Genomic DNA, 55318 nt, shown 5'->3' with positions numbered 1-55318 from the left:
GGCGTTGGCCAGCAGGAACGTGACCGAGCCGTCGGCGCGGGCGATGACGAAGTCCTCCAGGACGGCGTTCTCGAAGACGGGCTTGCCGCGCAGCAGGTCGACGACGACGGTCTGGCCCTCGTCGGGGGCGCGGAAGCGCAGCGCGCGGCCGGGGCCCGGCTCCAGGCCGCGGTCGCGGCAGAACCCGTCGTAGCCCTTGTGCTGGTCGCCGGTGCGGGCGATGACGGCCTCGCGGGTGCAGTCGCAGTAGTAGGCGCGTCCCGCGTCCCGGAGCGTGCGGGCGGCCTCGGCGTGCTTGTCGGCGTTCGCCGACTGGAAGTACGGGCCCTCGTACTGCTCGCCGTCCATGCCGAGCCAGGCGAGGGCACGGATGATGCCTTCGGTCCACTCGGGGCTGTTGCGCGACGCGTCGGTGTCCTCGATCCGCAGCACCAGCGTGCCGCCGGACTGCGCGGCCATCACCCAGTTGAACAGCGCGGACCGGGCGCCGCCCACGTGGAACATGCCCGTCGGCGACGGCGCGAATCGAACTCGGATCGAAGACGTTGAAGACATGTCACCAGCGTAGAGCGCGCGGGCACCGGATCGCGCCCCGATCGCCCGCCGCTCGGCCAAATCGGTGTCAGGACCGCTCAGGGTCGCCAGTTCGGGTCGCGGCCGGCGAGCCCGACGAGGCGGTCCAGCAGCGGCGCCGTCTCGGGGACGGGCACCTCGGGGCCGAACGCCCCGTACTCGCGGCCGACCTCGGCGGTCGGGACGAGCTGCTCCCACGCGTCCTGCACGACCTCGGGCGGGAACCCGGGGTCGCGTCCGGTGGCGACGGCGAGGTCCCAGCCGTGCACGACGAACTCGCCGTACAGGATCCCGCCGACGAACGGGGCGGGCATGCCCTCCTTGTTGCCGGTCAGGCTGGTGGTGCCCTCCCAGGCGGCGGGGTCGCGCCACGCCTCGGCCGTCCGGCGCGCCTGCTCCTCGAACCGCTCGGCCCAGCGCGGCTCGGCCGTGAAGTCGTGGTCCTCCCCGGGCCCGGTCGTCGGCTCCTTGCGGGCGGCGTTCTCGCCCCGGGACGTCCACAGGATCAGGTGGTTGACCAGGGCGCGCACGTCCCACTCGGGGTCGGGGGTGCGGTCGTCCAGCCGGGCCTCCGGTATCTCCAGGACGATCCGCGCCGCGGCCTCGGCGGCGGGAAGCATCCGGTGACGAAGGTCCATGACCCCTCCTTCGCTTGTTTGTTCGAATCAACGCGGCCACGCTACGCGGGCCCGGGCGCGCCGTCTTGGAGAAACGCGACACGGCCGGGCGGCCCGCTGCGCCGCCCCCTACCCGGCGGGGCGCCGTGCATCCTGGCAGGATCGGCCCCATGGCCCCTCCCGCGTCCCCCCTCGACGACCTGGCGGCGTTCCGCGAGGTCGCGGCCGAACGGCTGGCCGCCTTCGCCCACACGACCGTTCCCGACGCCCCGGGCATGCGCCGCGCGGGGGTCGTGCTGTGCGTGCTGGAGCACGACGGCGCGCCCTCGGTCGTCCTGATCAAGCGTGCGGACCGCGGCCGCAACGCCGGGCAGTGGGGGCTGCCCGGCGGGCGCGCGGAGGACGGCGAGACGCCCGAGCGCGCGGCGCTGCGCGAGTTGCGCGAGGAGATCGGGCTGACGGCGGGCGCGGCCGACGTCCTCGGCCGGCTCGACGACTTCCCGGCCGCTTCCGGGTTCGCGATCACCCCGGTCGTGGTGGCGCTGGACGATCCCGGCCCGCTCGTCCCCGACCCGCGCGAGGTCCGGTCGGTGCACCACACGAGCCTGCGCCGGCTGGCGGCCGACGACACGCCGCGGTGGGTGCCGCAGCCGGACGGCGGGAGCATGCTCCAGATGCGGCTGGCCCCGGACTGGCGGGTCCACGCGCCGACCGGCGCGCTGCTGTGGCAGTTCCGCGAGGTGGTGCTGCTGGGCGGGCGGGCGCGGGTCGCCGACTTCGCGCAGCCCGACTGGACGCGCCACTGAACCTGTCCGGGGAGCGCCCGTCCGGTCAGTCCGCGGGCCGCGCCTCGATGACGCGGTAGCCGGACGGCGGCAGCGGCCCGCCGATCGACGCGACGGACAGCCCGGCGGCCCGCGCCAGTTCCCGGAACTCGTCCTCGGTGCGCTCGCGCCCGCCCACCGACACGAGCATGTTGAGGTCGTTCATCACGGTGCCGCGGTCGTCGGGGGTGACGACCTCGGGCATCGCCTGCTCGAGGATCAGCACGCGGGCGTCCGGGCGCAGCGCGGCGCGGCAGGTGCGCAGGATCGCGGCGGCGCGCTCGTCGTCCCAGTCGTGCAGGACGCTCTTGAGCAGGTAGGCGTCGGCGCCGGGCGGCACGGACGCGAAGAAGTCGCCGGGGACGATCTCGCAGCGGCCGGCGACGTCGCCGAGGACCTCCGGCGCCGCCGCGAGGGCGGGCGGCAGGTCGAACAGCACGCCGCGCGGGCCCGGGACGGCGCGCAGGATCGCGGCGAGCAGGGTGCCGTCGCCGCCGCCGAGGTCCGCGATCGTCCGGTACCGGGCGAAGTCGTGCGCCCCGATGATCGCGGGGGCGATCGTGCGGGTGTGCTCGGCCATCGCCGCGTTGAACGTCGCCGACAGCTCCGGGTCCGCGGCGAACGACTCGAACGATGTCCGTCCGGTGACCCGCCGCCACGCGTCCTCGCCGGTGCGGAGCGTCCCGGTCATGTCGCCCCAGGACGCCCACACGTCCGGCCCGCAGAACAGCCGGACGAGCGCGCGGACGGAGCCGGGCCCGTCCGCGCGGAGCGCCCGCCCCGCGTCGGTGAGGGCGAACAGGTCGCGTTCCTTCTGCTCCACCGCGCCCAGACAGGCCAGGCCGCGCAGCAGCCGGTACAGGGACGGCGCGTGGGCGCCGGTCCGCGCGGCGAGGTCGGTGCTCGTCCGGGGGCCGTCCGCGAGGGCGTCGGCGAGCCGCAGTTCGGCGGCGGTGTGGATGATCTGTGCGGGCATGTATCCGAATGCCATGTCCAGCAGCGCTGGTCGTGCCGACATCGATGGCTCCTCTCGTCTGCGCACGACGTTAAGGAGCCGGAGCGGGGCGCGTCTTGGACGAATGGAACCGGCGCAGACCGGCGGCCCGGGCGGGCGGGCGCCGGGTCAGCGGGCCAGGGCGCGGAGCCAGTCCCCGGCCGTCCGCAGGTGCTCGTCGGTGAGCCCGGTCATGGGGTCGATCTCCACGAGGAGGTGCTCGGCGACGTCGGGGGCGGCGGCGATGCGCTCGGTCGCGTCCGGCTCGTCCTCGAACCAGACGAACGGGCGGCCCTCCGCCCAGGCGGCGACGTGCCGCGCCTTCCACGCGCCGAGCGAGACGCCCTCGTCCGCGCCGGGGAACCGCGGGATGGGGACGTACGGGAGCGCCACGGGCAGCCCGATCCGCGGGGCGATCCACATGTTGGCGTTGTCGCACCAGTAGCTCGCCCAGGCCAGCTCGGCGCCGGTCGACTCGGCCAGGTCGAGCAGCGCCGGCCCGTGCCGCGCGTTGAGCCACAGCTCGTAGGTGATGCCGTTCGGCGAGCACCGGTGCCGCTTGAAACGGCGGCTCGGCCTCTGGAAAGGATTCAGCACCCCGTCGACGTCCAGGAGAATCACCGGCGACCCCATACCTGGACGGTAGGCGATCGGGGCGCGGATGAGGAGGTAATTTTCCGGCTTCGGCCGCCGTAGAGTTGATCGTGCCGGACGACGCGGCGGTGCCGCGCCGGGCGTCACCGGCGTCGTCCCAGGAGAGAAGCCGAGGAGCCGCACGAGATGCCCCAGGAACTCACGCTGATGGCGGTCCACGCCCACCCCGACGACGAGGTGCTCGGCACCGGCGGGGTGCTGGCGCGCTGCGCCGCCGAGGGCGTCCGGACGGTGCTGGTGACCTGCACCAACGGGGAGCAGGGCGACGACGAGGGCGGTCTCAAGCCCGGCGACCCGGGGCACGACGCGGCGGGCGTCGCGCGGCGCCGCCTCGCCGAGCTGGAGGAGTCCGCGGGGCACCTCGGCATCGACCGCGTGGAGCTGCTCGGCCACCGCGACTCCGGCATGGTCGGGTGGGCGGGCAACGACGACCCGGCCGCGTTCGCGAACGTGCCGCTCGACGACGCGGTCGCGCCGCTGGTCGCGCTGATGGAGAAGTACCGGCCGCAGGTGGTCGTCACCTACGACGAGAACGGCGGCTACGGGCACCCCGACCACATCATGGCGCACCGGATCGCGGTGGCCGCCGCCGAGCGCTCCGGCGTGCCCGACAAGCTCTACTACACCGCGGTCCCCCGGTCCGGCGTCCGGCAGATGATCGAGGGCGCCCGGGAGCTCGGCATCGATCTCGGGTTCGAGCCGCCGGACGACTTCGGCACCCCGGACGAGCTCGTCACCACCACGGTCGACGTGTCGGCGTACACCGAGCGGAAGTTCAAGGCGCTGCAGGCGCACGCCAGCCAGGGCGAGAACATTTTCATCCTGCGCATGCCCGAGGACGTGCGGCCGCTCGTGCTCGCGCGGGAGGCGTTCGTCCGCCGGTTCAGCCGGGTCCCGGCCCCGGACCTGGAGGACGACCTGTTCGCCGGCCTCAGGTGACCGTGCCGCCGCCCGCGGGCTCGCCCGCGGGTCCGCCGGGCGGGCGGGGGCGGTAGGTCTCGCCCCGCCGCGCCCGCGCGCGGTACATGTCGAGGACGTCCCGGCGCAGCAGGTTCCCGTAGCCGGCGCGGTCGATCCGCAGCGCCAGGTTCGCCTCGGTGACGTGCATCGCGGCGGCCGCGTCGGCGAGGCGCCAGTCGTGCTCGGCCAGCGAGTTCAGCAGGTGGCCGCGGCGGATCTGGCTTTCCGACAGCCGGAACGTCTTGAGGTAGGCGAGGCGGCCGTCCTCGTCGGCGATGGCCTCGCCGATGTGGTTCTCCCGCTTGGTCTCGAACGACGGGAGGAAGCGGGTGAGGCGGAACCCGCGCAGCCGCTGGACGCTCCGGTACGTCGCGCGCTCGTCGAAGAGCCACCGGGCCATGACCCCGTCGTGGAACGCCGCCCACTCCGCGCGGCTGAGGTCGGCGGCGGTCCGCAGGTCGGCCAGCGAACGGATCTGGGCGTCGTCGATCCCCGCCGACACGTCCCCCGTCCGCGCGGCGAGCAGCCCGTGGAGGTAGACCGTCTCGCCGAACATGTCCTCGACGAGGGTCGCGTGGAGCGCGCGGTAGTCGTCCGGGTGCGGGACGACGAACGCGCTCGCGAGGGCGTCGGCGACGTAGACCAGCACGCCGCACTGGCCGGGGTGGATCTCGAAGACGCGGAGCGCGTCCTCCAGCCCGCGCACCCGGTGGCCGAGGTAGGCGGCCTCGGCGCGCGGCGACAGCCCCTGGGTGATCGCCTTGCGGGACCATTCCTCCCAGGCGATCGTGGGGCCGCCGAAGTGCAGCGCGAGGTAGCCCTCGACGGCCAAGTGCAGCGGCAGGAACCGGAGCCGGTCCTTGCCCGCCTTCCGCGCCATGCGCCGGACGGTGCGGATCGGCATCCGCTCCGGCGCGGGCGCGGTGTCGCGTTCCAGGAGGCGGGCGCCGTAGGAGGCGCCGGGCGTCTGGTCGCCGCCGTCCCACCGCGCCACGAACGCGTGCGGGATGTAGGACGCGTAGGCCGTTCCGTCGCCGACGTCCACGACGGACATCGGCTCCTCGAACGCGACGCGGTGCAGCCGCAGGCCGGGGACGGGCTCGTCGCGGACCAGCGGCACCAGCCGGATCGAGCCCCACGTCTGCGAGGGGCGGGTCTCCAGCCCGTCCAGGCCGAACGTCATGAGCCCTCCAGGAAGCGCGCGGTCCGGTCGTCGAGGTGCGCCTGCAGCCTGGCCAGGCCGACGCGCCCCTCGGCGAAGCGGGCGAGCTCGACGAGGGTCGGCAGGTCCTCTGCGTCGCGGATCCCGGCGGTCGGGACGGTCGGCGCCAGCCGTCGGACGTCGAAGTCGTCGGCGTCGTACACCGGGTTCAGGTGCGTGATCTGGACCCGCTGCGCGCCGCCGTACCGGTGGCCGGAGTCCAGGCGCGACCGCCAGATCCGCAGGACGTCCGCGGCGAGGCCGGGCGGCGCGTTGTCCCAGCCGTCCGACACGATGATCAGCCGTTCGGGGCCGGTCTCCAGCGCGTCGAGGATCCGCTCGCCGAGCGGCGTCGGCCCGAACGGGTACACCAGCAGTTCGTCGGTGCGGCCCGACGTCCACAGCGGCGTGTACTCCTTCGCGAGCGCCTCGAGCAGGCAGGACGCGGCGAGCGCGACGGCGAGCGGGCGGCGGCGCTTCTGCCCGGACCCGGAGGCCGAGTGGCTGTCGTCCAGGACGGCGGCCACCCGCCCCCACGAGCCGCGGGCGGCGCCCGCGACGCGCCGCGCGGACGTGCGCAGGGCCTCGGTCAGCTCCGCGCGGCGCCGGGCGCGGTCGTCCAGCGGCAGCGACAGCACGTACGTCGCGAGCCGTGTGAGGGGCATCGCGCCGAGGTCCGCGCCGACGCCCGCGCTCTCCTGGAGGCGGAGCCGTTCGAGGCGCGTCATCCGCGCCTCGATGCGCTGCAGGAAGACCTCCCGGGGCACCTTGTGCTTGGCGGCGAACCCCTCCGCGACCGTGTACGGCAGGTCGTACAGCGCCTCCCGCTCGAAGTGCGCCCGCCGCCACGTCTCGAAGACGGGCGTGCCGAACCGCTTGACGCCGCGCGGCGCGAACAGGAACGGGCCCAGCTCCCCGCCGGCGGCGGCGCCGGGGCGCACGTGCGCGTGCCGCATCGCGCTCTTGACGGCGCCGCGGTACTTCACCGCGTCGAACGCGGGGTCGGGGCGGGCCGCCATCCAGTCCCGCACGATCGCGCGGGTGCGCCGGTTGTTGACGCCGCGGCGGCGCAGCTCGCGGAACAGCCGGTAGACGCGCTGCGGCGGCAGCAGTTCGAGCCGCCGCGCGATCAGCCGCCCCTCGCGGCGGCGGCGCTGCGCGTCCACGTCGCCCGCCCGCAGCAGCAGGTTCAGGACGATCATCGCGGCGTTGTGGTCGTTGACGTTCAGCGCGAGCGCCGCCGCGTACAGGTCCCGGTAGTTCTCCAGGATGTACTCGTGCAGGAAGTCGAGGCTGAGCCGCTGTTCGCCTTGCGCGTGGTGGAACTCGCGCTGCCCCGTGGAGGTGATCGCCGCGTTGACGAACATCAGCGCGTCCTCGCACGCGATCAGGTCGGCGAACGTCTCGGTCATGGCGTCCCGCTCTGGCCGGGGATGGGGGGTGCCGGCCGGGGAATGGGGGGCGCGAGCGGCGAATCATCGCTGTAAAGGCGGGTTCCGGAAGTCGCACCTGGAGTCCCGCGGCCGGCACCCGAACCGTAGCATCGGGCGATCAGCGCGTTCCGCTCATTTTCCGCCCGCGTCCCCGCCGCCGGACGCGGCGCGCAGCATGCGGAGCTGCCCGATCTCGGCGACGTTCTTCATCAGCTCGGCGTTCACCCAGCCGGCCGTGTGGGCGACGGTGTATCCGGCGTCCTCCGGCCACGGGTAGGCGGTGCGGGCGTCGAGGTCGGCGTCGGTGAGCCCGTCGAGGGCCTCCGCCCACTCGGCGCGCAGGCCGCGCAGCCAGGCGACGGCCTTCTCCTCCCCCGGCCACACGATCTCCGTGCGGTCGCGCGGGGGGCGCCCGTGCACGTGGTCGAGGGCGACGCCCCACCACCAGCCGATGTGCCAGGTGATCCAGGCGACGGTGGGAACCGGCACGGGGTCGGGCTCGGTCTCGGCGAAGTCCGGCTCCCAGCCGCCGTCGGCGGTGGGGCGGACGGTCCAGCACAGGGGCCCGGGTTCCCACAGGTGGTCGGCGGGGACGAGCCGGTCGAGGTGGTACTCGGACAGGGCCCAGGTGAAGTCGAACTGCCAGCGCAGCAGCTCTGTTCGGGACATGGTCATCGGCCAACCCTGGCAGAGGCGCCCGTCCGGGTCTCCGGGTTTTCCGGGCCCCGGCGCCCGGCCCCGGCGTCCGGCCGGGACCGGGCGGCAGGGCCGGGCGGCAGGGCCGGGCGGCGCCGGCGGTCAGGGCCGGTAGGTCCCGAAGTACCACTCGTTGCCGTCCAGGTCGCGGGCGGCGTAGTCGCGGGAGCCGTAGTCCTTGTCGGCGAGCTCGCGGAAGATCTCCGCGCCCGCGGCCTTCGCCCGGTCGTGGTGGGCGTCCGGGTCGGCCACCACGACGTAGTTGGCCGCCTTCCCGGGGTTGCCGCCGCTGAGCATGAGCACCCCGTTGTCGTGCCGCATCTCGGTGTGGACGATGGTGCCGTCGTCGTCCCGGTGCACCGCCTGGACCTCGAACCCGAACGCCCGCTCCAGCCACGCCAGCGCCTTCTCGACGTCGGTGTAGCCGACGATCGGGCTGATCGCGCCGTTCTTCTCGTTCGCCATGTCGTCCTCCCTGGTCATCGCGAAATACATGCCCACTCTGCGCCCGGGTGCGCGGGCCCGTCTTGGACGAATGTCACCCGCGGGCGGCGTCGCGTTCGGCGGCGAGGCGGCGGGTCTCCGGCGAGACCGGGGCGCCGAGGATCGCGGCGACGACGTCGATCAGGTAGCTGGTGAACAGGCGGTCGTCGGTGCGGGGGCCGGAGCGGGCGCGGCGCGCCACCTCGATGGCGGCGTACCGGACGGCGGTGAACCGGCGGTGCAGGCGCGCCGCGTCCTCCTCCAGCAGGGGTTCGACGAGCGCGCGCCAGCGGCACAGGCTGTCGGCCGGGTCGTCCAGGACGGCGACCGGGACGATCGGGTCCGGGCGGTTCAGCACGTCCGCCCAGACCTGCAGGAACGCGCGTCCGGACGGGTCGGCGAGCCGTGCCGTCAGCGGGCGGACGAGCGCGGCGGCGAGGGCCCGCACGGCCGCCTCCGGGTCGCCGCCGCCGGCCGCCTCGCAGGCGTCCAGCAGGGCGTGCCGGCGCGCCTCGACCTCGGGGGCGTGCCGCGCGAAGACGGCGCGGACCATCCCCGCGCGGTCGCCGAAGTGGTACTGGACGGCCGTCGCGTTGCGGACGCCCGCCGCCTGCACGATCTCGCGGAGGCTGACGGCGTCCACCCCGCGTTCGGCGTAGAGCCGCTCGGCGGCGTCCAGCAGCCGTTCCCGGGTGTCGTTCATCCCGCGCCGTCCCTCACTCGCCCGTCACTCGCCCGTCATTCCTCGCCGATCGCCAGCTCCAGTGCGTCGGCGAACCGCTCGCGCGCCGCCTCCCGCCGGGTCGGCAGGTGCTCGGACGGCCACAGGCCCTCGACCGGCTCGACGTCGCGGAGCAGCTGCCGGGCCAGGGTGATCTTGTGGACCTCGGTGGGCCCGTCCGCGATCGCCATGGCCTGCGCCCCCATCATCATGGACGCGAACGGCATCTCGTTCGACACGCCGAGGGCGCCGTGCAGGTGCATCGCCCGCTGCACGACGTCGTGGTACACCTTCGGCATCGCGGCCTTCACGGCGGCGATGTCCTTGCGGACCTTCTTGTAGTCGCGGTGCTTGTCGATGAGCCAGGCGGTGCGCAGCACGAGCAGCCGGAACTGCTCGATCTCGATCCAGCTGTCGGCGATCTTCTCCCGGGTCATCTGCATCTTGGCGAGCGGCCCGAAGCGGGTCTGCCGGGACACCGACCGCTCGAGCATCATGTCGAACGCCTTGCGGACCTGCGCGATCGTCCGCATGGCGTGGTGGATCCGGCCGCCGCCGAGCCGCGTCTGGGCGATGGCGAACGCGCCGCCCTCGTCCCCGAGGAGGTTCTCGGCCGGGACGCGGACGTCCTCGTAGCGCAGGTACCCGTGCGACCCCTCGCGCTCCCCGCCGACGCCCACGTTGCGGACGGTGACCAGGCCGGGCGCGTCGCCGGGGACGATGAACATCGACATGCCCTCGTACGCGCTGACGTCGGGGTTCGTGACCGCCATGACGATCAGGAACTCGGCGTGCCGGGCGTTGGAGGAGAACCACTTCTCGCCGTTGACGACCCAGCCGTCCCCGTCGCGGACGGCCCGCGTGGTGAACAGGGTGGGGTCGGCGCCGGCGTGCGGCTCGGTCATCGAGTACGACGAGGAGATCTCGCCGTCCAGCAGCGGCCGCAGGTAGCGCTCCTTCTGCGTCGGCGTGCCGAAGTGGGCGATGATCTCGGCGTTGCCGGAGTCGGGGGCCTGGCAGCCGAACACCGACGGCGCCCAGCGCGACCGGCCGAGGATCTCGTTGAGCAGCGCCAGCTTCACCTGGCCGTAGCCCTGGCCGCCGAGTTCGGGGCCGAGGTGGCACGCCCACAGCCCCTTCTCGCGCACCCGGTCCTGGAGGGGCCGCACCAGCGTCTTGTAGCGGGGGTCGGACTTGTCGTAGGGGCTGCCGAGGACGAGGTCGAGCGGTTCGACCTCGTCCCGCACGAAGGCGTCGGCCCAGTCGAGGAGTTCCTGGTAGGCGGGGTCGGTCTCGAAGTCCCATGCCATGGCGCGTCTCCTGCCGTCGGTGGCTGGCGTCCCGCCGATAATGCAGGCGATTGATTGAGTAATGCAAGTGCATGACTGTTACTCTCCGGTACTACGCCGTGTCGAAGGGACCCCGCCGTGCAGCAGCCTGAGCAGATCGATCGCGCGCTCGTGGACTTCCAGGTCCTCGCCGGGTGGATGGACGCCCGGGGCCTGCCCGAGGGGCCGTTCGAGGACGTCGCGCCGCTGACCGGCGGGACGCAGAACACGCTGGTCCGGTTCCGGCGCGGCGGCCGGGAGTACGTGCTGCGGCGCGGCCCCGCGCACCTGCGGGCCCGCACCAACGACGTCCTGCGCCGGGAGGCCCGCGTGCTGGGCGCGCTGGACGGCACGGACGTGCCCGCGCCGCGCCTGGTCGCCGCCTGCCCCGACGAGTCCGTGATGAACGGCGCCGTGTTCTACCTGATGACCCCGGTCGACGGGTTCAACGCCTCCGTGACCCTCCCGGACCCGCACGCGAAGGACGCGTCCGTCCGGCACGAGATGGGCCTGAACGCGGCGCGCGCGCTGGCGGCGCTGGGGGCGGTCGACCACGAGGCCGTCGGGCTCGCCGACTTCGGCAAGCCGGCCGGCTTCCTGGAGCGGCAGGTCGGCCGGTGGACCGCGGAGCTGGACTCCTACGGCGCCCTCGACGGCTACCCCGGCCCCGACATCCCCGGACTGGACGACGTCGCGCGCTGGCTCGGGGAGCGGCGCCCGGCGACGTGGCGGCCGGGGATCATGCACGGCGACTACCACCTGGCCAACCTGATGTACTCCCCCACCGGTCCGGAGATCGCCGCGATCGTCGACTGGGAGATGTGCACGATCGGCGACCCGCTGCTCGACCTCGGCTGGCTGCTGGCCACCTGGCCGGACCGCGACGACGAGAGCGCCGCGCTCGCCGGACCGCTCGGCGCCGCGGGCGGGCTGCCCGCCGCGGACGAGCTCGTCGACGCCTACGCGGGCCGCGCGGACGCCGTCGCGGGGCGCGACCTGGCGGCCATCCGGTGGTACGCGGTGCTGGCGTGCTTCAAGCTCGGCATCGTCCTGGAGGGCACGCACGCCCGCGCCTGCGCCGGGAAGGCGCCGCGCGAGACCGGCGACCTGCTCCACTCGATCACCCTCGGCCTCTTCCGCCGCGCGCAGACCTTCATCGCGTCCGCCTGACGCCGGGCGGGCCGCCCCCGCCGTCCCGCCGTCCCGCCGTGCGATGATCACCGGCGGAGGTGGCACATGAGGATCCGCAGGGGCGGGCCGGAGAGCGCGCCCGCGATGCTGGCGATGCTGGACGGCGCGGTGGAATGGCTCGTCCGCGAGGGGCGGTCCGGGCAGTGGGGCACCGAGCCGTGGTCGCGGGACCCGCGCCGGGTGGAGCGGATCACCGGCATCGCGCGCGACAACGGCGTGTGGGAGGCCGAGATCGACGGCCGCCCCGCCGGGTTCATGGCGGCCGGACCGGAGCCGATGCCCTACGTGGAGCCCGCCGGCGAACCGGAGCTGTACATCTCGCTGCTGGTCACCGACCGCGCGTTCGCCGGGCACGGCGTCGGCGCGGCCCTCATCGCCGAGGCGAAGCGGGAGGCCGCGGCGCGCGGCGCCCGGCTGCTGCGGGTCGACTGCTACGGCGGCGGGGACGGGCGGCTCGTGGAGTACTACCGCCGCAACGGCTTCGAGCCGGTGGCCGAGTTCACCGTCGGCGACTGGCCGGGGCGGCTGCTCGCCCAGCGCGTCGAACCGCACGGCGCCCGGTGACTTGCGGACGGGCCGTCCGCGACGCACGCTGGAATGGACCGGTGGGGCCGGGCAGTCGGTGACGCCCTTACGCCGCACGGACGGCGACCGAGCCGCTCGCCCGTCCCGCCGGTCTGCGCGTCCGCCGACCCCCGCGCCGGTTCGCGAAGCCCACGTCGTTTTCCTGCCAGCGCCGCCGCCCGTACCGGCGCCATGCTCGGGGCCATGGACGAACAGGCACGCGCATTCCGCTTCGGGGTCGTCGGGGAGTCGATCCGGTCCGGCGCCGAGCTGGCCGCCACCGCCCGCCGCGCGGAGGAGCTGGGCTACGCGACGCTGACGCTGCGCGACCACTTCGTGACCGAGCCCTTCGGGGACCAGCTCGCGCCGATGGTCGCGCTCGCCTCGGCGGCGGCCGTCACGGGCACCCTGCGGCTGGGCACGATGGTCCTCGCCAACGACTACCGGCACCCGGTGCTGCTCGCGAAGGAGGCCGCGACGCTCGACCACCTGTCGGGCGGGCGGTTCGAGCTGGGCATCGGCGCCGGATGGCTGCGGGCCGAGTACGCGGCGGCCGGGATCCCGTTCGACGCCGCCGGGACGCGGGTCGGGCGGCTGGAGGAGTCGCTGCTGATCCTCCGCAGCCTCCTGGCCGGCGAGAAGACCGTGTTCGCCGGCGAGCACTACCGGATCGACGGGCTGACCGTCTTCCCGCGGCCCGCGCGGCGCCCGCCGCTGGTCATCGGCGCCGGAAGCCCCCGGATGCTCGGCATCGCCGGCCGGCACGCCGACACGGTGGGCATCCTGCCGCGGGCGCTCCCCGAGGGGGCCATCTCCGACGCGATCACCGAGCGGCTCCCGGACACGATCGCCCGCAAGGTCGACCGCGTCCGGGAGGCCGCCGGGGACCGGGACGTCGAGCTGAGCATGATGGTCACGCCGCGGTTCGGCGCCGACCCGCGCGCCGCCGCCGCCCGGGTGGCGGCGGCGCGCGGCTGGGGCGCCGACGCCGACCTCGTCCTGGGCATGCCGACCCAGTTCGTCGGGCCGCCCGAGCACATCGCCGCGCAGATGACCGAGCGCCGGGAGCGCTACGGGTTCACCTACTACCAGGTGCCCGACTCGGCGATGGAGGAGTTCGCGCCGGTCGTGGCGCTCCTGGCCGGTCGGCCGCGTCAGGCGTAGACGGCGTCGTGGAAGGCGATCTCCGCTTCCAGCATCCCGGCGAACCAGCGCGCGAGCCGGTCGTCCGGGACGTCCGCGGGGATCGCGTCCACCTCCCGCGCGAGCGCCTCGACGCCCCGCCGGAACGCGTCGCCCGCGTGCAGCGCGACCCAGTCGGCGACCGGCCCCGCCGGGACGCGGCCCTCCCGGTGCGCCCGGCCGCACCAGGCGAGGTACAGGCTCTCGGCGGCGAACATCACCGTCACCACGGCCGGGTGCCCGCCCTCGCGGGCCGCCGCCAGCGCGAACTCCGACAGCACCGCGCCGCGCGCCGCCGCGCCCGGACGCGCCGGGACCGGCCAGGCCGCGCGGGCGGCGCGGAAGTAGTCGGCCTGCTCGGTGGTCAGCGCGTGGACGGCCGCCGCGTTCCGCTCGATCGCCGCGGCGTCCGGCGCGTCCCAGATCGCCAGCCCGTGCAGCCGCGCGGCGGTGGCGACGAACGACGCCTCGATCTCCAGGTAGTCGGCGAACTCCTGCACGCCGAGGGCGCCCGTGCGGACGTCCTCGGCGAACCGCATGGCCGCGGCCCGCTCGAGCGGCTCGGCGCACGCGTCCAGCAGCGCCCGCGAACGCGTCACGCCGCGAGCCATTCGACCAGGCCGCCGAACACCTTCGCGTAGCCGTCCCAGTCCTCGCAGAACGGCCGCGGCGCCCAGTGCGGCGAGCAGTCGGAGGTGAACACCGCCGAGCGGCCGGTGCCGTACCCCGCGACGGCGACCAGCGGGTCGCCGTTCAGCGTGGCCAGGACCTCGGTGCCCTCCCGGGCCTTGACCCGGTTGTAGCCGAGCAGCACCGGCCAGTCCCCCGCGACGCCGCCGAGCGCCGGGTGGCCGGCGTCGGTGACGGCCGCACCGGCCCCGGCGGGCAGCTCCACCCGGTCGTCCTCGGGCAGCAGCTCGACCGGGAGCGCCTCGTGCAGGACCGTGTTGCGGAACGCGCCCTTGGCCTCGAACCCGGTGAACGACAGGTACCCGCCGACCATCAGCAGGCCGCCGCCGTCCCGCGTCCAGTCGCGCAGAGCCCCGAGCCGGTCCCGGCCCGGGACGGCCTGCTCGAACACCTCCGGCGCGAGCTGCAGGGAGTTCGCGCCGATGTCCGACAGGACGACGACGTCGTAGGCCGCCAGGGCGTCCGCGTCCCCGGGGAACTCGGCCGGCACCAGATGGGCGGGCATGTGCACCACCTCGTGGCCCCGGCCCTCCAGCGCGCGGCGCAGCGGCTCGACGCCGGTGACGTAGGAGGTGGTGGTGAACGAGTCCACCCCCTTGATGTGGGTGGACTGGGTGACCCAGCTCTCTCCTGCGATCAGGACGCGGCTCACTGTGGTTCCTCTCTTTCGGATGGGTCGGTCGTGGGTGCTCGGCCGCCGCCGGGCGCCGGACGGTCGCGGGGACCGCGCCGGTCAGGCCGCGGCGGCCTCGAACAGCCGGGCGGGGTTGTCGCGCAGCAGGCCCTCCGCCACGCGGCGCGGTACGCCGAGCTCGGTCAGGCGCCGGACGAACAGGGTCGGCACGTACCGGAAGCCGTTGCCTCCGTAGGCGGTGAGCATGCTCTTGAGGAAGACGTCGTGGCTGAGCAGCAGCCGCCCGCCGTACCCGTGCACGACGAGCCACGTGACCGCGCGGGCGGTCTCGTGCGGGGCGGGCGACTGCCCTTCGCCCGGGTAGCGGAACGGCATGCCGATCATGTCGAACTCCAGCCAGACGCCCCGGTCCGCGACCGCGCGCTGGTAGCCCGGGTCGTCGTGGGACGGGTCCATGTGGCACAGGACCACCGCGCCGGGCGGCACGCCGTACTCGTCCAGGACGATGTCGAGGACCTCGTGCGCGCGCCGCTGCCAGCCGGGCAGGTGCACGTAGAGCGGGACGCCGGTCTCCCGCTGCGCGCGGGCCGCGGCCCGCAGCGCGCGGTGCTCGGCGGGCGTGAAGTCCGGCGACACGCCGATCTCGCCGATCACGCCCGGACGGACGCCCGTGCCGGCGACGCCGTCCGTGAGCTCCGCGACCAGCTCGGCCGCGAGGCCGCGCTCGTCCGTCCCGGCCAGGTGCGGCGGGTGGTACGGCTCCAGGTACCAGCCGGAGCCCATGACGATCCGCAGGCCGCTGCGCTCGGCGAACGCCCGCAGGACGAGCGGGTCGCGGCCGAGGCCGCCCGGCGTGACGTCCACGACCGTCCCGCCGCCCGCGGCCGCGAAGGACCGCAGGTCGGCGAGCATCGCGGCGTCGTCGTCCAGCGTGCAGTGGTCCAGGCAGGCGTACGGCTCCTCGCGCAGCAGCCAGGCCAGTTCGGGGGTCGTGCGGGCGTCGCGCAGGTACGCCAGCGCGGGGTCCGCCGGCGCGCCGACCGCCTTCCGGACGTCGTTGCGCAGGTGCTCGTGGGTGAGGGTGAGGCCCAGGTCCGCGCTGGACGCCGGGCCGGTCACCGTGGCCACCTCGACCGCCGCGCCGCGGGCGGGCCGGTCCCCGGTCACGCGGGTTCCTTCGCGCGGTCCCGTCCGCGGCCGCGTCCCAGGAGGTGCGCGCCCAGCTCCGCGATGCCGTGGCCGCGCAGGTTGAGCCAGATCGCGGCGAGCAGCACCAGGCCGGTGACGATCGGCGTGAGGAACGGGCTCACCCCGAGCAGCGTCAGCCCGTTGGCGATCATCCCGGTGATCAGCGCGCCGATGACGGTGCCGGTCATCGTGCCGCGGCCGCCGAACAGGTCGGTGCCGCCGAGCACGACCGCCGCGATCACGGTCAGCTCGAACGCCTGCGCGGAGTTCGCCGAGCCGGAGCCGAGCCGGGCCGCCGTGAGCAGCCCGGCGACGCCCGCGGCGAGCCCGGTCAGCATCAGCGCGACCATCTTGATGCGGTTCGTGTTCACCCCGGCGCGGCGGACCGACTCCTCCTGCGAGCCGATCCCGTTGACGTAGTTGCCGAACCGGGTCTTGGCGAGCAGCACCGCGCCGATCACCACGGTGCCGAGCGCGATCCACGCCAGCGCGGAGAAGCCGAGGAACTCCGCGCGGCCGATCTTGGCGACGTACAGCCGGGCGTCGATGGGGACCGAGAAGCCCTCGGTCCACAGCTGCGCCAGCCCGCGGATCACCGACATCGTCGCGAGCGTGACGATGAACGGCGGGATCCGGTGGTAGGCCGACAGGTAGCCGTTCACCCCGCCCCAGAACAGCCCGGCCAGCAGGGCCGCGACGATCACGAGGGAGGAGTCCCAGCCCGCCTGGAGCATCTCGGCGGTCAGGACGGCGACGAACGCGACCGTCGACCCCACCGACAGGTCGATCTGCCCGGTGGTGATCACGAACGTCATCGCCACCGCGACGATCAGCGTGATCGCGACCTGGGTCGCCAGGTTCGACATGTTGTCGAAGGTCAGGAAGTTGTCGGAGGCGATCCCGAAGACCGCGAACAGCGCGACGGTCACGCCCGCCATCGCCAGGGTCGCCTTGTTGGCGCGTTCCCACAGGCCGGGCGTCTCGGCGCGGACGGTGGGCGCGGGCGGGGCCTGCACGGTCATGTCAGGCCACCTCCTCGGTGGACTCGGGCCCGGTGGCGGCGCCGGAGCGGGTGATCAGGGCGACGAGCCGCTCGATGTCGAGCGCGGACACCGGCTCGTCGTCCACGCTGCGGCCCTCGTACATAACGGTGATGCGGTCGCAGACCTCGAACAGGTCCTGCAGCCGGTGGGTGATGAGGATGACGCCGACGCCCTGCGCCGCGACGTCCTTGATCATCGCGAGGACCTGGCGGACCTCGGCGACCGCGAGGGCCGCCGTCGGCTCGTCCAGGATCAGCACGCGCGGCTTGAACGACACCGCGCGGGCGATCGCCACGGCCTGCCGCTGCCCGCCGGACAGGTGCCCGATCTCCTGGTACGTCGACTTGACGCGGACGTGCAGCTCCGACAGCGTCTCGGCGGCCCGGCGGTGCATGGTGCGGCGGTCGATGAACGGTCCCCTGCGGGGCTCGCGCCCGAGGAACAGGTTGCTCGCGACGTCGAGCGTGTCGCACAGCGCGAGGTCCTGGTAGACGATCCCGATCCGCTCGCGGCGCGCGTCGGCGGGGCTGCCGAACCGCACCTCGCGGCCGTCGATCTCGATCGTCCCGGTGTCGTGCTGCAGCGCGCCGGCCAGGACCTTCATCAGCGTGGACTTCCCGGCGCCGTTGTCGCCGACGAGGCCGAGGACCTCGCCCGGCGCCAGCGTGAGGTCGACGCCGCGCAGCGACTTCACCGCACCGAACGACTTGGTGATGCCACGCAGTGAGACCAGGGGTGGTTCGGTCATCACTTCTCCAGGTAGTACAGGTAGTCCGAGACGTTCGCGGGCGTGACGATCTGCGTCGGGACGGGCACGTCCGCCGGGGCGGACCGGCCGCAGGCGAGGTCGATCGCGGCGTTCATGGCGGCGTGGCCGAACGTGAAGGTGTTCTGCTGGACGACGCCGGCGATCCAGCCCTCCCGGAGCCCGTCCACGGCCTGCTGGGACAGGTCCCAGCCGACGACCTCGATGTCGTCGGTGCGCTCCTGGCTGCGGACGGCCGCCGCGAGGCCGATCAGCGCGGGCTCGCCCGTCGCGTACGCGTAGGGCAGGTCGGGGTTGCCGGTCAGCAGGTTCTCGGCGGCGGTCTGGGCCTGCTCCTGGACGTTGCGGCCGTCCACCACCGTCTCGATCTTCATGCCGCCCGCGGTGACCGCGTCGGTGAAGCCCTTCTGCCGCTCGTTCTGGACGGTGCTGTTCAGGGCGCCGACGACGCCGATCCCGCCCTTCCCGCCGGACATCTCCAGCAGCTCCGCGGCGATCTGCTCGCCGCCCTCGGCGTTGGCCGTGCCGACCTGGGTGGCGACGGCCGGGTCGTCGACGGTGGCGTCGACCGCGACGACCGGCACCCCGGCGGCCTTCGCGCGCCGGATCGCGGGCTTGATGCCCTCGGTGTCGACCGCGTCCACGATGATCGCGTCGTAGTCGCCCGCGACCAGGTTGTCGATCGCGTCGGCCTGCTTCGCCGAGTCGTCGTCCCCGTTGACGACCTGCATGTGCGCCCCGGCCGCGTCCGCGACCGTCTTCGCGCCCGTGTTGATCTGGTTGAAGAAGAGGGCCTGGAGGTTGATCGGGACGACGCCGATCCTGGGCGGCCGCCCGTCCACCTCGCAGGACTCCGCGATCCGCTCGGGCGGCGGCGGCCCCTTCTCGGTGGCCTTCTTCTCGGCCGCGATCTCACGCCTGGCCTGCACGTCGCACCCGACCGTCGCCGTCAGCAGCAGGCAGAGCGCGACCACGGCCCGCACCGCGTGTCGCATCATGTCTCCTCTCGATGGGGCCGGGCGGGCGCGGCGGGCGCGTCCGGGGCCGGTGTGCGGGAGTCGTTCGGGCGGGAGCCGTCCGTTCGGGGTTCGGTCGTTCGGGGTTCGGTCGTTCGGAGGTCGGCGGGTCGGTCGTCCGGGCGGGGGGCGGTGGTTCGGGGGTCGTTCTCGGCGCGGATCCGGGACAGGACGGACGCGCGGTGCGGCAGGCCGTCGCGCGCCCCCGGCCGGGTGCACGACAGCCCGGCCGCGACGGCGGCCGTGCGGGCCGCGTCCGGCGGGGCGGTCCCCCGGTCGAGCTCCGCGCAGTAGACGCCGGCGAAGCAGTCCCCCGCCCCGGTGGCGTCCACGGCCGTCACGCGGATCGCCGCGCCGGCGTGCCGCGCGCCGTCCGGCGCGAACAGCGTCCAGCCGCGCGCACCGTCGGTGACCACCAGGTTTACCCGATGCGCGGCGGCCTCGGCGGCCAGCGCGGCGTCCGCCGCCGCGTGGCCGCCGGGGCCGGGGTCCGTGTCGGGGGCGAGGAACGCGGTCGCCTGCGCGCGGCCGACGAGCGCGTGGTCGGCCGCGGCGAGCGCGGCCCGCATCGCGTCGGGCCCGTCGCAGCCGTCGAGGTCGACGACCAGGCGCGGCCGCCCGGATCCGGCGAGCACGTCCGCGGCCGCCGGGAACCGGTAGCCGTCCAGGTAGAGCCAGGCGCCGGCCTCCCGGGCGGCCGCCGCCGCGGACGCCACCTGCTCGGCCGTCACCAGGTCGTCCTGGCTGATGATGGAACGTTCCCCGTCCGGGGTGAGCAGCACGACGGCCGTGGTGAGGACGCCCGACCGGGACGTCCAGCGGGTGTCGACGCCGTCTCCGGCGAGGGCGGCGAGGAACGCGGTGCTCTCCGGGTCGGGCCCGACGACCCCGGCGAACCGGGCGTCGGCCCCCATCCGGGCGGCGGCCACCGCCGCGTTCGCCGCCATCCCGCCCTCGCCGCGCCGGACGCGGGTGGCCTGCACGCGCGCCGCCGGGCCGGGCAGCACGGGGACCTCGACCGTCAGGTCGACGTTGGCGTACCCGCAGAAGACGATCACGGCAGTTCCGCTCCGGCCTTCGCCGCCGCGGCGGTCAGCTCGCGGACCTTCGCCGCGTCCGCGCGGCCCCACCAGCGGCCGTTGTCCTTGACCGACGACGCGACGATGACGCCGTCGCAGGCGGGCAGCAGCTCCCCGATGTTCGCGGCGGTGATGCCCGACCCGATCACGACCGGCAGGCTGGTGTGCGCGGCGATGCCCTCGACCTCGTCGAGGGCGGCGGCGTCGCCCGTCCGGGAGCCGGTGGCGATCAGCACGTCGGCGCCGAAGAACTCGGCGTCCTCGGTCTGCTCGGCGAGGGTGCGGTCCGCGACGATGGCGTGCGCGCCGTGCTTGACGTGCACGTCGGCGAAGACCTTCACCGGTCCGGCGCCGATCCGGCTGCGGTAGCGGGCGGCGTGCGCGGCCTGCCCCTCGATGATCCCCTCGTTGGCGACGTAGGCGTTGGCCCACTGGTTGACGCGGACGAACCCGGCGCCGCCCGACCACGCGGAGGCGATCGAGCACTCGGCCGCGTTCGACAGCACGCTCACGCCCGTCCGCCCGCCGGTGGCGTGCCGGACCCGGTCGGTCACGACGGCCATCGCCGCGGCCGTCTCGTAGCCGTGCTCGCCGGGCTTGAGGAACGGGATGTCCCAGTGGTTCTCGACGATGACGCCGTGGCAGCCGCCGTCGAGGTAGGCCCGCGCCTCCTCGATCGCGAACGCGCAGACGTCGTCCATCGGGACGCCCTCGTAGTGCGGGCTGCCCGGCAGCGGCGGCAGGTGGACGACGCCGATGACGACCTTGCGGGTCCCGAACAGCTCCTCGATCGCGTTCGGCCTGGGCGGGAAGACGCCCAGCGCCCGCTCGTCGTTCCCCGTCGCCGCCGTCATGCCGCCTCCTGTGTAATCGATTGCAGTGAAGTTTTGGAGAACCGTAGATTTCAGATCCCCAGGCCGTCAAGGGGGTATAGTCGGCATATCTCAACTTGATCTGGCAGGGTTCGGCGCCGGCGGCGGCTGGAGGAGTAATCGATTGCAGCGGGTGACGATCGCACAGGTCGCCGAGCGGGCGGGGGTCTCCACCGCGACGGTCTCGCGCGTCCTGTCGGGCCGCGGGCCGGTCTCCGCGGCGGTGCAGCGCAAGGTCAGGGCGGCCGCCGACGAGCTCGGCTACCAGGTCAACTCGATCGCGCGGGCCCTGCGCAACAGCCGCACCGACACCGTCGGCATGGTCGTGCCGAGCATCTCCAACCCGTTCTTCACCTCGCTGGTGGAAAGCGTCGAGCACGCCCTCGGCCGCGAGGGCAAGGAGCTGCTGCTGTGCGACGCCCGCTCCGACCCCGAGGTCGAGGCGCGGCGGCTCGCGACGCTCGTCGCCCGCAACGTCGACGGCATCATCGTCAGCCCGAGCCACGGCACGCTGAGCGGCGCCGCCGTGCAGGAGACGGCCGACCGGCTGCCGCTCGTCCAGCTCGACCGGTTCGTCGGCGGCACCAGCACCGACTGGGTCGGCGTGGACGACGTCGCCGCGATGCGCCAGGTCATGGACCATCTGCACGCGGGCGGGGCGCGCTCGGCCGCGTTCGTCGGCTCGCTGCTGACCAACTCCTCGACCGAGCAGCGCTTCGCCGGGTTCCGCCGCCGCGCCGACGACCTCGGCATCGCGGTGGCGCCCGAGCAGGTCCTCCTCGGCGACTACAGCGTGGAGTGGGGCGAGACGGCCGCCGCGCGGCTGATCGCCGAGGGCGGCCCGCCGGACGCGATCGTGTGCGCCGACGACCTGATCGCCCTCGGCGTCACCCGCGCCTGCCGCGCGCACGGCGTGGACGTCCCGGGACGCGTGCAGGTAACCGGCTACGACAACATCGAGTTCGCGCGGCTGAGCGAGCCGGCGCTGACGACCGTGGACCAGCCCCGCGAGCGGATCGCGGCCGAGGCCGTCCGGCTGCTGGCCGCGGCCGCCGGGGCCGCGCGGGAGGAGCGCGGGCCGTCCGCGCACATCTCGCTGGTGCCGAGCCTGGTCGTGCGCGACAGCACCCGCGCGGACGCCTGAGCTGCAGGGGGACGGAATGGACACGGCTGGCCCGACGATCGACGCGCTGGACCTGGCGCGGCGGCTGGTGCGGACCGACACCCGGGCCGGCGGGGAGCGCGCCGCCGCCGACCTGGTCGCCGGAGTGCTCGACGGCGCGGGCTTCGACGTCCGCGTGGACGAGCCGGAGGCGGGGCGCGCGAACGTCGTCGCCCGCCGCGGACCGGCCGCGCCCCGCGTGCCGGTCACCCTCACCGGGCACCTGGACACCGTGCCCGCCGACCCGTCCGGCTGGTCGTTCGACCCGCTCTGCGGCGAGGTGCGGGACGGGCGGCTGCTCGGGCGCGGCAGCAGCGACATGAAGGCGGGCGTCGCGTGCCAGATCGCCGCGGCGGCGGACGCCGGGCGCGACCGTCCGCTGCAGCTGGTGTTCACGTTCGGTGAGGAGACCGGATGCGACGGCGCCGCGCGGCTCGACCCGGCGTCGCTCGTCCCGACGGACCTGCTGGTGGTGGCCGAGCCGACCGCGAACCGGACGGTGCTGGGCCACAAGGGCACGCTGTGGCTGCGGGCGACCGCGCACGGGGTGTCGGCGCACGGCTCGCGTCCCGAGCTGGGCCGCAACGCCCTCGCCGCGCTGGCCGCCGCCGCGACGCGGGTCCACGGGCACCGGGGATGGCCGGTGAGCCCGACGCACGGGCCGGTGACGGTGAACGTCGGCACCTTCCACGCGGGCGTGCAGCCGAACCTGGTGCCCGACCGCGCCGAGATGCGGCTGGACGTCCGCACCGTCCCGGGCTTCGGGTCGGACGCGGCCGTCGCGGCGATCGCGGAGCTGTGCGGGCCGGAGGTCGGGCTCGAGCGGCTCGTCGACCTGCCCGGCGTCGCCACGGACCCCGCTTCCCCGGACGTCGCGCGCGTGCTGGAGCTGCTCGCGCCCGGCGCGTCCGCGCGCGAGCCCGAGTACGCGACGTACTTCACGGACGCCTCGGTGCTGACGGGCATGCTCGGCGGACCGGACGTCGTGGTCTACGGTCCCGGCGATCCCGAGCAGGCGCACGTCACGGACGAGTCGTGCTCGGTGCGCCGGATCGGCGAGGCCGCCGCGGCGTTCCGGCGGCTGCTCGACGCTTCCCCGCCGGTGACGGCGTAACGCGTTCCGCGTCCCCTCCTTGAACGGGCGACGCCCCAGCGATCCGAAGATCGCCGGGGCGTCGCCCGTTCGCGCGGAGGCCGGGGGTCAGGACCCGAAGGGCTGGGGCTCGCCGCGCTCGCCGGCGCCGTCGCCCCACTCCAGGACCTCCCACTTGAGGCCCTCGATGTGGCCCTGGCCGGTGCCCGCGTCGTAGTTGCTCTCGGGCTCCCCGCCGTCCAGCAGGTACCGGAAGGTGTGGGTGTCGAGGTCGAGCATGATGCCGCGGTGCGAGGGCTCGCCCGGGCCGCGGTCGCCGACGAAGCCGGTGACGGTGCGCCCGTCGTAGCTGACCCGGACCTTCGTCATCATCGGCCAGCTCGGGCTGGCAAACATGCCCTTCTGCATGGGCTCCCCGCTCGCGGGGGCGCCGGTGTCGCCGCGGATGCCGGAGCCGTCGTCCCAGAAGTAGGACGCCTTCGTGGTGCCGCTGAGCAGCACGTCCTCGTCCTTCTTGTCCTTGGCGGCGTCGGGCTTCGCGGGCTGCTTCGCCTCGGCGCCGCCGGCCTTCCCCGGCTCGGGCTTCGCGGGCTCGGGCCGGGCCTTCCCCTCGCCCGGCAGGGAGGGGCTGTGCTCCTGCGCGGTGATCTTCTCGGACAGGAGCCGCTGCTGGTCGGGAGCGCCGTCGTCGCTGGCGGCCGCCACACCGGCCACGAGCATGCCGGCAAGTGCGGTGCCGGTGATACTGGTCAGGACGACGTTGATCGCTCGCTTCTGCATGTGATTCCTTCGTTCGGTCAACAGGACCGCCGTTCCGCGCCGGAGCACAGGGGTCGTCCGGGCAGGAGGGAACGGCTTTCGAGACTCGGGACTCGAGATGCACCGCCGCTGAGCGGACCCGCATGCCGCACCCCGCGGGCATGGCGGGGCCGCGCCCGCGCCGTTCGCCGGACGCCCGTGCTCGGGCGCGCGTCGACGCGGGTGGAATGAAGCGGGAGAATTGCCGACCGGGGGCGCTCAGGCCCGCCCGGCCGCGGCCGGCTGCATGGATGCGGCCGCGATTCGGCAGAGTGGTCCCCGCCTGGCGGGCGGGAGCGACGGCTCTGTGACGGCCCAGGTCAAGGGTTCTTTGACCGGGACCTGACGACGAGCATATACGCCATTACCTACATTTCGCCAAATCCAGGGATATTTTACCTTTGAGAAGGTAGATCGTTTTATCGAGAACTGCGCCGGATCGCCTTTCTCATCGGCGTTTCCGGCCGGTCGCCCCGTCCCCGCAACGATCTTCGGCGGACGGTGCCCGAGCCGGGCCCGGGACGATATCGATCTACCTTCACGGCGTACGGGCGGGTCACCGCCCCACTCGTCGTGTCCGGGGAGTAACGCCGCACGGGCGGCCCGCATTCCACGCACCTCCGTGAGGCGGCGGTCACACGGGAAACGAGTCGGCCCCGGCCGCCCAAGGGCGGCCGGGGCCGATCATCGAAAGAGTGGACGCCGTCCAAGGGAGCTCGGACGGGCGCGCGAGCCGGCGCTCGGCGGGACTCCCTACGCCCGGGAACGCACGGGCCGGGGGTCAGTGCGTCGGGTAGGCCGACGGCACGAGCGGCGTCGGGCCGGTCCCGCCGACAGCCATGTGCCCGCCCGTGTCCTGCCCCGCCATGGGGGCCTGCGCGTAGGGGGCCTGCGCGTAAGGAGCCTCGGCGTAGGGGGCCTCACCGTAAGGGGCTTCGCCGTACGGAGCCTCCCCGTACGGCGCCTGCGCGTAGGGCGCCTCGGCGAACGCGGGCTGCCCGTAGGGCGCGGCGCTCATCCCGAAGGCCGGCTCACCGAACGGCACGCCGGCGGCGGCCACGGGCGCCTGCGCGGGGGCCGCGGGCTGCGCGCTCTGCGGGGGCACGGGCGGCGGCACGTGCGAGCCGTCGGCCCGGCGCGGTTCCGCCGGCTGCTCCCCCGCGGGCGCCGCACGGCGCTCGGCCAGCACGGCCATCAGCGCGCGCGCCGTGTCCGCGTCCATCCGCAGGAGGACGCTGGGCGTCCCGCCCGGGTCGACGAAGGGGGAAACCGACGGGTCGGCCGGCAGCTGCGGGAGCGCGGCCCGCATCTCCTCGCGGAGATCCTGGGCCAGCCGCAGCGCCTGTCGGTCACTGTCGCTCAAGTGTGCGGTCATCGCGATCTCCGGCGAGTTCACGTGCGGGGGGTCCGGGGCAATCCTGCTAGTAATGGCGTGCATGTGCAAGAGCCGATGCACGTGCATTTTACGGTATATCAGCCCGTAACCTTCCCGCCCACCGCTCGTTCCCGATCACCCGACCTCCCGTTTCCCGACCTCCCGCAACGCCCTGACCAGCACCGATGCGGAGGACGCCGCCCGGTCCGAGACCGAACCGGCCCAGACACGACCAGACGGCCCGCCCCCGGCGACGCACCGCCTGACGTTGCACTTCCCTGCCCAACCGGGCCGCCGGACCCACCACGCGCTGCCGCCGCCGAGCACCCTGAGACTTATCTCACTCGTGTCTCACCCGCCCCGAACGCCCTCCGCACCCCCTCGACGGCCCCAGGCCCGGGCCGTCTTGCGGCCGCGAGGACCGCGAAAACGCCCACCACGATGGCGACGACCCCGATACCCGGCGGAGACCCCGTCCGTGAACGCCTCGATCTCCCCCGCGTGCACCGCCGCGTCGACCGCGCTCAACGCCCCGCCCCGAACCGCAGCAGACCGTCCACACACCAGCCGGTCAGGACGGTGCCAGCGCGGCACCATTCACTCCAGACCCCAGACCGGCGCGGGCGGGCAGCAGCGACCGGGATCGACACCGACGCGAGCTTGGGGCCGGGAGCCTCGACCTGAACAACCCGCAGGCGATCTGCCGCGGCAACTCCTTCAACTGCAGCCTGGCGCTGCGCGAGGCGGCCCACCAGCGTCGAGGGGTTCGAGTCGGCCCTGGAGGTGTCCGACGACGAGGGGCGGCAGGACTCGCGGCGTTCGCCGGGACGGTCGCCGCCAGCGCTGGAGAACCGGTCACATCGGTCGTTCGGCCGGGCCGCCCACGTTGTCCATACACGGCGCGGACGGCTGACCGGCCCCTGAACGAGCGCCTCTCGGGCGTCGGAATCAAGGCGGGCCGCAGCGACCGTCCCGACGATCGCCGCGGCGCTGCTCGTCCGTCCGGGAGAGCAACCTCGTGGGCTTCGCCAGCGAACGGCCGCACCGGCTCTTTACGGCGGGCCTCGGGCTCGCGTGGGTGCCGAGCCCGCTGGAACTGCCGCCGCTCGTCCTGCCCCTCGCGCGGCACGCCCGCTGCGATGCCGGGCCCGTTCACGCGTCATTGCGGGAGCACGCCCAGACGGCGCTGCGCGGTCGCCTCCAGGCCCGGAAGCGGCCGAGAGTAGGCTCGGCGCGGTGACGGAAACACTCGGCATCCGCGACCTCAACCGGGCGACCCTGGCCCGGCAGATGCTCCTGGCGCGCGAACGGACGACCGTCGCCGAGGCCGTCGGCAGGCTGCTCGGCATGCAGGCGCAGGAGCCCAAACCGCCCTACTTCGGCCTCTGGTCACGCCTCGACGGCTTTGAGGCGTCCGAACTCCACGCGGCCCTGCACGACCGCTCGGTCGTCCGGGCGACCGCGATGCGCGCGACGCTGCACCTGATGACGGGCCCGGACTACAGCGCCTTCCGCACAACGCTCCAGCCGATGCTGGACGGCGGCCTGCGCGTCCTCGGAAGCCGCGCCGAGGGCCTCGACGTCGCCGCGACGGCCGACGCCGCGCGCACGCTGCTCCGGGACCGGCCGAGGACGTTCAACGAGATCCGCGCGCTGCTGCAGGACGAGTTCCCGGACGTCAACGAACGGGCGCTCGGCTACGCCGTCCGGATGTGCGTCCCGCTGGTCATGGTGCCGACGGACGACCGGTGGGGCTTCCCGCGCGCGTCCGAGTTCGCGCTCGCCGACTCCTGGCTCGGCTCGCCGCTCGCCGCCCAACCGGCGGTGGACGCGCTGATGCTGCGCTACCTGGCGGCCTTCGGTCCCGCCTCGGCCGCCGACGCGCAGACCTGGTCGGGGTTGGCCGGGCTCGGGGAGGTGTTCGACCGGCTGCGGCCGCGGCTGCGCGTCTTCACCGACGACACGGGCCGCGAACTGTTCGACCTTCCCGACGCCCCGCGGCCGGACCCGGACGTCCCGGCGCCCGCGCGTTTCCTGCCCGAGTTCGACTCGCTCGTCCTGGCGCACGCGGACCGCCGAAGGATCATCGCCGACGCGCACCGCCCGAACCTCACCACCAAGAACCTCCGCGTGCGGGCCGTGTTCCTGTGGGACGGGTTCGCGCGCGGCGTCTGGGAGACCGAGTACAAGCGCCGGGTCGCCACCCTGCGGCTCCGCCCGTTCGAGCCGCTGCCGCCGGAGGCCGTCGACGCGCTGACGGCGGAGGGCGAGGCGCTGCTGCGCTTCGTCGAACCGGCGGCGCGGGAGACCTCCGTCACCGTCGGCGCGCATGACGCTACGGGGGCGAACGACTCCGAATAGTGATCGATCTGAGATCTGTACTGATTGAAAGATCCACCATTTCAGCGCAAGCTGTCTCCCGACGTCTGGAATGTCCCGCCCGTTCCTTCCGACACACCGCCGACAGGACGCGACCATGTTCGAGATCTGGGAGACGAGCGAGCCGGCCCGGCTCATCAGCGACGCGGGGACCCTGGAGGTGGCGCTGGAGAAGGTCGACACCATGTGCCGGCTCCGGCATGACCAAGCCGTCGCGCACGTCGGCGACACCCCGGAGCACTACCACTTCGAGATCCGCGACGACGCGGGCCGGGCTCTCGCCCGCCTGAGCTACGTCCCCGACACCTCCCGCGCCTACCAGAGCGTCGTCGTCGACGAGATGCGAGACCCCCACCCCGCCGCCGACGGCGGCTGACATCCGCTACCGGCGGCCGCCCCGCGAACGACCGCCGAAGCACCTACGAGCGACCGACCGACGGCTGCCACTGACGGACGGCGGACGGCGCCCTTCGGGACGGGCACGGCAGAACGCCCGGACAACCCCGGGGGCAATCTCGGCGAACCCGCGCCCCGTTATCTGATCCGTCGGCGCCCCTTTCGTCCCCCGGCTCCCGGTTCCCGGCTCGGCAACGGCATTGGCGGCGGCGAGCGGGCGTGCGAACAGCGGCGACGATCCGCGCGCACTCGGCGCGGCCCGCCGCGCTATCCCCCGAACGCATTCCCACTGGCGGCGCGCGACGAGCGGCTCGACCTCGGCGGCCGGGTCGCCGACGCGAGGGGACGCGACCATGTCCGCGAGGGCGTCGACGTGCTCGACGTACCGGCCCCAGGGGACGAGCTCGGGGGTCTGCGCATGACAGGCCGACGACAGCCGCTGACCGCCGCTGAAGGCTGCTGACGACGGCATGGGGCATTCACCTTGGATTGTCACCGACAGGCGAGGCGCGGACGGTACGGGTGTCGCCGCGATGCGGACGCCGCTTTTCCCGGCGTCGTCCAGCCCGTCCAGCAGCACCACGGTTCCGTCCAGCACCGCAGTCTCGTCCACCCCCAGCGGTCGCGCCCGGCCCCCGCAGTCGCGGCCCGGCCCGCCCGGCCAGGCCGCGGTGCGTACGGCGACGCGTCCGCGCACGGGTCGGTGCGGGGACGTGGCAGTATGCCTCCTGTCCTCGACGGAACGGCCTCACGAGACGGGAGCGGCAGGTGCGCGATACGTGGCGACCGCCACGGGAGGGCGACTCCGCGGAGCTGGTCGACGCCGCCCTGGCCGCACTGTCGCACGGCGACACGGGCGTGTTCCGGGAGCGGGCGTCCGCGCTCGCCGCGCACCCGGACGCCCGCGCCGCCGACCGCCGCCTCGCCGGACGGCTGCACCGGGCCGTCACCACCGCATGGGAACGCGGCTGGCAGCCCGCCGACGTCGTCCGCTACACGGCGCGCCGCCGCTCCGCCCGGCACGCGCGGCTGGCGACCGACGCGATCGCCGCCGAGATGCGCGCCTACTCCGCCGCGACCGTCGACGAGCGCTGGCGGCAGCAGCTCGCCGACCTCGACGCGCGGGTCTGGTGGGGCGACGACGCGGATCACCCGGGCGGCTGGTGCGCGCGTGAGGACGCCGACCGCGCGACCTTCGTGACCTGCGCCGCCGAGCTCATCCATCTCCTGGAGGGTCTGCCCCGGCTCGCGCGGATCGGGCCGCCGCCGGGGTCCGCGCCCAGGGACGTCCCCCGGCACCGTGCGCGCGACGTCGACCAGCGGATGCTCGGGCGCGTCCGGGCGCTGCTCGCGAAGGCCGAGTCGACGGAGTTCCCCGAAGAGGCCGAGGCGCTGAGCGCGCGCGCCCAGGAGCTCATCGCCCGGCACAGCATCGACCACGCGCTTCTGGACGCCGAGTCGGACGACGTGGCCGCGCCGGCCGGATGCCGTGTGCCCGTCGACAATCCGTACGACGCGCCCAAGGCCGTCTTGCTCACGGTGGTGGCGGACGCGAACCACTGCCGGGCCGTGTGGCACCGCGAACTGGGGTTCTCCACTGTGCTGGGCTATCCCGCCGACCTGGCGGCGGTGGAGATGCTGTTCACGTCCCTGCTCGTGCAGGCGACGTCGGCGATGGTCCAGGCGGGCCCGCGGCGGGACGCACGAGGCCGTTCAAGGACGCGATCGTTCAGGCACGCGTTCCTCAACGCCTACGCGGCGCGGATCGGGGAACGGCTGCGGGGCGCGGCCGACGGCGCGGCGGAACGGGTCGCGGCCGAGCGGGTCGCCGGCGAACGGGATCCGCTTCCCGTGCTGGCGGCGCGCGGCGCGGCCGTCGACCGGGCGGTCGAGTCGCTGTTTCCGAACCTGGCCATGGGACAGGCGGGTTCGGTGTCCAACCTCGAGGGCTGGGCGGCCGGACGGGCGGCCGCGGACCTCGCGAGCCTCAACGGCCGCTCGGAGGTCACCGGGGCGCGTCGCCTCATGTAGGGCGCGGCCCCGCTGCGTACGGGGTCCCCCGGGGGGCGAGGGGGACGTCCGTTCATTTGCTCGCCTCTGTGTGCGTCGGTTCGTGCTCGTCGGATTGGGTCACGGGCAGGGAGCGGTTCAGCCCTTCTTGCGCCGGGTGTTGCCGCCGCGGCCGCGCAGCGGGACCCCCGCCTCCTTCAGGACGTTGTAGATGAACCCGTACGACCGGCCCGTCTCGGCCGCCAGGTCCCGGATGCTCTCGCCGGCCGCGTACCGCGGAGCGAGCTCCTTGGCCAGCTGCGTGCGTTCGGCACCGGTGACTCGGGTGCCCCTCGACAGCGTTCGGGTCACGGGGACCTCCTGTTCGACGGCTGGGCGGCGGGTCCGTCCCCGCAGCTCACAGCAGTGTTGATCTACACAACGTACACATTCCCCCCAATTACGCCCGCGATGCCGCGCGAATCGCCGCGAATTCGGCCGAAGCTGGTCTTTTCCATGGTGAACGGCGTGTCGTGACCGGATCCCGACCCCCGGTTATCCACAGCCCGCGCTTCCGCCGCGCCGGACGGTCACGGCGGCCCATGCTGGCCCCGTCACCACGGAAGGAGACCCGCATGATCACGATCCAGGTACCCGCGACCACCGTGTCCCGGTTCGCCGTCGCCGCCGAGCACGTCCCGCACGACCTCGCGAACCTTCTGCTGCGCACGTCCGCCGGTCCCTACGACGCGCACATCGCCGGACGCGTCGGCTCCCCCTCCCTCGACCTCGCCCGCGACCACGTGACCGCCATGCGCTGGAACCCGCTGGGCGTCACGTCCGTCCGCCCCGAGGACCGGCGGGCCGCGTGGGCCTTCCACGACGCCGAGGAGTTCGTGCTCGTCACCGCCGCCGCGCCGATCACCGACCAGCCGCGCGCGTCCCAGGTCGCGCGGGCCGCCGCCCGCGCCCTCGCCGAGGCCGTCGGCGGAGTCGCGGCCGACCTGGTCACCGGCCACGTCCTCGCACCCGGCGCCGAACGGTCCCGCTTCGTCCTCGCCGACCAGTGGCTCGGCGACGTCCTGCCGCCGTTCCGGGCGAACGGCCGCTGCACCGCCCCCGAACCCGAGCGCGACCCCGAGGGCGTCAACGGCTGCTCGTGCGTCCGCCTCCGGACCCGCGGCCTCCGCCGGTTCGGGCTGCCCGAACTCCAGATCGCCGGCGTGGCCTGCCCGCACGACCTCGCGGCGCTGAACGTGCTGCGCTCCACGGCCCGCCGGCTCCTGAACGACCACTGGTCCTGGCTCGCCACCGGCCCGGCCCACCGCTCCCGCACGATCGACCGCGATGTCCACCTCACCGAAGCGGACTTCGGCGACTTCTGGGGCTCCAGCCGCCGGGTCCGCCTGACGTCCCCGACCCCGTTCCAGGTGGTCCTCACACCGCTCACCCCCCGTCTGCTGACCGTCGGCCCGCCCGAGGACCACGAGGGCACCGTCAACGACTGGCTCTGGGGCGACCAGATCCCGCTCGGCCTCTACGACGTGATCAGCTCGCCCGCCGACCCGTCGCTGCCCGCGGCCGCCTGACCCCACGGTTCGAGATGTGTGGCTCCCACTGCACCGTGGGAGCACCGCACGGTCACGTGTTCCGGGCCCGCATTTCACGCGAAATCACCAGGCAGCACACCGGGGCGCACGAAAAAAGATCTTCACCCCCACAGCCTCAATGTGACCAAAAGTCAACGCTCTGTAGTCACCCTGGCTACGATCGGGTCCCGACGACGACCAAGGCGATCCCCCGGGGCGAACATGAACCGTTTCGTGGCAGACCTCAGACTCGCCGCCGTGGTCGGCGGCCTCTGCCGCTCCGCATGCGGAGCGCTGGGCTGCACGGCGGCGGCCGGCGTCCTCTCCATCGGCGCCCCGGCGACCGCGGAGGCGACGTCCCCCGACATTCCACGCCCCCGCCGGCAGGTCCCCGCCGTCGACCGCGCAGCGTTCACCGCCGTCCACAGGGAAGACCGCCAAGGCGAACACCTCTTCCTGTTCTCCCAACTTCCCGCCAGGGCGAAGCACCCCAAGCGCAAGAGCCGGGAGCCCGACCGCTACTCCCCCACCCCGGCCCAAGCCAGGAACGAACGTCAAGACCAACCACATCCCCCAACCGACCACGCCAAGTCGCTAGGCACCCCCCAGATCAATCTCCCGCACCCACCACCCCTCCAGGCCGCCCTGCAACCGCCTCGATACTTCCTCACCTCCCACACCAACGCGGCAGACGTCACATCTGCGGCACATCCGGACTCGGACACACCTCCACCGGCCGCCCGCTCCCACGCCACCACCGCCACCGTGGCAACGGCGTTGCTCCTCCTCCTTCTCCCGGTCGTCGCCGCGATCTGCTACCCGTTGCGACGCCGCTTCTCCTCCCCCGCATCCCCGAACCCGTCGCCATCACCGGCGCTCCGGCACCGGCCGCCGGTCGACCCGTTCGCCGTCGGCACCGTGGGACTCGCGGGCCCGGGAGCCCTGGCAACGGCCCGCGTGCTGACCCTCGCCGCCCTCGGAACGCAACACCCGTCCCTGATCGTGATCCCGCGCCCGGACGTCACCCGCATGTTCGGCCTCGACGAAGACGAATTCCTCGACGACGACATGTCCGAACTGTTCATCCCCGGGAATCTCGACGCCGCCCTGGCCTATCTCGAAACCGAGCTGACGATCCGCCGGAACGCCGGCAAACCCCCCATCCCCCGGCTGCTCCTCGTCGCCGACTGCGCGGGCGAGACCGACCGGATCCACGAAATCCTGGACATCCAACGAGGCGGGGTGTCTGCGATCCTGCTGGGCCCCTGGACCGGCGACCGCGCGACCATCACCGCCGGTGGTCTGGTGGCCGTCCCTCCGACGGAGGCGACCCTGCCCGCCAGCCTGCCGACGATGTCCAGAATCCAGGCTCACGACCTCCTCTACGCCGCCATCACGCCCCCGCCCGTCCGCCGACGCCCCAACCGCCGCTCCACCGCCCGCCGCACCTGACCGAGCACAGACGGCCCAGGGGCACATTCAGCGCGGTACACACACCTCCAACCGCCCCCGCAGCGCGGGGCGCCAGAGCGCCGGGCCCCGGGGCCCCGGGGCACCGGGGCACCGGGCTCAGCGAACCGCGCCAGCTCGATATTCGGCGACCCGACCGACAGAAGCAGCCAGCCAGCATGACCCCGGCCGCCGCAGGGCAACAGCCGCCATGGCAACAGCCAGCGCGGCAGTCGATGCAGCGCCACGTCGGCCAACATCCACAAACCCGGCCTCGCGCCGCCCAGCCTTTCGACCACACCCGACCAAGCGCCGGCCGACACGGCAACGACTCGGCATGGCAGTCGACGGGCGGCAATCCAGGCAGCGTGGCGGCCCAGCACGGCGCGAAGGTCGCGCTCACGTGCCCGTGCCCTGGCTCCCTCGCCCCCACTGAGCCCTCAAAACGTCCACGCACCCGGATGCACGCACTCGCAAGGGTCGCGCTCATGTCCCCGCGCGCCCCGGCCTCCTCGCCCCCTGCCGTGCGACCAGGACGTCCGCGTGCCCGGATGCACGCACTCCGTGAGGGTCGCCCTTATGTCTCCGCGCTCTGGCCCCCTCGCGCCCCACCGCGCCCCCAGTGCGTGTACGCCCGGATGCGCGTCTGGCGACATGCTGTGGAGCGCGGAGCCACCCGTGGTCGCGGCAGCAGGGCGTTTCGGGGGCGAGCGCCCCCGGTCGGCGGTGGTTGCTATGCGCGGCCGGTCGTGGCGCCGCGGCTAAGGGCCCCGGCGGCCGGCGACGTCGGCCGGGTCGCCGGATACAGCTCCCCGCGGTCCGCACGCCAGCGCGCCTGGGCCCGCTCCCGCGACAGCGGTCTGGTTGCCGGACGAACGGCGATGGGCGCTGCCCCACTGGCACGACACCGCCGTCGGGGTCCGGTGCACGGCCCTGCGCCTCGCGCCCCTTGAGTCGTGAACCTCGGCTTCGTGGGGCGGCGCGCGAACGCGACAGCCGAGCGCCGTCCCGCACCTGGCAGTAACCGCCATGGCGGCAACGAGCGTCGCAGTCGGATACTGCCAGTGCGGGTGCGGTTTGCGGCAAAGGGGTGGGGCGGGGCGCCGGGCTAGTGGCGGTGGGGGCGGGTGGTCAGGGGTCGGGGAGTGGAGCGGCGGTTTCGGCTCTCAGGGTGCGGAGGGCGCGGAGGGCCCTGCGGAGGACGGCCGTGTCCGGTGGCTCGTCGGCGGCGCGGTCGAGATAGGCGTCGCAGCGTGCGAGCCAGGCGCGGGCGGCGTCCTCAACGCGGGCCTCGGCCCTGCGGGATCTCGCCGAGGCCAGCTCGCGTTTCTCGGTGAGGATGCGGCGGGTCAGCTCGGGGTCGTCGGCGAGGGCGTGGACGTCGCGGAGGCCGAAGCGGCCCAGTCGGTCGCGTTCGAGGCCGCGTTCCTCGGCTATCCGGTCGAAGGTCTTGCGGGGCCAGTCGAGGATCGTCGCGGCGCCGCCCGCGTCGACGCTGTCGAGGAGGGGGCCCTTGCGGGCGGCGACCACGTCCCGGACGGCCTCGGCGTCGAGTGCGTCGATGTCGCGGAGGAGGTAGACCGGGTGGCCGCGGAAGCTGCTGATGACGGTCAGGTCGCCGCGGGCCGCGAGGACCTCCACGTCGCGGCGTTCCACGTCGAGGCGGACTCGGGCGGCGAGGCGGGCGGCCGCGCGGGTGGAGCCGACCGGCGGCTCCTCGCCGAAGGCGGCGGCGACCCGTTCGCCGTCGTCCCTGCGTTTCTCGGCGAGGCCGGACGACCAGCGTTCGCCGTCCATGTCGGGTTCGGGAAGGATGCCGTGCTCCCTGCCGACGCGCATCTGCCAGCGGGAGATTCCGAGGTATCGGGCGAACTGGTGGGTGCCGTAATGGGCGGGCATGGCGGTCCTTTCGTCCTCGGGTCGTCGGCTTCCACCTTCGCTTTCGCGCCCGGCCATCGCACACGGAACACCGGCCTGTGGATAACTTCGCGAGAACGTTTTCCCCATTTCGGTTATTGCTGGTCATTTCGACGACCCATGTGCTTGGGAAGGGTCTAGAGCGTGCAAAAGTAAGGACATGAACTTGACGAGACGGCTGGGCATCGGGCTGGCGGCGGTGGGCCGTCCGGCGTACATCAACGTGGGCCGGGCGGAGGAACTCCCGCTGCACCGGGGCGTGGACGACCTCCGCCGGGCGACCTGGGATCTTCTGGACGCCGCCTACGCGGCGGGCATTCGCTGGATCGACACGGCACGGTCGTACGGCAGGGCCGAGGAGTTCCTGGGCGAGTGGCTCGAGGACCGGGCGCCCGGCAACGTGACCGTGTCGAGCAAATGGGGCTACGCGTACGTCGGCGACTGGGACATCGAAGCGCCCGTGCACGAACGCAAGGAGCACAGCCTGCAGCGGTACCAGTCCCAGTACTCGGAGACCCGGGGACTTCTGAACGACCATCTGTCCGTCTATCAGGTGCATTCGCTCACCTTGGACAGCCCCCTCTTCAAGGACGTCCGGCTCCAGGAGGCCATTGCGGAGGCCGCATCCGACGGGATCCGCGTGGGCTTCTCGACGTCGGGGCCGCAGCAGGGCGAGACCATCCGGCGCGCCATGGCCTTGGAGGTGTCCGGGCAGCGCATCTTCAGCACCGTCCAGTCGACGTGGAACATCCTGGAGACCTCGGCGGAGGACGCGCTGCGGGAGGCCCACGCGGAGGGCTTGCACGTGATCCTGAAGGAGGTGATGGCGAACGGGAAGCTGGCGCTGCGCCCGCCGTTCGCGGCGCGGACGGTCGCCTTCGAGAACTACGTGGAGCCGGACGCCCTCGCCATCGCGGCGGCGCTGAGCCGTCCCTGGGCGGGCACGGTGCTGATCGGCGCGGTCAGCCCCGCGCAACTCGAAGCCAACATGCAGGCGATGGGCGTGTCCCTGGACGCACGGGCACTGGAGGTGCTCGCGGGCCTTAGCATCCCGCCGGAGCGCTACTGGGCCGACCGGAGCGCGCTTCCCTGGACCTGAGCGGCGCACCGGCGGGACGCCTTCCGGTTCATGGCACGATGAAGCGCGCCCTCCAAGATCGGAAACGTGTCGATGCAGCCAGCAGTCCCAGAGATGATCGGCCCCTACCGCATCGTCGCGCGGCTCGGCTCGGGCGGGATGGGCGAGGTCTTCCTCGCGACGTCGCCGAGCCGCCGGGCGGTCGCCGTGAAGGTCATCCGGGACGAGCTGCTGGACGACCCGAAGTGGCGGGCGCGGTTCCGGCGGGAGGTGACGTCGGCGCGGTCGGTCAGCGGGTTCTACACGGCGCCCGTCGTCGACGCGGATCCCGACGCGGACCGGCCGTGGCTGGCGACGCAGTACATCCGCGGGGTGAGCCTCGCGAAGGCGGTGCTGGAGAAGGGGCCGCTGCCGGAGCGGGCCGCGTGCCGGCTCGGTGCCGGGCTGGCGGAGGCGCTCATCGCGATCCACGACGCGGGGGTCGTGCACCGCGACCTCAAGCCGTCCAACGTGCTGCTCGCGTCGGACGGCCCCCGTGTGATCGACTTCGGCATCGCGCGGCCGCTCGGGGCGGTCCCGCTCTCCCGCACGGAGGTCATGGGGACGCCCGCGTACATGTCGCCCGAGCAGGCGCTCGGCGAGCCCGTGACGCCGCGCAGCGACGTGTTCGCACTGGGGTCGACGCTGGTGTTCGCGGCGACGGGCTCGGCTCCCTTCGGCAACGGGCGCAAGGTGCGCGGGCGGATCGTGCACGGCATCCCCGACCTCAGCAGGCTGCCCGACCCGATGCGGGGCGTGGTGACGCGCTGCCTCAGCAAGCTGCCGGACGACCGCCCGTCACCGGACCAGGTCCTCACCGCGTTCTCCACGCTCCTGGACGCCCACTACGGCGTGGAGTGGCTGCCCTCGGGCGTCGAGGAGCTGATCGGCGCGAACGAGCAGACGCTCCGGGAGGTCACCGCCGAGCTGCCCACGCTCCGGGAGCCGTCCCCGTAAGGGTCAGAGACCTTCGGCGAGCGCGTCCCAGAAAGCCGTCTCGTAGGCGTGGACGAGCCGCGCGCACCGGACGGCCTCGACGGGATCGTCGCCCGCGGCCAGTCCGTCCGCCACGACGGCCAGGGCCCGCTCGCCGAAGCCGGGCGGCGGCTCCGCGAAGAAGGAGAAGAACGCGACCGCCTGCTCGGTGAAGCCGTAGCGGGCCCGCAGGGCGCGGGCGGTGCGCGCGCAGTACCCGCCCCACTCCTCGAGATTGACCAGCATGGCCAGTGCGACCTCGGTGGCCGTGCCGAAGGCCGCCCGCTGCGCGAGGTGGGCGGGGTATGCCTGAGCGAACGGGAGAGGGTCCCGGGCGTTGAGATTCTTCTCACTCTCGCCGAGCGCCGCGGCGAAGTCGTCCAGCAGGCCCAGCGCGTGCCCCTCTCCCTGGGCCAGCTCCAGAAAAAGGTCGCCGGAGGGCGGATCGGGATGGCGTGCCGCGAGGAGGGCGAAACTACGCCGATCGCTGCGCACGATGCGATACTCCTCGACGGCCAGCCAGACCAGGCGTTCTCGGGGCAAGTCGCCCGATTCGAGGAGATCGAGGAAGCGGTTGCCGCCCTCGGCGGACCCGATCTCGGCGCGGGCGCGCGCGACCAGTCCGGCCGCCTCACGGTCGCTCATGACTCCACGTGAGCACCTGCGGCGCCGTCCGTCAACGCGCCGGGCACGGATTGGCCCATGTGATCACCTGGATACGATGAAGAGCGGAACGTCTACGCAGGTGTGGACGCAGTTGGGAGCGAGCGAGTATGTCGGATTTCGAGCTCAACCACGCGGGCGGCCGGATGCCTCTCGAGGTGACCGAGGCGACCGAGGGGCCCTCCGGACTGGGGGTGAACACGCTGCTCAAGGACACCGGGCACGTCACCCTTGATCCCGGTTTCACCAACACCGCGTCCACCACTTCAGCCATCACCTATATCGACGGTGACGCGGGCATCCTGCGCTACCGCGGGTACCCGATCGAGGAGCTGGCCGAGAAGTCGTCCTTCCTCGAGGTCGCCTACCTGCTGATCTACGGGGAGCTGCCGACCGGGGACCAGCTCGCCGCGTTCACCGACAGCGTCCGCAACCACACCCTGCTCGACGAGAAGTTCCGCGCGTTCTTCTCCGCCTTCCCGCGGCGCGCGCACCCGATGGCGGTGCTGTCGTCCGCGGTGAGCGCGCTGTCGACGTTCTACCAGGACAGCCTCGACCCCTTCGACCCGGAGCAGGTCGACCAGTCCAGCATCCGGCTGATCGCCAAACTCCCGACGATCGCGGCCTACGCGTACAAGACGTCCAACGGTCAGCCGCTGCTCTACCCGGACAACAGCCTCGGGTACGTCGAGAACTTCCTGCGCATGACGTTCGGCCTGCCCACGCAGCCCTACGAGGTCGACCCGGAGATCGTCCGGGTGCTCGACATGCTGTTCGTCCTGCACGCCGACCACGAGCAGAACTGCTCCACCTCCACCGTGCGGCTCGTCGGCTCCAGCCAGGCCAACCTGTTCTCGTCGGTCTCCGCGGGCGTCGACGCCCTGTTCGGCCCGCTGCACGGCGGCGCCAACCAGGCGGTCCTGGAGATGCTGGAGCGGATCCACCAGGACGGCGACGACATCGAGACGTTCGTCCGCCGGGTCAAGGACAAGGAGCCCGGCGTCAAGCTGATGGGCTTCGGCCACCGCGTCTACCGCAACTACGACCCGCGCGCCGCGGTGGTCAAGAAGGCGACGGGCAAGGTCCTGGACGCGCTCGGCAAGTCCGACCCGCTGCTGGACCTCGCCATGCGCCTGGAAGAGGTCGCGCTGAGCGACGACTACTTCGTCGAGCGGAAGCTCTACCCGAACGTCGACTTCTACACCGGCGTCATCTACAAGGCGATGGGCTTCCCCACGAACGCCTTCACCGTCCTGTTCGCGCTCGGCCGGCTGCCCGGCTGGATCGCGCAGTGGCGCGAGATGATGAACGACTCCGCCACCAAGATCGGCCGCCCGCGCCAGGTCTACGTGGGCCCGGGCGAGCGTCACTACGTGGACGTGTCCGCCCGCTGAGGCGCACGCCGGACGGCGGCGGACGGGCCCTGCCCGCCCGCCGCCGTCCCGCTTTATCCACAGGTTCGATTTCCGATTACATGCCCCTCGGTGCTCGCCGAGGCTGGGTTCCACACCGGCCGAGCGCGAGGAGGCAGCCATGCCAGTCACGATCACCGTCCCCGAGGAGACGACCGCGCGGTTCGTCGTCGCCGCGGACCGGGCTCCCGGCGACGTCGCCGCCGTGATCCGCCGGGCCCTGCCCGAGCCGTACGCGAAGGCAGCCGCGGAACGCCTCGGGACGCCCGGCCTGATGATCACGATCCATCCGGCGGACTCGGCGCCGTGGCGGCTGCACCGCGCGGTCGGCGTCGACGCCGCCGACGGCGAGGCGATCGAACGGGCCGACCGGCACATCGGAGTCACGTCCGTCCTCAGGGTCGACGATCTTCCGACGGCGCCGCACATCGTGCGCGCCGCCGCCCTGGCGATCGCCGAGGAGGTCTGCGGCGTCCCCGTCGACCTCGACACGGACCAGATCCTCCCCGCGTCCCGCCCCGGCGACTTCGGCGACTTCGTCCTCGCCGACGGGTGGCTCGGCGCGTCCCTCCCGCCCTACCGGGCCGGAGGGCGCTGCGAAGCCGACGACGGCGAGGACTGCACCTGCGTCCGCCTCAGGTCCCGCGGGCTGCGCCGCTTCGGGATCCCCGAACTCGAGATCACCGGCGTGGCCTGCCCGCAGGACGTGGCCGCGCTGAACGTCCTGCGCACCACCGCGCAGCGGCTCCTTCCCCTCGGACGGCATCCGGGCCGGCACACGGTGACGTCCGAGCCGGCGCTGACCGGCACCGACTTCGCCGAGTTCTGGGGCGGCCGACGGCCGATGTGGGACGGCGACCCCGTCACTGTACGGCTGGTCGAGGCCGGTCCCGGGCGGCTGGCCATCGAGCAGCCCGCCGACTTTCCCGGGACCCTGAACGACTGGCTGTGGGACGAACTGCCCTCGGCCCTCCACCAGGTGCTGAGCCGCGAACCCGACCGAACACCGGCCGCGTCCGTACCCGGCGGCTAACGTCGCCCGTCATGGACGAGTCTCTGCAGAAGGTGCTGGCCGACGTCGCCGCCGAACGCGACGCCCAGGAGCGGACCTGGGGCGTCCAGGACTTCCCGGACGGCACCGGACCGGCGTTCACCGAGCGCGCCGATCAGTCCAAGCGCGACTGCGCGGACGCCGCGGCGTCCGGAGAGCTGGCCTGGCGGCACATCCTGGCCGAGGAGTTCTCCGAAGCCCTCGCGGAGTCCGATCCGGTCCTGCTGCGCGGCGAACTCGTGCAGACGGCCGCGGTCGCGGTCCAGTGGATCCAGGCGCTCGACCGCCGAAACGGCGGCGGCGCCCCGGCGGAGAAGCTGGTCCGCGACCGCATCCCGGAGATCATCACCGGCTCCGGCCGAACCCCGCAGACCCGTATCGCCGGGCAGGACGAGTACACGTCCCTACTGCGCGCCAAACTCTCGGAGGAGGTGACCGAGTACACCGCCGACGCGGATCCCGACGAACTCGCCGACATCTTGGAGGTCGTCCACGCCCTCGCCGCCGTCCACGGACTCTCCCCCGGCGACCTGGAACGCCGCCGCGCGGCCAAGGCCGCCGAACGCGGCGGCTTCACCCGCCGAGTCGTCCTCCGCCTCCCACCGCCCGAAGGCGATTGAGCGGTCACGGTTCGCCCCAAGGCGACACCCGAGCCAGCGTCTCCAGCCGCACAGCCGCCGTCCGGCTTACCGCTCCGTGCGCGCCGCCCACGCCTCCCACACTGCCAGCACCCGCACTACCCGCCCGCCAGCCACCTGCCGCACCCGCCCACGGGGCCCGGCAGGGCAGGGAACCGGGGGCGTGACGTGGCGGGCTATGAACGGGCGGGCACGGGGGGCGGGCACGGGGCGGCGGGCACGGGGCGGCGGTACGGGCGGCGGGCACGGGGCGGCGGGCACGGGGGGGCGGGCACGGGGGGGCGGGCAGGGGGCGGTACGGGCGGGGGACGGGGGTGGTTATGGGTTCGGGTGGTCGTGTGGCTTTGTCGGTGTGCGGGGGCCGTGTTATGGGTTCGTGGGGGTGGGGGGCGCGTGGTGTGCGGAGTTGAACACCCATTCGTTCCAACGGAACTCGGTGTCGATCAGGACCAGGGTGCGCCAGCCGCGGTAGAGGCAGCCTGAGCGGTGATCGTGGGGGCCGAGGCCGTCGACCAGCTCCTGCCACAGGTCGTAGTCCTCGTGCTTGAGCAGTTGCGTGGCCTCGGTGATGACGATGCACTCCGCGTTGGTGGAACGGTCGTTCAGGGCTTCCCCGAAGTCCGTCCAGCCTCGCGTCGCCGCGTACGGCAGCTGGAGGGCTGCGACGAAGTGTTCAATGGCCCTGGCCGCGGTTGAGCAGGCCGAGCCCAGGACCATGCGCACCGTGACTTCGGTGGACTCGTCCCCGAAGGCCGCGTCGAGGTCCCGGTCGAGGCGCCGAACCAGATCGTCGGTGTCGGACGGGTCCGCCTTCATGATGACCAGTGCGCCGCATTCATCGATCACTCGAGCGGTGAGCGCGGCGATGTCGTCGTCGGTGTGCACGGGAGTCTGAGCCATGTCCCCATCGTGGGATATCGACCAGCGTGGTGCCCAATGATTCGTGATTTCGAGGGCCGGTTTTCCGCGCTCGAAGGTGTTCAGGTTGCGCCTATGTTCTTGGCCAGGTTGGGGGGCAGAGGGTAGGGGCGTTCCGAAGGGAGGAGGTTTCTCGCTTTCGCTGCCTGGCCGTCTTGGAGCAGGCGGTGGATGCGGCGGGCGAGGGGGGTGCGGTCCTCGATACCGAGGATCCAGTCGTCCACGTAACGGTCGATCACGTGGCGGCTCAGGCCGATCTGGATGCTGCGGTGTTCGAGTTTCTGTCCGCGCAGCGAGCGTTCCGGGTCCCATTGGACGTGGACGGTCGAGTTCGCGAAACGGCGGCGCCATTCGTCGGAGTCGCGGAAGATCCGGCGGTCGGCGCGGGTGGGTACGGCCAGGGCGAGGGCCTCTTCCCATCCGGTGCGGGTGAGCCGCACCGCGAGGATCACGTCCTGACCCGGCTTGCGGGCCCAGTTGCTGCGCGCCATCAGCCAGAGGAAGGAGGGTTTGATCCAGGTCATCCGGTTGCGCGAGAAGGGGTCGACGAACGTGCCGTGGGCGATGGCGGGTGCGCCGATTTCCGGCCGGTACGCCTGGTAGACGGTGATCGAGTCACGGTCGTGTTCGGCGCGGATCTGCCGGAGCGGAACGGTCATGTCATGCCTTCGTCGAGGGGCGGCGTCGCGGTGCATGGTGGCGTTCGCTGCATGGGCGGTCAACGCGTTTATCGGCCGGTGTCGCGGGCCCGGGCGGGGGTAGTCTGCCCGTCGAGGGTCGTTTCCGTTCGGGGGCTGGGATTGTGGCTACCTTCGTTTTGATTCCCGGGGCCGGTGGGCGGGCCTGGTACTGGCATCGGCTGATTCCCGAACTGCGGGGGCACGACGTGGTGGCCGTCGACCTTCCGGCGGACGACGACTCCGCGGGGCTGCGGGAGTACGCCGACACGGTGGTGTCCGCGATCGGCGACAGGACGGACGTGGTGCTGGTCGCTCAGTCGATGGGCGGGCTGACGGCGCCGCTCGTGTGTGCGCGGGTGCCCGTGGGGTTGCTGGTGCTAGTCAACGCCATGGTGCCGGTACCCGGGGAGACGGGCGCCGAATGGTGGGGGAACACCGGGCAGCCGCGGGCGGCGGCCGAGTTGGCGGTGCGGCAGGGGCGGACGCCCACCGAGGAGCTGGACCCGATGGAGATCTTCTTCCATGACGTCCCGCCGGACGTGGTCGCGGAGGCGATGCGGGAGGAGCCGCCGCAGTCGTCGGCGCCGTTCGAGGAGCCGTGGCCGCTGAAGGCGTGGCCCGGCACGCCGACCGTGTTCCTGCAGGGGCGGGACGACCGGCTGTTCCCGCTCGAATGGCAGCGGGGAGTCGTCCGGGACCGGCTGGGGATCCCGGTCGAGGAGCTGCCCGGCGGGCATCTGGTGGCGCTCGGGCATCCGCGGGAGCTGGCGGCGCGCCTGGTGCGGGCGGTGTCCTGAGGTTCAGCCGCGCGTGCGGCGGCGGTGCGCCTTCTGGCGGCAGGCCGGGCCGCAGTAGCGGGCGGGGCGGCCGGTTCGCGAACTGGCCAGGGGGCGGTCGCAGATCTCGCAGGCGCCGACCTTTCGTGACACTTTCGTTTCGTTACTCGGTTTCGTCACGTCGGGGCGCAGGGCGTCCAGTGCCAGAGCGGTGATGCGGCGCGGCGGGACGGCGGCGCGGCGGAAGCGCTCCATCGCCATGCAGCCGTTCACGAGCGTCCGCACCTCGTGGACGTTCACGTCGCCGCGGACGGCGCCGGCCTCGGCCGCCCGGCGGAGCAGCACGTCCAGGGCGTCGGTGAACGCCGCGTCCATGCACTCCCCCTCCAGCGCCCTCGCCCCCTGCTCCGTGAGGGCCTCGCACAGCGCGTGGTTGACCATCGCCTCCTCCACGACCCGGGCGACGAAGTCGTAGAACGCCGCTCCGGGGTCGTTCGCGGCGGCCAATGCCCGGGCCTCGTCCACCATCGCCCGGATGCGGACCGCGACCACGGCCTCGAACAGCGCCTCCTTGGTGGCGAAGTTGCGGTACACGGTGCCCGCGCCGACACCCGCGCGGCGCGCGATCTCGTCGAGCGGGACGAGTCTCCCGTCCGCGGCGAACGCCTCCAGGGCCGCGTCCATGATGCGTTCCCGGTTGCGGCGGGCGTCCGCGCGCATGGGCGGTCGATCGGTCGGCACGGGCCGTGCCCCCTTCCGTTGACAACCGGGGCGATCGTTCCGGTACGGTCCTAAGCGGGTGATACGTTCCGATTCTACGGGAGAGTCATGACGACGACGGTGGACAAGGCACGGCGGCTGGGGCGGATCGGCGCGGTGCTCATGACGCCGATCGCGCCGGCCGACGAGTGGCGGCGGGCGGCGCGGCGGGTGGAGGACGCGGGCTACGGGGCGCTCTGGGTGAACGAGCTCATCGGGGGCCGGGAGGTGTTCGCGCAGCTCGGCGTGATGCTCGCCGCCACCGAGCGGATCGTGCTCGGCTCGTCGGTCGCGAACCTCTGGGCGCGGCATCCCGCCGCCATGCAGGGCGCCGCGTCCGTCCTCGCGGACGCGTACCCGGGGAGGCTCGCGCTGGGCGTGGGCGTCAGCATGCCGATGATGGTCGAGCAGAGCGGGCAGAAGTGGACGAGCCCGCTGGCGCGGACGCGCGAGTACCTGGACGGGATGGACGCCGCCGCGGGGACGGCACCCGCGCCGGAGGTCCCCTTCCCCCGGCTGCTGGCCGCGCTCGGCCCGAAGATGCAGGAGCTGGCCCGGGAGCGCGCCGACGGGGCGCTGCCCGCGGCGATGCCCGCCGAACACACGCGCCGCACGCGGGAGCGCCTCGGCGAGGGGAAGCTCGTGGCGGTGATGCAGTCGGCGATCCTGGAGACGGACGCGGCGGCGGCGCGCGGCATCGCGCGCGGCACGGGCCTGCTGTCCATGCCCGGCTCCCCCTACGTCCGCGCGCTCCGGGACCTGGGCTACGGAGATGCGGACGTCGAGGGCGGCGGCACCGACGAGGTCGTGGACGCCTGCTTCGCCTGGGGCGACGGGGAGGCGGTCGCCCGCCGCGTCCGCGCGCACCTGGACGCGGGCGCCGATCACGTGGCGGTGTCCGTCCTGGCCCCCGACCTCGCGTCGGCCGCCGACGGGTACGAGCGCCTCGCGCCCGTCCTTCGGGATCTGTGAGCCGGGTTCAGCGGGCCGTCGGCCGGACGAGCCCGGTCTCGTAGGCCGCGATGACGAGCTGGGCGCGGTCGCGGGCGTGCAGCTTGGCCAGCAGGTGCCCGATGTGCGTCTTCACCGTGGCGGGGCTGAGGTGCAGGTGCTCGGCCAGCTCGGCGTTCGACAGCCCGCGCGCGATGAGGGTGAGGACCTCCCGCTCCCGCGCGGTGAGGGCGCCGAGCCCGTCGGGCGCGGGCCGCACGGGGCCGGGGCCGCGGACGAACTCGGCGATCAGCCGCCGGGTCACCGTGGGCGCGAGCAGCGACTCCCCCTCGGCGATCACCCGGACGGCCGACAGCAGATCGGCGGGCGGGGTGTCCTTGAGCAGGAAGCCGCTGGCCCCCGCCCGCAGCGCCCCGTAGACGTAGGCGTCGAGGTCGAACGTGGTGAGGATCAGCACGCGGACGTCCGGGTGGGCCGCGCAGATCCGGCGGGTGGCCTCGAGCCCGTCCATCTCGGGCATCCGGACGTCCATGAGGACGACGTCGGGCCGTTCGCGCCCGGCGAGTTCGACGGCCTCGGCGCCGTTCCCCGCCTCCCCCACCACGCGGAGCCCGGGCGCGGTGTCGATGAGGACGCCGAAGCTGCCGCGGACCAGGGCCTGGTCGTCGGCGACGAGGACGCGGAGTTCTTCCACGGTGCTCACGTTTCGTAGGGGAATCGGGCGCTGACGGCGAATCCGCCCTCGGGCCGGGGCCCGGCGCTGAACTCGCCGCCGTACATCATGACGCGCTCGCGCATCCCGATGATCCCGTGCCCGCCGCCGGGGCCGCCGGGCAGGACGCGCGTGCCCGGGCCGTCGTCGGTGACGTCGATGCCGACGCGGCCGCCGCCCGCGACGACCCCGACCCGGCAGCGGGCGGGCGCGGCGTGCTTGACCACGTTGGTGACGGCCTCCTGGACGATGCGGTAGACCGCGAGCGCGACGCTCTCGGGCACGTCGCCGGCCCGCACGTCGAGGTCGACGCGGACGCCCGCCATGGCGGCCCGTTCGGCGAGGCCGTCGAGGGCGGCGAGGTCCGGGGGCGGCGTGAGGGCCCCCTCGCCGGCGGCGTCGGCGCGCAGGACGCCGAGGAGGTGCCGCATCTCGGCGAGGGTGCCGCGGCTCGTGGCCTCGATGACGCGGAGGGCGTCGACGGCCTCGGCGGGGCGCGCCTCGGCGACGTGCACGGCCACGCCGCTCTTCACGGCGATGAGGCTCATGCTGTGGGCGACGATGTCGTGCAGCTCCCGGGCGATGCGGAGCCGCTCCTCCCCGACGGCGCGGTCGGCGAGTTCGCGGGCGAAGCGCGCGGCGTGCTCGCGGCGGTCGCGGACGGTGCGGCCGAGCGCCCAGGACGCGCCGAGCACCGCGAGGCCGAGCACGAGGAACCCGAGCCGCTCGGCCCGCCATCCGATCGGCCCGAAGAGGGCGGCGCCGAGGATGACGACGCAGCTCAGCATGCCGATGAGGGTGGTGGGCACCCATTTCCGCCGCCGCCGGGTGAGGGCGACGGTGTAGAGCGCGTAGGCCGCGGCGACGAAGGCGTCCGAGGGCATGTCGGCCAGCAGCGCCAGGGCGGACGCGGCGAGCACTGCGGCGAACACGGGGACGGGCCAGATCCGCCGCACGGCGAGCGGGAGGCCCGACGCGGCGAGCAGCGGGCCGGCGGTGACCGCGGAGACGCCGGGGCCCGCGGACGCGAGCATCACGAGCATGTAGAGCAGCGCCGCGGCGGCGTCGAGGGCGATCAGTTTGGACCGGGCGACCCGCGGGCCGAGCGGGGCGGGCGGGACGCGCGCATCGGGCTCGTGCACGTCGCAACGGTATCCGGATGCCGCGCGCGGGCGCGTCCGCCCGGCGGGCGTCGGACCGTGGTCGGAGGCGGCCGGGCGGTCTCCGACCACGGGCGTACGGCGCGGTCCGGACCGCGTTCCGATGCGCGCGGGGCCGTCGGGGGACGACCGTGGACGGCATGATCGAGGTACGTGAGCTGACCAAGCGCTACGGCGCGACGACGGCGGTGGACCGCCTGTCGTTCACGGTGCGGCCCGGGACGGTGACCGGGTTCCTCGGGCCGAACGGCGCGGGGAAGTCGACGACGATGCGGATGCTGCTGGGCCTGGACAGGGCCGAGTCCGGTGAGGCGCTGGTGAACGGCGGCCGGTACGCGGCGCTGCGGCGGCCGATGTTCGAGGTGGGCGCGCTGTTGGACGCGGGCGCGGTGCACGGCGGCCGCCGGGCGATCGACCATCTGGGCTGGCTGGCGCGCAGCAACGGCGTCGCGCCGCGCCGGACGGCGGAGGTGCTGGAGCTCGTCGGCCTGGCGGGGGTGGCGCGCAAGCGGGTCGGAGGCTTCTCGCTGGGCATGCGGCAGCGGCTCGGGGTCGCGGCGGCGCTGCTGGGCGACCCGGGCGTGCTGCTGTTCGACGAGCCGGTGAACGGCCTGGACCCGGACGGCGTGCGCTGGATCCGCGAGCTGATGCGGTCCCTCGCGGCGGAGGGCCGCACGGTGCTGATCTCCAGCCACCTGATGAGCGAGATGGAGATGACCGCCGACCGGCTGATCGTGATCGGCCGCGGCCGGCTGATCGCGGACACGTCGGTCCGGGAGCTGGCGGACCGGTTCGCGCGGGGCGTGCGGGTGCGCTCGCCGCGCCCGGACGAGCTGACGGCGGTGCTCGCGGCCGCCGGCGGGCGCGTGGAGACCGCGCAGGGCGACGCGCTCACGGTGACGGGCCTGAACGTGGCGGAGATCGGCGACCGGGCGGCGGCGCACGGCATCCCGCTGCACGAGGTGGCGGCGCAGAGCGCGTCGCTGGAGGAGGCGTACATGGAACTGACCGCCGACAGCGCCGAGTTCGGGTCGGTGGCGCGATGAGCGGGACCGGCACGGGCGAACGCCGGGCGGGGTTCCCGGCCGGGGACGCCGCGGCGGCGCACGGCCGCGCGGCGGGCTCCGCTGCGAGGTCCGGCGGGACGTGGACGGGCGCGATCGCCGGGGAGTGGCACAAGCTGCGCACCGTCCGGTCGACGGCCGCGATCCTCGCGGCGATCGGGGTGGCGTTCCTGTTCTGCCTGCTCTGGTCCCTGTACGCGGTGCGGTACTGGGAGGGCCTGTCCGCCGCGGAGCGCGCGGACCTGGCCCCGGCGCCGCCGACGCAGTTCCTCACGGCGGTGCTCCCGGTCTGCGCCGTGGTGCTCGGCGCGCTGATGCTGACGTCGGAGTACGCGACCGGGATGATCCGCACGAGCCTCACCGCCATGCCGCGCCGGCTGCCGCTGCTGGGCGCCAAGGCGCTGGCGGCGGCCGGGCTGGTCGGCGCCGCCGCGCTGGTGAGCCTCGCTGCGGCGCTGCTGGCGGGACGGGCCATCGCGGGCGACCGCCCGATGCCGGGGTTCGACGGCCCGCTCGCCGACCACGCCGCCAACGCGGTCGCCATCGCCGTGACGGCGGCGGCGATCACGCTGATGACGCTGGGCATGGCGGCGCTGCTCCGCTCGACGGCCGCGACGATCACGATCGGAATGGGGCTGGTGTTCGTCGCGCCGCCGCTCGTGCGGCTGCTGCCGGCGCCGTGGGACGACCGGATCTGGTGGCTGCTGCCGGCCGGTTTCCCGAACCAGGTCGCGCCGGTGCCGGGGTCGACGGCGGGCGAGGGCGGGCTGTCCGGGCCCGCCGCGGCGGCGCTGCTCGTCGTCTACGTCGCGGTCATGCTGGGCGCCGGGGCGTACGCGTTCGCGCGCCGGGACGCGTGACCGGCGCGGTCGCGCCCGTCCCGGCGGGGAGCGCGCTGGGCCGGGCGGCGGCGGCGGAGTGGCGGAAGCTGCGCTCGGTCCGCTCGACCTACGGCGTGTTGGGGACGGCCGTCGCGTTCTCCCTGTTCGTCGTGCTGCTCGCGGCGCAGCTCGCCCGGACCTGGGACGGCCTCGGCGCGGACGACCGCGCGCAGGTGGCGATCCGCCCGGTGCTGGAGCTCGCCGGGTGGGTGGGCGGGCTGTGCCTGGCGGTCCTCGGGGTGCTGAGCGTGACGTCGGAGTACCGGACCGGCATGGTGCGGCTGAGCCTGACCGCGGTCCCGGGGCGCGGGCGGTTCCTGGCCGCGAAGGCCCTGGTGGTGGGCGCGGTCGGCCTGGTCGCGGGGCAGGTGACGACGGTGGGGGTGTTCCTCGCCTCCCGGCCGGCCGTCGGCGACCGCCCGATCGCCGACCAGCGCGCGGCGGTCGTCGAGGAGCTGCCCGGGTTCGCCGTGTCCGGGACGTCGGTGGCGGTGTTCGCGCTGCTCGGGCTGGGCCTCGGCGTGCTGCTGCGGTCGGCGGCCGGGGCGATCACGGGCGCGGTGCTCGTCTGGCACGTGCTGCCCACGGCGGTGTTCCAGCTGCCGGCACCGTGGGACGAGCGGGTCGGGTCGGTGATGCTGAGCGGGCTGCCGGCGCAGATCTCGGGACGCGGCGCCGAACCGTCCATCTACGGGCACCTGCTGCCGCCGGTGGCGGCGTCGGCCGTCCTGGCCGCGTACGCGCTGGTGCCGCTGGCCGCCGGGGGCTGGTGCTGCGGCGCCGCGACGCCTGAGGGCCGCGCGGGCCCGGACCGCGGGAGGACGGCGGCGTCCGGTGCACGGGCGCCGCCGTCGGCGGTGCCGGGTCAGCCGACCCGCAGGTTCGCCGTCCGGACGGCGAGGCGGGAGCGCAGCAGCGCGATGGCCTCGACGAGCCGCGGCGCGGCGGCCTGGGCCCGCACGACCCGCCCGTCGATCTCGACGACGGCGCGGGCCAGCGCCGGGCGGGGCAGGGCCGGGTCGGCCACGACGCTGAGCGTGATCTGCACGGACGTGACGGCGCCGCGGGCCTCCGCCAGCGCCTCGCCGACGGCGCGTTCGGCCGCGCCGCGCTCGTGCGCTGTGACGTCGCCCGAGACGAGGAACCGGATGTCGGGTCGCTCACGGGTAGCGTTCATGATTCCCCCAATTCGGTCGGTGATGGGCTGGAATCCGGGCGAAGCGCCGCACGGGGCATGGCTGCCGTCCGCTTTCGCGGCGCGCGTGCGCTGCGCCTCCGTACCAGTGAACGCCGGAATCCTCGGAAGTACGCCCGGCCGCGGAGAGACCTTCGTCACCGCGGCGGGCACCTGGGGCGACGCGGACGAGATCCGGGTCACGCCCGGGCGGGGCCCCGCCGGGACCGCCGCCCCGTGAAGCCGCTTCCGGGCCTCCCCCGCGGCACGGCCGCCGCCGGGCGCACCCCCCGGACGGCCGCGGCGCGCCCTCGCGTATTGTTCGGCGGACCGCCGGACGCCCGCCATTATCGCGCCGCATCGGACGGCACGGAAATCGACGCCGATTGGTCGACTGCGGCGCCCGAGAACGACCGGCAATTCATGTGCCATCCGTGATGCGCCGCCACCGAAGCGACAACCGAAGCGGGCTCGGAATTGCCGCGCCGGAGCGTCCGTCCGGCCGCGCCGGACACGGTCCGCCGCCGCACCGCCACCCACAGCGCCGAACGAACCCGTGGTCACGCTCCAAACCGCCCTTCCGCGATCGGTGCGGCGAAGGGACACGTTGGCGCGGCATAGGCGAGAGGAGTATCGTCTGCGGCTCCGAACGGCGGGACCGTCCGTACTTCGAGGCGTACGGCACCGCGCTGCGCTGCCCGTTCCGGCACGATTGGGAGATTACGAAGACACCTTTTCCGTACTTCCCAAAATCGTGCTTCGATCCTCTAACATAGGGCGGTGCCGTACCGTCCCGCGCAGACCCGTCGACTGGCTGGTGACCCCCTTGCCCCAGGATTCAGCTGTTCCGACTCCTCCGGCCGAAGATGATCCGGCCGGACGGCTGATCGACTATCCGCGGCGCGGCGGGCCGACCGTCCTGCGCATCCTGCTCGGCGCGCAGCTCCGCCGCCTCCGGGAGGACTGCGGCATCTCCACCGAGCAGGCCGGGTACGAGATCCGCGGCTCGCATTCGAAGATCAGCCGGATGGAGCTGGGCCGCGTCGGCTTCAAGACCCGCGACGTCGCCGATCTGCTCACCCTCTACGGGGTCAGCGACCCCGACGAGCGCGAGCAGATGCTCGAGCTGGCGAAGGAGGCCAACACGCCGGGCTGGTGGCACCGGTACGGCGACGTGCTGCCGAACTGGTTCGAGGCGTACCTCGGGCTGGAGGAGGCCGCGTCCCTGCTGCGCTCCTACGAGCTCCAGTTCGTCCCGGGCCTGCTCCAGACGGAGGACTACGCCCGCGCGGTCGTCCGCCTCGGGTTCCCCGACGCGTCGCAGGAGGAGGTCGAGCGGCGGGTCTGGGTCCGGACGACCCGGCAGGAGCGGTTCACCTCGCCCAGCGCGCCGACGCTCTGGGCGGTCGTGGACGAGGCGGTCGTGCGGCGCCCGCTGGGCGGGCGCGACGTGATGCGGCGCCAGCTGCGGCACCTGATGGAGATGTCGGAGCTGCCGAACGTGACCCTGCAGATCGTGCCGTTCGGCGCGGGCGGGCACGCCGCGGCCGGCGGCCCGTTCACGATCCTGCGGTTCGCGGAGCCCGGCCTGTCCGACGTCGTCTACCTGGAGCAGCTCACGAGCGCGCTGTACCTCGACAAGCCCACCGACGTCGACACCTACATGCGCGCGATGAACAACCTGTGCATCACCGCGGCGCGCCCGGACGACACCGGCGGCCTGCTGAGCGGCGTCCTCAGGGACCTGTGACCGGCCCGGTTCCCGGGATCGCGCATCGGCGGGCGGGCGGCGGGGAAGGTCGTCCGCATCGGCACGGAGCCACGGAAGGGGCACAGGATGCTGTACGGCGAGGAGCACGTCGCCCGCTACCAGGAGACCGACGGCGCGGAGGGCCACGACTGGCAGGGGACGGTCACGCTGCTGCTGACCACCACGGGGCGGCGCACCGGGCGGCCGCGGACGACGCCGCTGATCTACCAGCCGGAGGGCGACGCCTACCTGGTGGTCGCGTCCAAGGGCGGCGCGGACGAGCCGCCGCTGTGGTACCTGAACCTGCAAGAGAACCCCGAGGTCCGGGTGCAGGTGAAGGGCGACAAGTTCACCGCGCGGGCCCGCACCGCCACGCCCGAGGAGAAGCCCGCCTTCTGGCGGAAGATGGCCGCCACCTGGCCGCAGTACGACGAGTACCAGACGAAGACCGACCGCGAGATCCCCGTGGTCGTCCTCGAGCGCGTCTGAGCGCGGTCGCCTTTCCCCGCGGTGGCGGGCCGTGTAGCGTCGGCCTGGAACATCCGTTCGACCGCCGTCCGTCCGAGGCCGCCGAGGTGCACAGTGCCGACGTCAGAGGTGCCGACGTCAGAAGCGCCGACGTCAGAAGCGCCGACGTCAGAAGCGCGGACGTCAGACATGCCGACGTCGCAGTCCGCTGACGCCGCCGCCGCGGGCGGGCACGGCGCCGGGCGCGACGCGGGGCCGCCCGCGCGGCTCCTGCGGCGCTGGGACCTCGGGCCGGACGCGCGGTTCGCCGGCCCCGGACCGGACGGCGCCGCCGTCCGCCGGTCCCGGCGGATCGACACCGCGAACGGCGCGTACCTGCTGAAGGAGCACCCCGCCCCCGACCGGCGCCGCATCCTGTTCCGGCACCGGATCACCGCCGCGCTCGACGCGGCCGGCCTGCCCGTCCTCGCGCCCGTCCCGGCGCGGACCGGCCGGACGCTCGTCACCGCCGCCGGACGCGGGTACGAGCTGTTCCCGTGGGCCGGCGGGCGCGGACGGGACGGGCTGGAGCTGACGTTCGCGCAGTGCGAGGAGCTCGGTGGGCTGCTGGGCCGGCTGCACGCGGAGATGGAGCGGCTGACGCCGCCCGTGCAGCAGAGCATGCTGGTGCCCGCGCCGCGCGCGGCGGACGCCGCGGCGGCGGTCGACGCCCTGCTGGCGGCCGTCCCGCGCGGCGGCGGCACCGACTTCGCCGCGCTGACGGAGCGGCGGCTGCGGGAGCGGCGGGCGCTGCTGGCGGAGTTCGCCGACCACCAGCCGCCGGACGCGGAGGTCTGCACGGTCGGGCACCTGCACGGCTCGTTCCACGGCGGGAACCTCCGGTACGGGGGGTCGGGGAACGTGACCGCGGTGCTCGGCTGGGACGGTCTCACGACGGGCCCGGTGGCGGGCGAGGTGGTGCGGGCGGCGGCGCGGCTGTTCGCGGGCGAGGACGACCGCGGCCTCGATCTCGACCGGGTGCAGGCGTTCGTCCGGGGGCACCGCGCGTCGTTCCCGCTCGACGCGGGGCAGATCCAGTCGGCGGTGCACCGGGCGTGGTGGGAGCGGCTGTGCGACGTCGCTCCGCTGCGGCAGCGCTACCTCGGCGAGGACGGCGCCGCCGGGTCCGGCGCGCCGGATCCGGCGCAACGGCCGCCGCAGGAGCGCGGCCACGCGGCGCTCGTCACCTGGTGGTCGGCCCATCTGGAGCGGACGCTGGACGCGTTCGCCGCCCCGTACGCGCCGGGCGCCGGGGACGGTCCCGCCGCCGAGGCGGGCGCGGACGGCCCGGGCGACGGGCACGCCTACGGCTGACATCGGCGGGCGCGGCCGGACGCACGCCGCGCGCCGCGGCACGCCGCCGATGCCGCATGATCTTCGTACCGCTCAGTTCAGATAGGAGACGATCATGACCGAAGTCGCTCTGCTCGGAACCGGGATCATGGGCACCGCGATGGCCCGCACCCTGCTGCGCGACGGCCACCGGGTCACGGTGTGGAACCGGACGGCGGCCCGCGCCGAGCCGCTGCGGGCCGACGGCGCCGCCGTGGCCGCGTCCCCGGCCGAGGCGGTGACCGGCGCCGAGGCGGTCATCACCATCCTGGGGGACGGCGAGACGGCGCTGGCCGTCATGGCGGACGCGGCGCCGGGCCTGCGCGCCGGGCAGGTCTGGGCGCAGATGGGCACCGTCGCCGTGGCGGACGTGCCGCGGTTGGCGGCCCTGGCCGGCGAGCACGGCGTGACGTTCGTGGACGCGCCCGTCCAGGGCACCAAGCAGCCCGCCGAGCAGGGCAACCTGATCGTGCTGGCCGCGGGGCCGGAGGGGGCGCGGCCGGTGCTGGAGCCGGTGTTCGGCACGCTCGGCAGCCGGACGCTGTGGCTGGACGAGGACGGTGCGGCCGCCGCGGGCACCCGGTTGAAGCTCGCGGCCGTCGGCTACGCGATCTCGCTGACCTCGGTGATCGCCGAGTCGGTGGCGCTGACCCGGGCGCTCGGGCTCGACCCGGCCCTGCTCGGGGAGGTCCTCACCGGCGGTCCGCTCGACAACGCGTACCTCCAGACGAAGATGAAGGCGATCGTGGAGGACGAGCTCGCGCCGAGCTTCGCCGTCCGGACCGCCGAGAAGAACACCCGCATCATCCACGACGCCGCCGCGGCCGCCGGGATCCGCGTCGACGTCAACGACGCGGCGGGCGAGCGGTTCCGCCGCGCGATCGAGCAGGGCCACGGCGACGCGGACATGGCCGCGACCTACCACGCCAGCTTCCCCGGCTGACCCGCTCCGCTCCGGAAGCGGCCCGCCCCGAAACGGGGCCCGGTTCCGGGGCGGGACGGGCGCCGGGCGAGGATGGGTGCATGGAGGTTTTGAGCAGCCGGATCCTGCTCCGCCCGGCGGACGCGGAGCGCAGCCAGCGGTTCTACCGGGACGTCCTGGGGCTCGCCGTCTACCGGGAGTTCGGCCCGCCCGACTCCCCCGGCGTCGTGTTCTTCCTCGGCTCCGGGTTCCTGGAGGTGTCGGGGCACGGCGCCGCCGGGGACGGGTCGGCGGCGATGATCTGGCTCCAGGTGCGGGACGTGCGGGCCGAGCACGAACGGCTCGCCGCGGCCGGGGCGCGGATCGTCCGGGAGCCCCGGGAGGAGCCGTGGGGGCTGGTGGAGATGTGGATCGAGGACCCGGCGGGCGTCAAGATCGTTATCGTGGAGGTGCCGGAGGGGCATCCGCTCCGCCGCGACACCCGCTGACCACGTCCTCCCCGGTGGCGCCGACGGCCGTGAGCACGGCGGACGGGTACCGGCCGACTGCGGGGAGGCGCTGGACGCGGGATGCGGGGACGGCCTCCTCGTCCGCCGGCCCGCCTCCCGCGCGCCCCGCGCCGTCGGCGATCCCGCATGACGTGGGCCGAGGTGCGTGACGGGGAAGGGGCCCCGCGCGTCCTGCCGGGCGCCGTGTTCCGCCGTCACCTTCTCCGGCGGTATTCGCTGGTGCGGCGCAGGCAGGGCCCTTCTCCCGGACATCTCGGCCACACCGCCGGATAACGCGCCGAAATACTGGAAAACTCTGGAATTGTCTGGGACCTCCTGTACCGTCTGCCGCATGTCCCGCTCCCCCGGCCCGTCCACCCCCGACGCGCTCGAGGCCCGCATCGCCGAGCTGCGCGCGGGCGTGCGCCGGGCGATGGCGGCCGGGGACCGGCGGGCCGCCCGCGAGCTGCGCGGCGAGCTGCGGTCCGCCGAGGACGCCTGGGACGATCTCGTCCTCGGCGACGGTGCCGAC

57 protein-coding genes (2 of these 57 cut by a window edge) are annotated in these 55318 nt (G+C 74.0%); 28 read left to right on the top strand and 29 right to left on the bottom strand.

The genetic code is table 11. The features are described 5' to 3' along the window. Both gltX and H505_RS0111630 read right to left on the bottom strand, forming a co-directional pair. Positions 1-555 carry the beginning of a glutamate--tRNA ligase gene (gene gltX, locus H505_RS0111635; RefSeq protein ID WP_084550117.1) on the bottom strand. Its footprint begins 846 nt before the window's first position, so only the first 555 of its 1401 coding nucleotides appear in the window; its start codon is at positions 553-555; the stop codon falls past the left edge of the window. A gap of 77 nt (positions 556-632) precedes the next feature. Continuing rightward, positions 633-1211: a TIGR03086 family metal-binding protein gene (locus H505_RS0111630; protein WP_051300549.1), complete on the bottom strand. Its 579-nt coding sequence runs from the start codon at positions 1209-1211 to the stop codon at positions 633-635. A gap of 149 nt (positions 1212-1360) precedes the next feature. Here H505_RS0111630 and H505_RS0111625 point away from each other — a divergent pair, with 149 nt between their 5' ends. Continuing rightward, positions 1361-1996 (top strand): NUDIX hydrolase, encoded by a 636-nt coding sequence (locus tag H505_RS0111625; RefSeq protein ID WP_026402126.1) that lies wholly within the window; start codon positions 1361-1363, stop codon positions 1994-1996. 25 nt (positions 1997-2021) lie between these two features. Here the strand turns inward: H505_RS0111625 and H505_RS0111620 are convergent, their stop codons facing one another. Together H505_RS0111620 and H505_RS0111615 are read right to left on the bottom strand one after the other, a co-directional pair. Continuing rightward, the gene (locus tag H505_RS0111620) at positions 2022-3032 is read right to left on the bottom strand and encodes a methyltransferase (protein ID WP_026402125.1); all 1011 of its coding nucleotides are present in this window, start codon (positions 3030-3032) and stop codon (positions 2022-2024) included. Between the two features lie 105 nt (positions 3033-3137). Continuing rightward, positions 3138-3641, bottom strand: coding sequence for an HAD domain-containing protein (locus H505_RS0111615; RefSeq protein WP_026402124.1), 504 nt, complete (start codon positions 3639-3641; stop codon positions 3138-3140). Positions 3642-3788: 147 nt separating this feature from the next. On the opposite strand from H505_RS0111615, the gene H505_RS0111610 reads away from it, so the two are divergent. Beyond that, positions 3789-4601, top strand: coding sequence for a PIG-L family deacetylase (locus H505_RS0111610; RefSeq protein WP_026402123.1), 813 nt, complete (start codon positions 3789-3791; stop codon positions 4599-4601). On the opposite strand, the gene H505_RS41300 is transcribed toward H505_RS0111610, so the two are convergent. The 6 genes from H505_RS41300 to H505_RS0111580 all read right to left on the bottom strand — a co-directional run bounded on the left by H505_RS41300 (position 4594) and on the right by H505_RS0111580 (position 10466). Then, a complete protein-coding gene (locus H505_RS41300) occupies positions 4594-5805 on the bottom strand; it encodes an ARPP-2 domain-containing protein (RefSeq protein WP_064743591.1) in 1212 nt (403 codons plus the stop codon). The two genes, H505_RS0111610 and H505_RS41300, sit on opposite strands and share 8 nt — an antisense overlap. Continuing rightward, positions 5802-7235, bottom strand: a complete 1434-nt coding sequence (locus H505_RS0111600; RefSeq protein ID WP_026402122.1) for a hypothetical protein — start codon at positions 7233-7235, stop codon at positions 5802-5804. The genes H505_RS41300 and H505_RS0111600 overlap by 4 nt, the downstream gene beginning before the upstream one ends. Positions 7236-7388: 153 nt before the next feature. After that, positions 7389-7931: a DinB family protein gene (locus H505_RS0111595; protein WP_026402121.1), complete on the bottom strand. Its 543-nt coding sequence runs from the start codon at positions 7929-7931 to the stop codon at positions 7389-7391. A 123-nt stretch (positions 7932-8054) separates the two neighbouring features. Next, positions 8055-8417, bottom strand: a complete 363-nt coding sequence (locus tag H505_RS0111590) for a VOC family protein (RefSeq protein WP_026402120.1) — start codon at positions 8415-8417, stop codon at positions 8055-8057. Between the two features lie 73 nt (positions 8418-8490). Further along, positions 8491-9138, bottom strand: coding sequence for a TetR/AcrR family transcriptional regulator (locus H505_RS0111585; protein WP_026402119.1), 648 nt, complete (start codon positions 9136-9138; stop codon positions 8491-8493). Between the two features lie 35 nt (positions 9139-9173). After that, complete coding sequence (locus H505_RS0111580; RefSeq protein WP_026402118.1) at positions 9174-10466, bottom strand: acyl-CoA dehydrogenase family protein; 1293 nt, start codon at positions 10464-10466, stop codon at positions 9174-9176. A 117-nt stretch (positions 10467-10583) separates the two neighbouring features. On the opposite strand from H505_RS0111580, the gene H505_RS0111575 reads away from it, so the two are divergent. The 3 genes from H505_RS0111575 to H505_RS0111565 all read left to right on the top strand — a co-directional run bounded on the left by H505_RS0111575 (position 10584) and on the right by H505_RS0111565 (position 13403). After that, a complete protein-coding gene (locus H505_RS0111575; protein ID WP_026402117.1) occupies positions 10584-11654 on the top strand; it encodes a phosphotransferase family protein in 1071 nt (356 codons plus the stop codon). A gap of 66 nt (positions 11655-11720) precedes the next feature. Next, positions 11721-12239 (top strand): GNAT family N-acetyltransferase, encoded by a 519-nt coding sequence (locus H505_RS0111570; protein WP_026402116.1) that lies wholly within the window; start codon positions 11721-11723, stop codon positions 12237-12239. A gap of 204 nt (positions 12240-12443) precedes the next feature. Continuing rightward, positions 12444-13403: a TIGR03621 family F420-dependent LLM class oxidoreductase gene (locus H505_RS0111565; protein WP_026402115.1), complete on the top strand. Its 960-nt coding sequence runs from the start codon at positions 12444-12446 to the stop codon at positions 13401-13403. Here the strand turns inward: H505_RS0111565 and H505_RS0111560 are convergent. From H505_RS0111560 to H505_RS0111525, 8 genes are all read right to left on the bottom strand, one after another. Further along, on the bottom strand, positions 13394-14020 hold the full coding sequence (locus H505_RS0111560) for a TenA family protein (RefSeq protein ID WP_051300546.1): 627 nt from the start codon (positions 14018-14020) through the stop codon (positions 13394-13396). The genes H505_RS0111565 and H505_RS0111560 overlap by 10 nt on opposite strands. Beyond that, complete coding sequence (locus H505_RS0111555; protein ID WP_026402113.1) at positions 14017-14763, bottom strand: glutamine amidotransferase; 747 nt, start codon at positions 14761-14763, stop codon at positions 14017-14019. The genes H505_RS0111560 and H505_RS0111555 overlap by 4 nt, the downstream gene beginning before the upstream one ends. Before the next feature lie 81 nt (positions 14764-14844). Further along, positions 14845-15912, bottom strand: coding sequence for a phosphotriesterase family protein (locus tag H505_RS0111550; RefSeq protein ID WP_034517556.1), 1068 nt, complete (start codon positions 15910-15912; stop codon positions 14845-14847). Further along, positions 15909-16955, bottom strand: a complete 1047-nt coding sequence (locus H505_RS41295) for an ABC transporter permease (RefSeq protein WP_051300545.1) — start codon at positions 16953-16955, stop codon at positions 15909-15911. Before H505_RS41295 ends, H505_RS0111550 begins: the two co-directional genes overlap by 4 nt. A 1-nt stretch (position 16956) precedes the next feature. Then, the gene (locus H505_RS0111540) at positions 16957-17724 is read right to left on the bottom strand and encodes an ATP-binding cassette domain-containing protein (RefSeq protein WP_026402111.1); all 768 of its coding nucleotides are present in this window, start codon (positions 17722-17724) and stop codon (positions 16957-16959) included. Next, a complete protein-coding gene (locus tag H505_RS0111535) occupies positions 17724-18740 on the bottom strand; it encodes a substrate-binding domain-containing protein (RefSeq protein WP_026402110.1) in 1017 nt (338 codons plus the stop codon). Before H505_RS0111535 ends, H505_RS0111540 begins: the two co-directional genes overlap by 1 nt. Beyond that, positions 18737-19816, bottom strand: coding sequence for a carbohydrate kinase family protein (locus H505_RS49790; protein ID WP_064743589.1), 1080 nt, complete (start codon positions 19814-19816; stop codon positions 18737-18739). The genes H505_RS0111535 and H505_RS49790 overlap by 4 nt, the downstream gene beginning before the upstream one ends. Continuing rightward, positions 19813-20691, bottom strand: a complete 879-nt coding sequence (locus H505_RS0111525; protein ID WP_026402109.1) for a BtpA/SgcQ family protein — start codon at positions 20689-20691, stop codon at positions 19813-19815. Before H505_RS0111525 ends, H505_RS49790 begins: the two co-directional genes overlap by 4 nt. Positions 20692-20842: 151 nt before the next feature. Here H505_RS0111525 and H505_RS0111520 point away from each other — a divergent pair, with 151 nt between their 5' ends. Next, positions 20843-21853 carry a LacI family DNA-binding transcriptional regulator gene (locus H505_RS0111520; RefSeq protein ID WP_199747805.1) on the top strand — a complete coding sequence of 337 codons (1011 nt, stop codon included), beginning with the start codon at positions 20843-20845 and terminating at the stop codon, positions 21851-21853. Positions 21854-21869: 16 nt separating this feature from the next. Continuing rightward, positions 21870-22985 (top strand): M20 family metallopeptidase, encoded by a 1116-nt coding sequence (locus H505_RS0111515; RefSeq protein WP_034517554.1) that lies wholly within the window; start codon positions 21870-21872, stop codon positions 22983-22985. An 87-nt stretch (positions 22986-23072) separates the two neighbouring features. On the opposite strand, the gene H505_RS47525 is transcribed toward H505_RS0111515, so the two are convergent. Together H505_RS47525 and H505_RS0111505 are read right to left on the bottom strand one after the other, a co-directional pair. Continuing rightward, entirely contained in the window at positions 23073-23744 is a 672-nt protein-coding gene (locus H505_RS47525; RefSeq protein ID WP_026402106.1) for an RlpA-like double-psi beta-barrel domain-containing protein, read from the bottom strand. A 799-nt stretch (positions 23745-24543) separates the two neighbouring features. Further along, the gene (locus tag H505_RS0111505) at positions 24544-25125 is read right to left on the bottom strand and encodes a hypothetical protein (protein WP_157432964.1); all 582 of its coding nucleotides are present in this window, start codon (positions 25123-25125) and stop codon (positions 24544-24546) included. A 1248-nt stretch (positions 25126-26373) separates the two neighbouring features. Here H505_RS0111505 and H505_RS0111500 point away from each other — a divergent pair. Next, positions 26374-27498 (top strand): winged helix DNA-binding domain-containing protein, encoded by a 1125-nt coding sequence (locus H505_RS0111500; protein ID WP_026402104.1) that lies wholly within the window; start codon positions 26374-26376, stop codon positions 27496-27498. A 115-nt stretch (positions 27499-27613) separates the two neighbouring features. After that, the gene (locus H505_RS0111495; RefSeq protein WP_026402103.1) at positions 27614-27892 is read left to right on the top strand and encodes a hypothetical protein; all 279 of its coding nucleotides are present in this window, start codon (positions 27614-27616) and stop codon (positions 27890-27892) included. A gap of 6 nt (positions 27893-27898) precedes the next feature. Here the strand turns inward: H505_RS0111495 and H505_RS49785 are convergent, their stop codons facing one another. Then, positions 27899-28510, bottom strand: coding sequence for a hypothetical protein (locus tag H505_RS49785; protein ID WP_157432963.1), 612 nt, complete (start codon positions 28508-28510; stop codon positions 27899-27901). Between the two features lie 170 nt (positions 28511-28680). Here H505_RS49785 and H505_RS41280 point away from each other — a divergent pair, with 170 nt between their 5' ends. Further along, positions 28681-29943 carry a DUF2786 domain-containing protein gene (locus tag H505_RS41280; RefSeq protein WP_051300544.1) on the top strand — a complete coding sequence of 421 codons (1263 nt, stop codon included), beginning with the start codon at positions 28681-28683 and terminating at the stop codon, positions 29941-29943. Between the two features lie 117 nt (positions 29944-30060). On the opposite strand, the gene H505_RS0111485 is transcribed toward H505_RS41280, so the two are convergent. Then, positions 30061-30273: a helix-turn-helix domain-containing protein gene (locus H505_RS0111485; RefSeq protein ID WP_026402102.1), complete on the bottom strand. Its 213-nt coding sequence runs from the start codon at positions 30271-30273 to the stop codon at positions 30061-30063. Between the two features lie 263 nt (positions 30274-30536). Between H505_RS0111485 and H505_RS41275 the strand changes: the two genes are divergently transcribed. Continuing rightward, the gene (locus tag H505_RS41275; protein WP_051300543.1) at positions 30537-31490 is read left to right on the top strand and encodes a hypothetical protein; all 954 of its coding nucleotides are present in this window, start codon (positions 30537-30539) and stop codon (positions 31488-31490) included. A gap of 765 nt (positions 31491-32255) precedes the next feature. Continuing rightward, positions 32256-32942: a hypothetical protein gene (locus H505_RS0111475; protein ID WP_125621334.1), complete on the top strand. Its 687-nt coding sequence runs from the start codon at positions 32256-32258 to the stop codon at positions 32940-32942. Between the two features lie 1128 nt (positions 32943-34070). On the opposite strand, the gene H505_RS47520 is transcribed toward H505_RS0111475, so the two are convergent. After that, positions 34071-34838, bottom strand: coding sequence for a hypothetical protein (locus H505_RS47520; RefSeq protein WP_051300542.1), 768 nt, complete (start codon positions 34836-34838; stop codon positions 34071-34073). A 178-nt stretch (positions 34839-35016) separates the two neighbouring features. Here H505_RS47520 and H505_RS0111465 point away from each other — a divergent pair, with 178 nt between their 5' ends. Together H505_RS0111465 and H505_RS41265 are read left to right on the top strand one after the other, a co-directional pair. Beyond that, positions 35017-35955, top strand: a complete 939-nt coding sequence (locus tag H505_RS0111465; RefSeq protein ID WP_026402100.1) for an aldo/keto reductase — start codon at positions 35017-35019, stop codon at positions 35953-35955. Positions 35956-36027: 72 nt separating this feature from the next. After that, a complete protein-coding gene (locus tag H505_RS41265) occupies positions 36028-36930 on the top strand; it encodes a serine/threonine-protein kinase (protein ID WP_084550112.1) in 903 nt (300 codons plus the stop codon). A 3-nt stretch (positions 36931-36933) separates the two neighbouring features. Here the strand turns inward: H505_RS41265 and H505_RS0111455 are convergent, their stop codons facing one another. Next, positions 36934-37593: a thiaminase II/PqqC family protein gene (locus H505_RS0111455; protein WP_051300540.1), complete on the bottom strand. Its 660-nt coding sequence runs from the start codon at positions 37591-37593 to the stop codon at positions 36934-36936. A 128-nt stretch (positions 37594-37721) separates the two neighbouring features. Between H505_RS0111455 and H505_RS0111450 the strand changes: the two genes are divergently transcribed. The 3 genes from H505_RS0111450 to H505_RS51565 all read left to right on the top strand — a co-directional run bounded on the left by H505_RS0111450 (position 37722) and on the right by H505_RS51565 (position 40694). Further along, positions 37722-39005: a citrate synthase gene (locus tag H505_RS0111450; protein ID WP_026402098.1), complete on the top strand. Its 1284-nt coding sequence runs from the start codon at positions 37722-37724 to the stop codon at positions 39003-39005. A 139-nt stretch (positions 39006-39144) separates the two neighbouring features. Then, positions 39145-40056, top strand: coding sequence for a hypothetical protein (locus tag H505_RS0111445; protein ID WP_026402097.1), 912 nt, complete (start codon positions 39145-39147; stop codon positions 40054-40056). Positions 40057-40067: 11 nt separating this feature from the next. After that, on the top strand, positions 40068-40694 hold the full coding sequence (locus H505_RS51565) for a nucleoside triphosphate pyrophosphohydrolase (protein WP_245592488.1): 627 nt from the start codon (positions 40068-40070) through the stop codon (positions 40692-40694). A gap of 384 nt (positions 40695-41078) precedes the next feature. Here H505_RS51565 and H505_RS0111430 read toward each other — a convergent pair whose 3' ends face one another. Together H505_RS0111430 and H505_RS0111425 are read right to left on the bottom strand one after the other, a co-directional pair. After that, positions 41079-41612 (bottom strand): hypothetical protein, encoded by a 534-nt coding sequence (locus H505_RS0111430; protein WP_026402096.1) that lies wholly within the window; start codon positions 41610-41612, stop codon positions 41079-41081. Between the two features lie 80 nt (positions 41613-41692). Beyond that, positions 41693-42289 (bottom strand): DUF4291 domain-containing protein, encoded by a 597-nt coding sequence (locus H505_RS0111425; RefSeq protein WP_026402095.1) that lies wholly within the window; start codon positions 42287-42289, stop codon positions 41693-41695. A 143-nt stretch (positions 42290-42432) separates the two neighbouring features. Between H505_RS0111425 and H505_RS0111420 the strand changes: the two genes are divergently transcribed. After that, the gene (locus H505_RS0111420) at positions 42433-43107 is read left to right on the top strand and encodes an alpha/beta fold hydrolase (protein WP_026402094.1); all 675 of its coding nucleotides are present in this window, start codon (positions 42433-42435) and stop codon (positions 43105-43107) included. 3 nt (positions 43108-43110) lie between these two features. On the opposite strand, the gene H505_RS0111415 is transcribed toward H505_RS0111420, so the two are convergent. Next, positions 43111-43827 carry a TetR/AcrR family transcriptional regulator gene (locus H505_RS0111415; RefSeq protein ID WP_026402093.1) on the bottom strand — a complete coding sequence of 239 codons (717 nt, stop codon included), beginning with the start codon at positions 43825-43827 and terminating at the stop codon, positions 43111-43113. A gap of 87 nt (positions 43828-43914) precedes the next feature. Between H505_RS0111415 and H505_RS0111410 the strand changes: the two genes are divergently transcribed. Further along, entirely contained in the window at positions 43915-44817 is a 903-nt protein-coding gene (locus tag H505_RS0111410; RefSeq protein ID WP_034517550.1) for a TIGR03620 family F420-dependent LLM class oxidoreductase, read from the top strand. A 7-nt stretch (positions 44818-44824) separates the two neighbouring features. Here the strand turns inward: H505_RS0111410 and H505_RS50995 are convergent, their stop codons facing one another. Both H505_RS50995 and H505_RS50990 read right to left on the bottom strand, forming a co-directional pair. Then, the gene (locus tag H505_RS50995; protein WP_026402091.1) at positions 44825-45499 is read right to left on the bottom strand and encodes a response regulator; all 675 of its coding nucleotides are present in this window, start codon (positions 45497-45499) and stop codon (positions 44825-44827) included. Next, entirely contained in the window at positions 45496-46650 is a 1155-nt protein-coding gene (locus H505_RS50990) for a sensor histidine kinase (RefSeq protein WP_026402090.1), read from the bottom strand. Before H505_RS50990 ends, H505_RS50995 begins: the two co-directional genes overlap by 4 nt. Before the next feature lie 158 nt (positions 46651-46808). On the opposite strand from H505_RS50990, the gene H505_RS0111395 reads away from it, so the two are divergent. From H505_RS0111395 to H505_RS49775, 9 genes are all read left to right on the top strand, one after another. Next, positions 46809-47714, top strand: coding sequence for an ABC transporter ATP-binding protein (locus H505_RS0111395; protein WP_026402089.1), 906 nt, complete (start codon positions 46809-46811; stop codon positions 47712-47714). Further along, the gene (locus H505_RS0111390; protein ID WP_051300539.1) at positions 47711-48592 is read left to right on the top strand and encodes an ABC transporter permease subunit; all 882 of its coding nucleotides are present in this window, start codon (positions 47711-47713) and stop codon (positions 48590-48592) included. Before H505_RS0111395 ends, H505_RS0111390 begins: the two co-directional genes overlap by 4 nt. Beyond that, positions 48589-50028: an ABC transporter permease gene (locus H505_RS49780; RefSeq protein WP_051300538.1), complete on the top strand. Its 1440-nt coding sequence runs from the start codon at positions 48589-48591 to the stop codon at positions 50026-50028. Before H505_RS0111390 ends, H505_RS49780 begins: the two co-directional genes overlap by 4 nt. A gap of 642 nt (positions 50029-50670) precedes the next feature. After that, a complete protein-coding gene (locus H505_RS0111380; RefSeq protein ID WP_026402087.1) occupies positions 50671-51537 on the top strand; it encodes a helix-turn-helix domain-containing protein in 867 nt (288 codons plus the stop codon). An 87-nt stretch (positions 51538-51624) separates the two neighbouring features. Then, on the top strand, positions 51625-52026 hold the full coding sequence (locus tag H505_RS0111375) for a nitroreductase family deazaflavin-dependent oxidoreductase (RefSeq protein WP_026402086.1): 402 nt from the start codon (positions 51625-51627) through the stop codon (positions 52024-52026). A gap of 168 nt (positions 52027-52194) precedes the next feature. Further along, the gene (locus H505_RS41250) at positions 52195-53358 is read left to right on the top strand and encodes a phosphotransferase enzyme family protein (protein WP_064743588.1); all 1164 of its coding nucleotides are present in this window, start codon (positions 52195-52197) and stop codon (positions 53356-53358) included. A 94-nt stretch (positions 53359-53452) separates the two neighbouring features. After that, the gene (locus H505_RS0111365; protein WP_026402085.1) at positions 53453-54319 is read left to right on the top strand and encodes an NAD(P)-dependent oxidoreductase; all 867 of its coding nucleotides are present in this window, start codon (positions 53453-53455) and stop codon (positions 54317-54319) included. Positions 54320-54399: 80 nt separating this feature from the next. Continuing rightward, a complete protein-coding gene (locus tag H505_RS0111360) occupies positions 54400-54786 on the top strand; it encodes a VOC family protein (RefSeq protein WP_026402084.1) in 387 nt (128 codons plus the stop codon). Positions 54787-55138: 352 nt separating this feature from the next. After that, positions 55139-55318 carry the start of a hypothetical protein gene (locus tag H505_RS49775; protein WP_026402083.1) on the top strand. 822 nt of this gene lie beyond the right edge of the window, so 180 of the gene's 1002 nt are visible here — the first part of the coding sequence; it begins with the start codon at positions 55139-55141; its stop codon lies beyond the right edge, outside the window.

The sequence above is a fragment of the Actinomadura rifamycini DSM 43936 genome (genome assembly GCF_000425065.1).
Taxonomy (GTDB): Bacteria; Actinomycetota; Actinomycetes; order Streptosporangiales; family Streptosporangiaceae; genus Spirillospora; species Spirillospora rifamycini.
This window is presented reverse-complemented; position numbering and strand designations above follow the sequence as displayed.

Coding starts and splice junctions, on each gene's coding strand:
- H505_RS0111630 (WP_051300549.1), bottom strand. CDS start 1,211: ATGGACCTTCGTCACCGGATGCTTCCCGCCGCCGAGGCCGCGGCGCGG.
- H505_RS0111625 (WP_026402126.1), top strand. CDS start 1,361: ATGGCCCCTCCCGCGTCCCCCCTCGACGACCTGGCGGCGTTCCGCGAG.
- H505_RS0111620 (WP_026402125.1), bottom strand. CDS start 3,032: ATGTCGGCACGACCAGCGCTGCTGGACATGGCATTCGGATACATGCCC.
- H505_RS0111615 (WP_026402124.1), bottom strand. CDS start 3,641: ATGGGGTCGCCGGTGATTCTCCTGGACGTCGACGGGGTGCTGAATCCT.
- H505_RS0111610 (WP_026402123.1), top strand. CDS start 3,789: ATGCCCCAGGAACTCACGCTGATGGCGGTCCACGCCCACCCCGACGAC.
- H505_RS41300 (WP_064743591.1), bottom strand. CDS start 5,805: ATGACGTTCGGCCTGGACGGGCTGGAGACCCGCCCCTCGCAGACGTGG.
- H505_RS0111600 (WP_026402122.1), bottom strand. CDS start 7,235: ATGACCGAGACGTTCGCCGACCTGATCGCGTGCGAGGACGCGCTGATG.
- H505_RS0111595 (WP_026402121.1), bottom strand. CDS start 7,931: ATGACCATGTCCCGAACAGAGCTGCTGCGCTGGCAGTTCGACTTCACC.
- H505_RS0111590 (WP_026402120.1), bottom strand. CDS start 8,417: ATGGCGAACGAGAAGAACGGCGCGATCAGCCCGATCGTCGGCTACACC.
- H505_RS0111585 (WP_026402119.1), bottom strand. CDS start 9,138: ATGAACGACACCCGGGAACGGCTGCTGGACGCCGCCGAGCGGCTCTAC.
- H505_RS0111580 (WP_026402118.1), bottom strand. CDS start 10,466: ATGGCATGGGACTTCGAGACCGACCCCGCCTACCAGGAACTCCTCGAC.
- H505_RS0111570 (WP_026402116.1), top strand. CDS start 11,721: ATGAGGATCCGCAGGGGCGGGCCGGAGAGCGCGCCCGCGATGCTGGCG.
- H505_RS0111565 (WP_026402115.1), top strand. CDS start 12,444: ATGGACGAACAGGCACGCGCATTCCGCTTCGGGGTCGTCGGGGAGTCG.
- H505_RS41295 (WP_051300545.1), bottom strand. CDS start 16,955: ATGACCGTGCAGGCCCCGCCCGCGCCCACCGTCCGCGCCGAGACGCCC.
- H505_RS0111540 (WP_026402111.1), bottom strand. CDS start 17,724: ATGACCGAACCACCCCTGGTCTCACTGCGTGGCATCACCAAGTCGTTC.
- H505_RS0111535 (WP_026402110.1), bottom strand. CDS start 18,740: ATGATGCGACACGCGGTGCGGGCCGTGGTCGCGCTCTGCCTGCTGCTG.
- H505_RS0111525 (WP_026402109.1), bottom strand. CDS start 20,691: ATGACGGCGGCGACGGGGAACGACGAGCGGGCGCTGGGCGTCTTCCCG.
- H505_RS0111515 (WP_034517554.1), top strand. CDS start 21,870: ATGGACACGGCTGGCCCGACGATCGACGCGCTGGACCTGGCGCGGCGG.
- H505_RS47525 (WP_026402106.1), bottom strand. CDS start 23,744: ATGCAGAAGCGAGCGATCAACGTCGTCCTGACCAGTATCACCGGCACC.
- H505_RS0111495 (WP_026402103.1), top strand. CDS start 27,614: ATGTTCGAGATCTGGGAGACGAGCGAGCCGGCCCGGCTCATCAGCGAC.
- H505_RS41275 (WP_051300543.1), top strand. CDS start 30,537: ATGATCACGATCCAGGTACCCGCGACCACCGTGTCCCGGTTCGCCGTC.
- H505_RS47520 (WP_051300542.1), bottom strand. CDS start 34,838: ATGCCCGCCCATTACGGCACCCACCAGTTCGCCCGATACCTCGGAATC.
- H505_RS0111465 (WP_026402100.1), top strand. CDS start 35,017: ATGAACTTGACGAGACGGCTGGGCATCGGGCTGGCGGCGGTGGGCCGT.
- H505_RS41265 (WP_084550112.1), top strand. CDS start 36,028: ATGCAGCCAGCAGTCCCAGAGATGATCGGCCCCTACCGCATCGTCGCG.
- H505_RS0111455 (WP_051300540.1), bottom strand. CDS start 37,593: ATGAGCGACCGTGAGGCGGCCGGACTGGTCGCGCGCGCCCGCGCCGAG.
- H505_RS0111450 (WP_026402098.1), top strand. CDS start 37,722: ATGTCGGATTTCGAGCTCAACCACGCGGGCGGCCGGATGCCTCTCGAG.
- H505_RS0111445 (WP_026402097.1), top strand. CDS start 39,145: ATGCCAGTCACGATCACCGTCCCCGAGGAGACGACCGCGCGGTTCGTC.
- H505_RS51565 (WP_245592488.1), top strand. CDS start 40,068: ATGGACGAGTCTCTGCAGAAGGTGCTGGCCGACGTCGCCGCCGAACGC.
- H505_RS0111430 (WP_026402096.1), bottom strand. CDS start 41,612: ATGGCTCAGACTCCCGTGCACACCGACGACGACATCGCCGCGCTCACC.
- H505_RS0111425 (WP_026402095.1), bottom strand. CDS start 42,289: ATGACCGTTCCGCTCCGGCAGATCCGCGCCGAACACGACCGTGACTCG.
- H505_RS0111410 (WP_034517550.1), top strand. CDS start 43,915: ATGACGACGACGGTGGACAAGGCACGGCGGCTGGGGCGGATCGGCGCG.
- H505_RS0111395 (WP_026402089.1), top strand. CDS start 46,809: ATGATCGAGGTACGTGAGCTGACCAAGCGCTACGGCGCGACGACGGCG.
- H505_RS0111390 (WP_051300539.1), top strand. CDS start 47,711: ATGAGCGGGACCGGCACGGGCGAACGCCGGGCGGGGTTCCCGGCCGGG.
- H505_RS0111375 (WP_026402086.1), top strand. CDS start 51,625: ATGCTGTACGGCGAGGAGCACGTCGCCCGCTACCAGGAGACCGACGGC.
- H505_RS41250 (WP_064743588.1), top strand. CDS start 52,195: ATGCCGACGTCGCAGTCCGCTGACGCCGCCGCCGCGGGCGGGCACGGC.
- H505_RS0111365 (WP_026402085.1), top strand. CDS start 53,453: ATGACCGAAGTCGCTCTGCTCGGAACCGGGATCATGGGCACCGCGATG.
- H505_RS0111360 (WP_026402084.1), top strand. CDS start 54,400: ATGGAGGTTTTGAGCAGCCGGATCCTGCTCCGCCCGGCGGACGCGGAG.